Genomic DNA, 57,671 nt, shown 5'->3' on the forward strand with positions numbered 1-57,671 from the left:
TTCTCAGCTGCAGCGCTGGCGGTCCTTGTGTATTGCCCCATTGTTCACTCCTAATCTAGTGATCATGGGCCAAAACACTCCATTACTCAAATCGATCGATTTGTCCATAAGGCGTCGCCGACAAACAGGTTCGGTTCCGGTTTTTTGATCCGGCTGTTCTGCGCGTCTGGCTGCTCTCTACAAACCCAGCAGAAACACAGGCATTCTTCGGACCAATTACTGACTTCATTGCTGAGGATTGGTGTGAGGAGCCCAGCCTGTGTAATGCCCTGCAGCTTTGGCATTTTACAGCACCTACATCGGGGCAGCATTGCAAAGCAGGCCGCTTTAACATGCAAACCCGTCAACTCGCACACATGACGGTAATTACAGAAAGCTCCACACAAACCAACGAACGACCAAAGGGACACATCACCCTCATCCGCAAGGCTCAGGAAAAAGCGTTTGAGGATATGCAGTGGGAGTTGTTTGTAGCAAAAATTGCGCATGATCTCTTGAAGGCAAAAGCCTTGCCGCAAATAGGTATTACAACCTTTGCTGGTGCACAAGATTTTGCTAGAGATCAAGTTAAAGAAGCTATTGCGAATGGAGTAGAAACTGTTGGTGAATTGAATGAGTATTTAAAACAAACGTATTAATTATAAAAATGACATTATCTGAGGAATAGATGACGAACAAAGAAGATAGAGTTCCAAGATTTACTTTAGCTGGCACTATGTTTGTACTACTCTTAGTAGCAATTCCGTTTGGGAGTGTGTTCTTTATAGATCTTACATCAATAAATCCTATTTTATTATTTTTTGATGTAATGAAATTGAGTAATATCAAGTATTTATCTGGAGAATATTTGATATTTTATTATAATTTTATTATTTTTATATTGATGGTATGGTATTTTTTTCTTCTCAAAAGTGGAAATTATAGTTATTTTACTAAATCTATATCTTTTATATTGATGGTAGTATTTCTTGTGAGCGCGCTAATAACACAAATAGTGTTTTCAGGACTGCTTTATACAAGTGAGAACCGTAATGTAACTCCGATAGAGAATAACAGATGACGGAGCAATTACTAAAAGACAAGCGTTCTATTTGCGAAACCTGTAAATTTGTATTGCGGATTGGCTTATTTTTTGATGGGACCGGCAACAATGCTTACAATGTAAGTACTCGTCTAGCAGGAGGTGAACTGCCGGGCATTGATAATATGCCATTAACTTCAGATAGTTATAAATCAGACTATACTAATATATGGAAGCTTCACCGTCTATATCCTTCCTCGCATAGCCAGAAAAACGTGGAAGATGAAACATACATCTACGGTAACTACTATATCGAAGGAATTGGAACGGACACTGGAAACATTGATTCTCCTAACGGACAAATCTCTGGCAGTGGCGATTATGGTGTACTTGCAAAATCGGAAAAGGGAGCTCCGCAGGCTTGGGAATTTGTAAGTGCATATGCCTCCTATAATATTACTAGAATTGAAGTTGATGTTTTTGGCTTCTCCCGAGGAGCTGCAGCAGCGCGTCACTACGCTCATGTGCTGAATTTGTTGCAAGCGATCTACGGTCCATATTACAAGACGGCGCGACCTATGGGATATAACAGAACAAAAACAAAACAGAACATGGAGGGGGAAAAGCGCCGCGTAATGTACTTAAAAGTAAGAGGTGATAAATCTCTATATAGCGTATTTCATGAAATCCCAACTAAACTGCAGTTTATAGGCCTATTCGACACTGTTCCTTCTATCTCGTCACCTAGGCACTTTGATTTTTCGCCACAAAATAACGACCACGGTAGTGTTTTACTTCATTTGCCAGTTGGTATTGCGGAAAGAAAGGTCGTTCATCTTACTGCAATCAACGAGCGCAGGAAGAACTTCGCTCTAAAATCGATTTTGTCAAGCCCGGTAGGCTGTGAAGTACCAGAGGTGAAAACCCAAGGCAATCATATTGAAGAATGTCTTTATGGTTCCCATTCGGACATCGGTGGAGGTTATTTGTCGGGGGGGACCGAGGTTGATCTTGGTACAAACCCAAGTGCAGTTGAGCGCGCTATCGACGAAGGGCGGATCGGTTCCGTAGACGATCCGTTTTGTGAAACAACCGATGCCTACTATTCAGCCCAAGTTAAAGAGTGCACCTATGAAGGCGAGAATGGACGAATTACTCAGAAGTCAGTAAATGATGAGATTTTCGAAGCGACTATGCAGCGCGACTATGTCGATGGGGCGCTCTCACAAATAGCACTACATAAAATGCATGCTTATGCTGTATCCAGTAATGTACCATTAATACCAATCCAGCACGAAGATGAAGTCGGTACGTTGACAGAGCAACCAGCAAATCCCATCCAAGGGCTGACCGATATACCTGATGAGCTAAAATTAATTGACGAAAAGACTCATAATAACGCGCCACTATCTGTGGAAGAGCAAAAGTTACTAAATAGGAAATACATCCACAACTCTGACAAGGATTCTCTAGGGCATGCCCCTACAAAGAGTGGCAAGCGCGTTATCTTTGCTAACTAGAGGTGGATTTAGGGCCGCTTGTGCAAGCTGGTGTTTCTAAGTGACGAGGGTACTGTGCTCATCCCTCGGTTCACGTTGTCTCCATATCGTTTGGATGTTGAGCTATTCTTCAACACGCAAAAGCTGGGAGATGTCAGCCTCTGCATTGGTCAAGGAGAGCTGCTCCATCTCAAAGGGCAGGGTGTCACTCTGAAGTTCGCCTTGGAAGGGTCTCGTTATGATTATGCCTTCCAACATCCCAACGGGGATCAGTGCATCGTTGCTGCAGGTGAGAACCTGCGCCTGACACCATTCACAACAGTTGGCAATGCTGTTGTTGAAGGCAACTGGCGACGAGATCATGCAGACAATGTTGCCCTGACCTTTTCTGGAGAGCAGTTTGAGGGCGGTATAATCCTTCACCGTCGCCTGTGTCCCGAGTTTGCAAGACCATCCTTCGCAGAAGCTCAGACAGCATCGCGGCAAGCCTTTTTCAACTGGCATGGTAAGCAAGACCAAAGTGAAGCAGCGCAACCTGCCACCTACCTCCTTTGGGCGAATACGGTCCCCGCAGAGGGAGCCTTAACGCATCCGTCTACCTACATGTCTAAGAACCATATGATCAACATATGGAGCTGGGACAACGCTTTTTCTGCAATCGGGCTTGCTGCCATCGACCCAGATTTGGCATTCAGCCAGTTTGCTGCGATTTTCGATTGGCAGGATGACAGTGGACTACTACCGGATTTTGTGCACGATGCTGGCGCTTCTTTTGCCTTCACAAAACCACCGGTCCACGGCTGGGCAATCCTGCATATTCTGGAAGCCTATCGTGATTGTTTCAGCTCAGATCAGCTTGTGTATCTCAGAGACAAGATGGAGAAGCAGCTCAGCTATTGGCTCACACATACCCGTGCAAATGAACAGGAGCTTCCCGGCTACTTTCACGGCAACGACAGTGGCTGGGATAATGCCAGTTTCTTTGATCATGGTGGCCCGGTTGTTGGACCAGACCTGCCGACATTCCTATGCCTGACGGCCAACTGCATCGCACAGCTCTATCGCAGCGCCGAAGAACCACACATGGCTAACAAGTTTGATCAGATCAAGACTCAGCTCAGAAACTTAATGATAAAACAACTCTGGAACGGCAAATGCTTCGTGTTTCGAAAACCAGCTCAACCAGATCTTGTCCTGCCGGATACCAGCCTGGCGCAGTTTATGCCTCTGTTGCTTGGCAGTGACCTGCCAAGAGAGATTGCAGACAAACTCGTAGAAAGGTTCAATGCTCAGGGCTTCCTCACTGAGTGGGGACCTGCTACAGAAAACCCGCAGAGCGCGTATTATGAGGCCGATGGGTATTGGCGTGGTCCCATATGGGCACCAACTACATTACTGATTTTTGACGGTTTATGCCGACAAGGTGAAATCCGGCTGGCTCACGAGCTGGCAAAGCGGTTCATGAGAACTTGTGAAGCCTCAGGAATGGCAGAAAACTTTGATGCCTTAACTGGAACAGGACTACGCGACCAAGCTTTCGCTTGGACATCTGCTGTTTATCTTCGTTTTCAGAATGTGCTTTCCAAAGCGCAACTGACCTCAGCTTGAGTAACCCATGGCGCAAAGACCGACAATTAAAACAATTGCTAAGGTAACCGGGCTTTCAACGGCGACAGTGTCGAAAGCGCTCAATGCCTCACCGCAGGTACGCCCCCGTACGCGTGATAAGGTGTTGCAAGCGGCCAAAGAGCTGGGATACGAACTCAACATCAGTGGAGTTCAACTCCGGACTGGCAAGACCTATCAGATCGCCATGATCACGGTCATTGCGTCACCTGACGACGACGAATGGGCAGGCGTTGGTTACACTCAGCTGATTAGCGGAATCTCGCGTGCAATCGAGCATACGCCGTACAGAGTTGTGCAGCATCAGGTCGCCAGTTTTGAGGACAGCTTCGAAGTTATAAAACGCATCGTTCAAAACAAGAAAGCCGATGGCATCATCATCTCTGGGACGAGAGCAAATGATCCACGCATCAGCTTCATGCAGGAACAGGGTTTTCCGTTTGTTACCTACGGAACCAGTGATGCCAGCGCACCCCATGCCTTTGTTGATACCGACAACCGCCGTATTGTGACGATCTGTGTTGAGCGTCTGCTTTCCAAAGGCCATCACCGTATCGCAATGATTAATGCCAGCGAAGAGCTGAACTATACGCAAAACCGTATTGAAGCCTACAAAGCTACGTTGTCGAAAGCAGGCATTGCCTTCAACCCCGCATTACTCGCTAATGGACGCTTAACCCCGGCATTTGGACGAGAACAGCTTTTTGAAATGTCCATGTTTGAAGAGCCGCCGACGGCTTATGTCTGCGCCAATGAAGCAACCGCGATGGGGGTGCTGTCAGGGTTTCAGGTGCGTGGGATGGTGCATGGGCGGGATGCCGTTGTCATTGCGACAGATGACCTGAACGTATCGCAGTACTTCTCACCGCCAACTACGACATGTTATCTCCCGATATCAAAGCCAAGCGAAACGCTGGGCAAGTTCATGCTGGACTTAATTGGCGGTGAGGATCCCATAAACCTCCAAAAACTCTTCGTACCAGACCTCATCGAACGCGGTGCAGACACCTGTAATCTGGAGAGATTATGAGGACTCTCAGATCCCTACATCTGCAATCAGAGCAACATCCTTGTACCCTCGCTCTGTAAGTACCTGTGCGCCACGCCATGCGCGCAGGCCTGTGCGGCAACAAAGGACGATACGGTGCGCAGGGGTGAAGTCGTGCCGGTCGAGGTCATCGGAGGTAAGACGCAAGGCGGTTTTGCAAATAGGCTGCGGTGCTTCCGATGTATCTCGAAGCTCAACCACAATATCTTTGGAGCTTATGCCTCCCATTGAGATAAAGGGTGCTTGCCAGTCTGGTTCTTTGGCGTTGAGAAATGAAAACCCACCGAACTCAAAACTCTTTAAGTCTACCGTGATGAGACGACCTAACGGACTGGGAGAAAAGTCCAGCAGTACTGCCAAAGTCATCTGTGCTTGCATTGCTCCGATGCTCCCGACTGCAGACCCGAGAACTCCCGCACTCGCACAATTAGCAGAGTTGGTTGGAGGGGAAGGGAACACCGCTCGCAAAGACGGCGCACCGCCACAAAAGCCTCCGAGATAACCGGATGTTCCAAGCGCGGAGGCTGAGATAAGCGGCTTGCCTTGTCGGTAGCACTCATCTGAGAGCGTGTAAGAGGCTGCAAACGTATCAGCTGCATCCACGATGATATCTGCCTGAGCAACCAGTTCACCCGCATTCGTAGGGTCCAGAGCAACGTTGAGGGCGCGCAGTTCCACCTCTGGATTGTATCCATGTAACCGAGCTGCCGCCGCATAGGCTTTGCTCTCCCCCACATCTGCGAGTGAGTACAAGGGCTGCCGATGCAGGTTGCTCTCCTCAATCACATCGGGATCGGCAATCGTAATGATACCCACACCAGCACCAGCAAGGTATTGCAGAATAGGACAGCCTAAACCTCCGGCTCCTACGACAAGAACATGAGCGGCTCGCAACCGCTCTTGTCCTGCTGTTCCAACTTCAGGCAAGATCATCTGGCGGTCATAACGTGTCATTGCTTACAAGCCTCCACCCATTCCTGAGTGCGAGCGATTGGGTCGTGTGCTTGAAGAATGTCAGTCACCACCGCTGCGCTATCTGCACCAGCTTCAAACACGCCCGCAAGTCGTTCTGGCGTTAATCCGCCTATGGCAACAAGAGGTGTCTCTCCAACCATTTTTTTCCAGCGGCTGACCCGCTCTAAGCCTTGTGGCGCCCACTTCATCTTCTTCAGCTTGGTTGGATAGACCGGCCCCAAAGCAACGTACTCAGGCTTGAAGGAGAGGGCGCGATCTAACTCGGCTTCATCGTGGGTAGAAAGGCCATAGCGAACACCAGCTTTCCGGAGTGTTGCAAAGTCCGCGCTGTCCATGTCTTCCTGCCCAAGATGTACGAAGTCACAGCCAAGCTCTAACGCCAGTTCCCAATAGTCATTGATGACCAGCTGAGCACCATGTTGTCTGCAAAAGTCGCGAGCTTGGGTGATCTGCTGTCGTATGACCTCTTCAGACTGATCTTTGATCCGGAGCTGTACAAGCCTCACACCATAGGGGACGAGCTTTTTAATCCAATCGACATCCCCGGTAATCAAATAAAACCGTTCCATCAGATCAACTCCGCCATGCCGAGGGTTGGGGTCGAAGGCACAGCCATGTCGCGCGGGTCCATTGGGTCTGCGATGTATCCGTTGAGCCCAGCTTCAATGGCTTGCGCCATGGCCTGAGCCATCAAAGCCGGATCACCTGCTTTTGCAACTGCGGTATTGAGCAGAACAGCATCCATGCCAAGCTCCATCGCATGCGTGGCGTCAGAGGGCCGTCCTATACCTGCATCCACAATCAAAGGAACATCCGGGAAGTGCGCCCGCATGGCTCGCAAAGCATCGGGATTCCGCAGGCCCTGACCTGAGCCGATGGGTGCGCCCCATGGCATCAGCAGTTCACACCCGGCTTCCAACAGCTTTTCGCCGACCACAAGGTCATCAGTTGTGTATGGAAACACCTTGAAACCATCTGCACAGAGAACCCTCGCAGCTTCGACCAATCCAAACACATCAGGTTGCAGAGTATCTGAGTTGCCGATAACCTCTAGCTTGATCCAGTCAGTCCCAAACAACTCGCGAGCCATCTGCGCGGTCACAATAGCTTCTTGCACGCTATGGCATCCAGCAGTATTGGGCAGAATCGTACAGCCGCTAGCTTTCAGTAACTCCCAAAAGCCCGCACCGGACCCGTCCGCCGTCTCGCGCCGCAAAGAGACCGTGATGATCTCTGCTCTGCTGGTCTCAATTGCTTTTTGTAGCACCGTAGGAGAAGGGTATTGTGCTGTTCCGAGCAACAACCGAGAGCTGATTTCTGTACCGTAAAGCTGCATGTTACCCTCCCTGCATAGGGGCAAGAACTTCCAATCGATCGGCTTCTGAAAGGGATGTCTCAGAGTAGTCCTCACGAGGAACAAAACTGCCGTTCAAAGCCGTCGCGATAGCGGGGCTGGTGAACTCCAGTTCAGTAAGAGCATCGGCCAAGTTTTCGTTGGTGACCTCGCGTAGTTCCGCATTCACGATAATCTTCATGTGCAGGTCTCCTTTAAAAGATGGTGTGCTGCTTGTTGTGCCAATGCTGGCGCAAGCAGGAAGCCATGGCGGTAGAGGCCGTTGAGGTGAAGGGATCCGTCATGCTCGACCAGTCGAGGTAGGTTGTCTGGAAAAGCAGGCCGCAACCCCGCTCCAATTTCGACCACGCTAGCCTCGGCAAAAGCAGGGTGAATGGCAAAAGCTGCGCTCATCATTTCTGTAAGGGACCGCAGGGTAGGAGGGCGGTCAGAGTTGCTTTCCACCATAGTCCCGCCAATCATGAACAACCCATCCGCCCGCGGCACCAGATAAAGCGGCATGCGTGGGTGTAAGAGCCGGATGACACGAGACAGCTGAACTTCAGGACAATGCAAAATCGCCATCTCACCGCGCACAGCCCGCAAGTCAGGAAGGCTAGCAGCTGTGGCTGTGCAGTTGAGATCAACCTCAGGAGGTGCGCTGGTACCAAAACGGATCTCTACTCCAAGGCTCTGAACAGCAGTGGCCAAATCATCAAGAGCCTGTCTTGGGTCCAGATGCGCTTCCTCTGCAAAATACAGCCCACGCTCGAACCGCCCTTTCAATGCTGGCTCCAGTTCTGTAATTGCTTGACCGCTTACCTCAGCAAAGTGTGAGGTTCGCCGTGCAAAACGGGTCAGTTCTGCCTGATCACGAGATGGAGCCACAACAAGCGTCCCTCGGCGAGTGACTGTGGTGACTTGTGACCACCAATCTGCCGCCTGACCGCCGAGGGTGATGACCTTCTCTTCTGCGCTTTCCCGCTCGCAAAATGGGGCAAGCATGCCACCTGCAAACCGTGCAACACTGCTTTCACCCGGCTGCTCGGCTTTTTCAAAGAGAGTGACGGATGCACCGCGCTTTGCTAGCTCATAGGCGGAAGCCAGCCCCGCAAGGCCGGCTCCTGCAATCGTAATCACTGCTCTGTCCCTTCAAGTGGCAGGTACAACTTGCCGCCTTCGCGGAACTTGGCTGCCATGGCCTCCATACCTTCCTTTTGCGCTTCTGCGCGGATGTCATGGGAGATCCGCATGGAACAGAACTTAGGTCCGCACATAGAGCAGAAATGGGCCACTTTATGCGCGTCTTTCGGCAGGGTTTCATCGTGGAACTCTCGCGCAGTATCGGGATCGAGAGAGAGGTTGAACTGATCCTCCCAGCGGAATTCAAAGCGAGCACGAGACAAGGCATCATCCCGCCGCTGGGCACCTGGCAAGCCTTTGGCAAGATCAGCTGCATGAGCTGCAATCTTGTAGGTAATCACGCCGGTTTTTACATCATCCCGGTCCGGCAATCCCAGATGCTCTTTGGGCGTCACATAGCAAAGCATGGCACAGCCAAACCACCCGATCATCGCAGCGCCAATACCGGAGGTGATGTGGTCATAACCGGGTGCGATATCGGTAGTGAGGGGCCCAAGCGTATAGAACGGTGCCTCATGACAGCATTCCAGCTGTTTATCCATGTTCTCTTTGATCTTGTGCATGGCCACATGGCCCGGCCCTTCGATCATCACCTGACAATCCTTGGCCCACGCAATTTTGGTAAGTTCTCCAAGTGTCTCCAGCTCTGCAAACTGCGCTTCATCATTGGCATCTGCAATGGAACCCGGACGCAATCCATCACCAAGGGAGAAGGCAACATCATACTGGCGGCAAATATCGCAGATTTCGTCAAAGTGCTCATAGAGGAAGCTGTCTTTGTGGTGATGCAGACACCACTTGGCCATGATGGAACCGCCACGGGAGACGATGCCGGTCACGCGATTGACGGTCATTGGCACCATGTGCAGGCGCACACCTGCGTGAATGGTAAAGTAATCAACCCCTTGCTCTGCCTGTTCAATCAGCGTGTCGCGGAAAATCTCCCACGTTAGATCCTCGGCAATGCCATTCACCTTCTCAAGTGCCTGATAAAGCGGGACAGTCCCAATTGGTACAGGGCTGTTGCGAATGATCCACTCACGGGTGTTGTGAATGTTACGCCCCGTAGACAGGTCCATCACCGTGTCCGCTCCCCAGCGGATCGACCAGACCATTTTATCGACTTCCTCTTCCATGGAGGAGGTAACAGCAGACGTGCCCATGTTGGCGTTGATCTTGACCAGAAAATTACGGCCAATAATCATCGGCTCACTCTCAGGGTGATTGATGTTTGACGGAATGATCGCACGGCCAGTAGCCACCTCATCACGTACAAACTCCGGTGTCACATAGTCAGGGATGCTCGCACCCCAGTCATTGCCACACCGCTCTTCTACAACCGCTTCCCGCAACTGGTTTTCGCGGATGGCGATGAACTCCATCTCCGGCGTGATAATGCCAGCGCGGGCATAGGCCAGCTGGGTGACAGCTTTATCACCTTTCCCGCGCAATGGGCGAGGCTTTACCGGAAACTCAGGAACAAGCCGATCGCCTTTTACAAAGCCATTGTCTTCAGGCTTAATCTCGCGGCCATCATACTCTTCCGTGTCACCACGTGCCTCAATCCACTTGCGTCGTAAAGCGGGCAAACCTTCAGAAATATTCGTTGTTGCCGTTGGATCCGTGTAAGGGCCGGAACTGTCATAGACTGGGAGGGGAGGCTCGCCTGCTGTTGGGTGAACGCTGATCTCGCGCATGGGCACGAGCACGTCTTCGTGCAGACTGCCACGAACGTAGATTTTACGCGCTGCTGGCAAGGCGCCAGTGGTGATGGATGGGTTTGGCGTCGTCATTATGGTGCTCCTCAAGTTTATAACTCGAAAAAGACACCAGATGAGTTTTGGCTGGGAAACGGCAGAAAGAACTTCTGCTGCTAAGATCGCGGTTGTTACACTGGCCCTTCAAACAGGCCCCGCGACCCGTGCTTCCTACGCCAGTATCAACTGGGTCAGGTTCTAAGGGTCGCGTCGCCGAGCTTGCGCTCTGTCAGCCTCTCAGTCTCCTTGGTGAGACTCCCCTGCATACATGATTTTGCTAGAACGATTATGAACTACTGTCAAGGCAGGTTCGGTTCAGGCGGGGTTCAGAAATCTTTTGTAGTTTGGTCTTTCAGAGAAGAGAGTTGCTGATCCATATTGGCTTTTGAGGATTGCATACCTATCTCTCATCTAAGAATTTCACATCTGGATATCGCGAAAAATAATATCAACGAATGCTTGAAACCTGTTCTCTCCCATCCGTTTTAGCTGGCCCAATCTTGCGGCGACTGGAAACCTCACGTCTGACGTTTTGGCTCGCACTGCGCGCACCGGCAGATGTAAAATTGGACTTGTTCCCACAAGGTGGCGAACCACAAACCTACGAGCTGACGAAAGCGCAAACCGAGGTAAACCTGATCTCAGCAGGGGGGCATCTACACTACCTCCTGATCGATCTACCTCTCCAAAACCCACTCCCGCAAGACAGCTGGATCAGCTATCGCCTTGCACTACGTATGGAGGACGACAAGGAGACTGGCTGGCAAGATCATTCTGTATGGGCTCCGGATCTTTGCTATGAAAATCAGGAGCTTCCTGGCTTTCTGCTAAGCTCAAAAGTTTCCTCACTTCTACATGGATCCTGTCGCAAACCACATCACGAATCCGGCGATGGTCTGGTCGCAGCGGATAAGTTTCTGGCAAAGCACATCAGGGCTGAGGACGGCACCAAAGTTAATAAGGAAAAATGGCCAGCTGCCCTCGTGATGAGTGGGGATCAGATTTATTCAGATGACGTTGCAGGCCCCATGTTGCGGGCTATCCATGTACTCATCGAAAAACTCGGTATCACTGAAGAACAGCTGGCGGGCTTGGAAAGCAAAGTGCCTGATAAGGCATCAGACCTCTACCGGCATGGTGACACCTACTACCGCCGCGAAAAGTTTCTCCCAAGTCTGGAGAAGAACCGGAAGCTCTGGCTTGTTTTGTTCGGTGGCGTAGAAAAGCCAATCTTTACTGCCGATCATGCCCATAACCATCTGATCACACTGGCTGAATTCTTGGCAATGTATCTCCTCGTCTGGTCTCCAGCAGTATGGGAGCTGGTTGAGACAGACGTTCCTGAAGGACTGACGCAAGAAGAAACAGGGCTCTACCAGAGTGAGCAGAAAATCCTGAAGGAGTTTGTTACTGGTCTCAGTCAGGTTCGCCGCCTATTTGCACACCTTCCAGTCGCGATGATCTTTGATGACCATGATGTCACCGATGATTGGAACCTCAATCGTGATTGGGAAGAGACTGCCTACGGACATCCGTTCTCCCGCCGGGTCATAGGTAACGCCTTATGCGCCTATATGCTCAACCAAGGGTGGGGTAACCGACCAGAAGCGTTTTCTGGTGGAACACTTCAGGAGATGACACAGGCCATTACAGTGCCGGGCACTCGCAGCTATGACGAGTTCTTGGACCATCTCTTTACCTTTGAAAATTGGGATTATCACTGGGAACTAGACCCACCACTGCTGGTGCTGGATACGCGCACACGGCGTTGGAGATCTGAGCGTGCAGGTTATCTGCCCTCTGGCCTACTGGATTGGGAAGCCGTCACGGATTTACAGCGCGCTTTACGCGGAAAAGACGCTGTGCTGCTCGTGTCTGCAGCTCCGATCTTTGGCGTCAAGTTGATCGAGACGCTGCAAAAGCTGCTCACGTTCATGGGCAAACCGCTCATGGTGGATGCAGAATACTGGATGGCACATCCCGGAACTGCAGATGGCATTTTGAACGTGTTCCGCCACCGCAAAACGCCAGATCGCTTTACGATCCTTTCCGGTGATGTGCACTACTCCTTTGTTTACGATGTTGAGTTGCGCGGACATTCTCGTGGACCTGACATCTGGCAAATCTGCAGCAGTGGCATCAAAAACGAGTTCCCAGCCAAACTGCTCGACAAACTCGATCACCTGAACCGCTGGCTCTATGCACCGCGTTCACCGCTGAACTGGCTAACAAGACGGCGCGGCATGAAGGTTATTCCGCGTAAGCCAGTGGGCACACATCATGGTCGACGCCTGCTGAATGCAAGTGGCATTGGATTAGTTGAGTTTGATGAACACGGCGGTCCAGACCAAATCAGCCAACTGCTGCCAGATGGGCGTCAGGTTGTCTTCGTGCGCCGTGAAGAAGAAGCGCGCTGGGATTGATGGTGAAGAAAACTAGATCCAAAACAATACCTGTGGCCTGCAACTGTCACAGGTAACTGCAAGAAATCTATTGGATTTACTCAAATTACGGGTCTTATCTAATATATCATTGCCATATTGCGAGTTGTTGGTATGCTATTGGTATCAGGGAGAGTCTCGTGTCCAGCATATCCAAAAAAGTGGGGTTTCCAGAACATTCCAATCCGCAGGAGTGGCGTGAAACCGAGCAAAGATCTTCACGTTATGCGGGCTTGGAAACATGGGGGACTGACGAAGTTCTCAAGGCCTTGCTGGGGGGGCAAATGCAAGCTCTCAACGCTGTCTGGTCTGCGTTGGGAGAGCTGGAAGCCGCAGTGGATGCTGCTGCCCAAAGACTGCAGGGAACCGAAGGTAGACTTGTGTACGTCGGCGCAGGGACCTCAGGCAGACTGGGCGTTCTGGATGGCATTGAACTCATCCCTACATTTGGCTGGCCAGAGCATCGCCTGATCTATGGACTGGCAGGCGGCGAAGCTGGATTGTTACGCCCGCAGGAAGGCGCTGAGGACAGCGAAGAAGCAGGCCGTGCTTTCATTTTGGAGAATAATGTCGGCGCTTCTGATGTCGTTTTAGGTGTTGCAGCAAGCGGCACCACACCTTTTACCCGCTCTGCCATTCAAACCGCCAGAGGCGCGGGGGCTTTGACCATATCACTGGCGAACAATCCACAAAGCCCGTTACTGGCCGATGCTGAGCATGAAATCCTGTTAAGGACGGGTCCTGAAGTTTTGGCAGGATCAACCAGATTATCCGCAGGCACCAGCCAAAAAACGGCGCTCAACCTGTTCTCTACGGCGCTTATGGTGCGGTTGAAGAAGGTATATCGCGGCTACATGGTGGATATGCAGCTGACCAACATCAAGCTTGATCAGCGCGCCAAAGACATGGTGGTCTCACTCACCGCTTGCTCTCAGGAAAAAGCCGCTGCGGCCCTGCATGAAAGCGGAAGTCAGATTAAACTGGCTGTCTTGCTGGTGCTGGGAGCAACAAAACAACAGGCCACCAATGTATTGAATGAAACTCAGGGAGATTTGGGAGAATCTCTTCGGGCGCTTGGGTTACATCAACCTGATTGATTTATGCGCGCATTGCGATCCGCTTAGATCGTAATGCGCCAACAGGAATATTCGCCCGCTGGGGGGCAGGCGAGTTGCGATACCGACGGTTTTTCAAGGCGGTATTCGATTATTTGTTATGGGAGGAAATAATGAAACACTATTTGTCATCAGGCATTGCTGCATCCCTGCTTTTGGGCTCCGCATCCTTTGCTTTTGCTGCTTCAGAACTGACAATTGAGAGCTGGCGTAACGACGACTTGAGCATCTGGCAGGAAACCATTCTGCCTGCGTTTATGAAGACGCATCCAGAGGTCAAAATCAGATTCTCGCCAACAGCTCCAACGCAATACAACGCTGCACTGAATGCAAAGCTGGAAGGTGGAACCGCTGGTGATCTGATCACATGCCGTCCGTTCGATGGGTCGCTGGATCTTTACAGCAAAGGTTACCTGAAGAACCTGCAGGGCATGGCAACCCTCGACAACTTCCCGGATTCAGCAAAAGGGGCGTGGAGCACAGATGATGGCAGCGCAACCTTCTGTGTGCCAATGGCCGCTGTGATCCACGGCTTCATCTACAACAAGGATGCTTTTGCTGAAGTCGGTGTTGAACCACCGAAAACTCAGGCAGAGTTCATTGCTGTTCTCGATAAGATCAAGGAAGACGGCAATTACATCCCAATGGCGATGGGCACTTTGGATCAGTGGGAATCCGCTGCAATGGGCTATCAGAACATTGGCCCAATGTACTGGAAAGGTGAGGAAGGTCGTAAGGCAGTCGTTGCTGGCACCGGCAAGTTGACGGATGATGGCTGGGTAAAGCCGTTTGAAGTGCTGGCAAGCTGGGGGCCGTACCTTGGTGACGGCTATGAAGCTCAATCCTATCCGGACAGCCAGACCCTGTTCACACTGGGGCGCGCTGCAATCTATCCATCAGGCTCTTGGGAAATTGCAGGCTTCAACCGCGATTCAGACTTCGAGCTTGGCGCCTTCCGCCCACCTCTGCCAGCAGAGGGTGACAGCTGCTACATCTCAGACCACACTGACATCGGCATTGGCCTGAATGCGGCCTCGCCAAATTCTGAAGCTGCCATGAAGTTCCTTGAGTGGATGGGCACCAAAGAGTTCGCAGAACTCTATTCCAACGCTGTGCCGGGCTTCTTCTCTTTGTCCAAGCATGAGATCTCGCTCACTGATCCATTGGCGGACGAGTTCATCTCCTGGCGTAAAGACTGTCAGTCCACCAACCGCTCTGCGGCACAGATCGTTTCTCGCGGTACTCCAAACCTCTGGAACGAAATGTGGGTTGTGTCTGCAAACGTCATCAATGGCAAGCAGACACCTGCGGATGCAGCGAACCAGCTTCAGAAGGGGCTGAGCGCCTGGTACGAACCTCAGATGGATTAAGCCATCTCTCTGACTGAATACAAAACAGCAGATGTGCGGATTGACCCGCGCATCTGCATTGCAATGAGAGATGATGGAATTGGAACAGGACCTTATGGTCAGTGAGCGGAAGAAGAAGCCGTTCCGCTGGCATGTACTTGTCTTTTTGGCACCGGCAGTCATCATTTACACGATGATCATGATCCTGCCGCTGGCCGAAACCCTGCGCTTTTCGTTCTTCCAAAGAGATACGACCACGCAAGTGATCTCGTTTGTCGGCTTGGAAAACTACATCAAGCTGTTCTTCGATCCGTACTGGGTCAAGCCGTTCCTCAATTCGCTTTGGAACAACTGCTATTTCTTCTTGATCCATATGCTCGTGCAAAATCCGATCGGTGTCTTGATTGCGGCTTTGCTCTCCATGGTGCATCTGCCGGGCAAGAAGTTTTATCGCACAGCCATCTTCATGCCGACCCTTCTGTCCTTCGTAGTCGTCGGGTTCGTCTGGAAGCTCATGCTCTCCCCGCTATGGGGCGTTTCCAAAGGTCTGATGAAGTCTGTCGGGGTTGGCAGTTGGTATCTACCGTTCCTCGGTAAAGAGGAAACAGCGCTGACCACGCTTTCACTCATCTCTGTCTGGCAGTTCATCGGTATTCCAATGATGCTGATTTATGCTGCACTTCTCTCCATTCCTGATGAGGTGATTGAAGCAGCTGAATGTGATGGCGTGACCGGCATTTCCCAGTTCTTCAAGATCAAGCTGGTCCTGATCCTGCCAACCATCGGCATCATTTCCATCTTAACCTTCGTAGGCAACTTCAACGCATTTGACTTGATCTACACCACGCAGGGGCCGCTTGCGGGGCCAAACTTCTCGACAGACCTGCTGGGCACGATCTTGTATCGAACGTTTTACGGGCAACAGTTGCAACCCGGTGATCCTAACATGGGCGCCGCCATTGCAACGGTGATGTTCTTCATCATCCTGATGGGTGTTGCTGTCTATCTCTTCTTTATTCAGCGCAAGCTGACCCGCTACGAGATGTGAGGCGCAAATGGCTATTTCTCGTGCAAGACGAAACCGAATGGCAGAACTGGGAGCGCATGTAATCCTGCTCACGTTTGCAGTGATCGCGCTTTTCCCGGTTCTCCTCATTCTCATCAACTCGCTCAAAACCAAAAAAGCGATCTTCCGCCAGCCTCTGGAGTTCCCAACTTCCGAAACACTGGATCTGGTTGGCTATTCAACGGTGCTGCAGCAAGGCAATTTTCCGCTGTATTTTTGGAACTCGCTGTTCGTGACCGGCGCGAGCTTGTGTCTCATTCTCCTGTTTGGGGCAATGGCAGCCTTTGCGCTCAGTGAATACAAGTTCCGCGGCAATCGCCTCATGGGCCTCTATATGGCACTGGGCATTATGATCCCGATCCGTCTGGGAACTGTCGGAATTCTCCGCTTGATGGTCGCAACGGATCTCGTGAACACGCATTGGGCTCTCATACTGGTCTACACAGCGCAAGGCCTGCCACTGGCGATCTTCATTCTCTCCGAGTTCATGTCGACAGTGTCATCAGACCTCAAATCTGCTGGTCGTATTGATGGCCTTTCAGAATACTCCATCTTCTTACGCCTCGTACTGCCTCTCATCAGGCCCGCAATGGCAACAGTGGCTGTCTTCTCCATGATCCCGATTTGGAATGATCTCTGGTTCCCACTCGTTCTGGCCCCCGCAGAGCATACCAAAACACTCACACTGGGCGCTCAGGTGTTTGTTGGGCAATATTCCAACAACTGGAATGCAATTCTCGCGGCTATGGCGCTGGCAGTCATTCCGGTCCTCATTCTCTACACGCTCTTTTCACGCCAACTCATTCGCGGCCTAACATCTGGAGCAGTCAAATGAGTAACAAACTTATCCGCGTGCTCGTGGCTGGCCTAGGAAACATGGGAAAATCCCATGCTCTGGCGTATGAGACCAATCCGGGATTTGAGATCGTAGGGCTGGTCAATCGATCACCGGTGGAATTGCCTGAAGAGTTGGGTGGTTACACTATCCAATCTGATTTCGCGCAGGTTCTGGTCGAAACCAAACCCGACCTTGTCTCCATCTGCACTTATTCAGACAGCCATGCTGAATATGCGGTTATGGCGATGGAAGCAGGGGCAGATGTGTTCGTAGAAAAGCCACTGGCAACCACTCTGGAAGATGCTCAGAGTGTCGTAGAAACTGCTCGCAAGCTGGGACGTAAACTGGTGGTTGGTTATATCCTGCGCCATCACCCATCTTGGACAACCCTTATAAAGCAGTCGCGCAAACTGGGCGGGCCTTACGTCTTCCGCATGAACCTCAATCAGCAATCCAGCGGCGCAACATGGCAAACCCACAAACAGCTGATGCAAACAACATCGCCCATCGTGGACTGCGGAGTGCACTACATCGATGTCATGTGTCAGATCACCGATGCAAAGCCCGTTGAAGTGCGTGGCATGGGCGTGCGTTTGAGTGATGAACTTCCCGAGGACATGTACAATTACGGCCATCTGCAAGTCCTGTTCGAGGACGGCTCCGTCGGTTGGTACGAGGCTGGGTGGGGCCCGATGATGTCGGAAACTGCGTTCTTCGTAAAAGATGTCGTCTCCAAGAATGGCAGCGTCTCGATTGTCATGGAAGGTGAAGCTCGCTCAGACGACATCGACATGCACACAAAAACCTCCACGATCCGGGTTCATTACGGCGCAACGGATGCGAACGGCGAGTTTACACGCAAAGACGATGTACTCAGCATGGATGGTGAACCGGGGCATCAAGCCTTGTGTGATCGCGAGCAGGCCTTTGTGCTCTCAGCTATCCGTGAAGGGCTGGATTTAGAAGATCACATGAATGCAGCGGTAAATTCTCTGGCTGTCGTACTGGCGGCAGATCAGGCGGTGCGCACTGGCACAGCTCAGAAACTGGACTTGTAATATGGCTAATCTGAAAATTTCATCCCTCTACAAGTCTTTTGGTGCTGAAAACGTACTGGATGGTATCAATCTCGATATCCAATCCGGTGAGTTCCTCGTTTTGCTCGGACCATCCGGCTGCGGAAAGTCCACACTCCTGCGCATCATGGCAGGGCTGGAAGACGAAAGCGCGGGCGATATCGCCATTGAAGGCAAATCCATCGCACACCTGCCGCCGTCCAAGCGTGAGATTGCTATGGTTTTCCAGACCTATGCGCTCTATCCGCATCTGAGCGTGCGAGGAAACATGGAGCTGGTCCTGAAGCAAGCAGGATACTCAAAGGCAGAAATCAAGGATCGCGTTGCAGAAAGCGCTCGGGCTCTGGAACTGGACGCCTTGATGGACCGAAAGCCTTCTCAGCTCTCAGGTGGACAGCGCCAACGTGTTGCAATTGGCCGTGCAATTGTGAGAGATCCCAAGATTTTCCTGTTTGATGAACCTCTCTCAAATCTGGATGCAGCATTGCGTGGACAAGTGCGGTTGGAAATCGCACGCCTTCATCAACGCCTGTCAGCAACTATGGTTTACGTGACCCACGATCAGGTCGAGGCGATGACACTGGCAGATCGTATCGTGGTTCTGAATGATGGCGAGATCCAACAGGTCGGGACACCGCGAGATCTTTATGAGCGACCAGCAAACCTGTTTGTGGCAAGTTTCATTGGCTCCCCTAATATGAACTTCCTTCAGTTGGAAAAACTGAGTGAAAACAGTGCGCAGTTGAAAGATGGAACACTCCTTCCAATCTCCAACAAGGCCTCGGTCGTCCCGACAAATGTCACACTCGGTATCCGTCCGTCTCACGGCATTTTGCACGATGAAGCAGGGGAGAGCTGTCTGAAGGCAGAAGTCTTACTGGAAGAGTATCTGGGGGACACCACTTACGTGCATGTTGAGTTGGAAACTGGCGAGCAAATGGTTGTTCGCGAAGACCCGGAGATAACGCGCCGAACTGGTGACCAGGTCTACGTGGAGCTTACGTTGTCAGGCGTACATCTCTTCAATGCTGATACAGGAAAGCGGATGGACGTCAGCATCTCTGAACAGGAAACTGCTTAGGTCATAAACTGAGGGGACATATAGGCTTCCCTCAGTTCTCATCAATCTGCGGTTTGTAGTCAAACTCGATGAACTGCAGAAACTTACGCAATATATCGGTTTCATAGTTCTTTTTGTAAATTGCGCAAAGGTCTGCCGGAATGTCTTCCTTCAAGCGAATGAAACGTACGTTCTTGGATTTCTGACTACGAAAACAGTCGCTGACTAAAGCAATCGCCTGACCAGAAGCAACCAGCGCCAACAAGGTACTTGGCTCCTGAACCTCAAAGGCAGCTTTAGGGTAGAAGCCCTGATCTTTACATCTTGCAATCAAAAACGGCGTCGAGTTGGACATGCTCCGGTCCAAAACAGCCATTTCCTCATCTTTTAGCTCTTCCAGTCCCACCACCCTGCGATCCTTGAGAGGGTGCGTGCTAGGCACTGCCAGTGTAAGGTTTTCTCTCACCAATACTTTTGAGTTTAAGGCAGGCTCATTGAGTGTATCGCCATAGCGGCAGATACCCAGATCAATGATGCCACCATCCAGCGCGTCTTTTTGCTGATTGGGCGCTAACTCGGTGAAATTCAGAGAACAATCTGGATGTTTGCTCTTGAAATCAGAGAGCAGGTTCGCAAATCCATCCAGAAAGGCACTGCTCACCATCCCGATGCTGAGGGTCGAGTTTTCCGCACGTCCCTGCCGCTGGGTGTTGGTGATGGCGTAATCCAATGTGTTGAAAATCTGCTCGCATTCACGTTTCAGCACGCGCCCCGCAGCAGTCAGAGAAACATTTCGAGAGTCACGCTGAAAGAGAGAGAGACCAAGGGCAACCTCCAACTCTTTGATTTGTATGGACATCGGTGACTTAGAAATATGCAGCTCTTCTGCCGCACGCCCAAAGTGCCCACTTACTGACACTTGATGGAAGTAACGCAGCATTCGCAAAGTAATGCGGCCTGATGTGATTAGATCGTGCATGAACTTGTTTTGTTATTCTTATTTTGTTCTAGGTTTTAGCTCTTAAAGTTCTACTATTTTTATTCTATATGTTCTGTAAGAACTATAATCTACGAAATAATCCGTATGTGGCGTGGTTTTCTACGTAATATTTTCTAGTTTGTTTCGAAGTTCGAAACGATTGATATATTTAAAAAACTTAATAATTGCCTCTCAGGCAACTAGGTTGCCCTCACCAAAGGGAATTAAATAAAAGGTGAGGCAAACTATGCAATCGGGTCAGTTCACATTCGCACCTACGCAAGGTGAGTGTACTGCGCCTGTCGTATGCCGCGCTTTCACAGAGATTGACGGCTCGTATGCACGAACTCCCACCGTGTATATGTCCTCAGCGCTGACAGTTCCCGATGAAGCTCCAGAAGGTTCTACAATCGCAGGTGTTTTGCATTGTTTTTCAATGACAAAGCATTTGTTGGATGCGGGTGGCCATCTCAACTGTCCACGTGAAGGTGGGTACGGTTAGTCGCCTTCCGGCGCTTCAAATTTCTCCCCAACCATAATCAACAACTTACCTCAGAGCCTCTGGGAGGAGCTCATAATGTTCGCAACAGGTTTTCTTGGCATCGCTACACTGATTGTTATTGCTGTATTGGTTTCAACCAATCGCAAAGCGATCAATCTCCGCACCGTAGGTGGTGCGCTGGCTCTACAGATTGGTATCGGCGCTTTCGTGCTCTACGTTCCAGCTGGCCGTGCTATTCTTCATGCAATGTCAAAGGGCATTTCCGGTGTGATCGACAGTGGTCGTTCCGGCGTTAACTTCCTTTTCGGCAACCTCACCAACGGTTCACTTTCTGAAACTGTTGGCTTCGTGTTTGCCTTCAACGTGCTTTGCCTCGTTATTTTCTTCTCCGCTCTGATTGCAGTTCTGTACCACCTCGGTGTTATGCAGGTCGTCATTCGTGTCATTGGCGGTGGCATGGCGAAACTGCTTGGCACATCTCAGGCAGAATCCATGTCTGCAGTTTCCAACGTTTTTGTTGGTCAGACAGAAGCTCCACTGGTTGTGAAGCCTTACATGCCTAAGATGTCTGATAGTGAGTTCTTCGCTATCATGTGTGGTGGTATGGCGTCTGTTGCTGGTACCGTTCTTGGTGGTTACGCGCTGATGGGTGTTAAGATCGAATTCTTGCTGGCTGCGTCCTTCATGGCTGCACCAGGCGGTTTGCTCTTTGCAAAACTCATCATGCCTGAAACCAAGGAAGTGAACCACACAGTCGACACAAGCGCTGACTTTGGCGACGAAAAGCCAGAAAACGTGCTGGCTGCTGCTGGCCAGGGCGCAATGAATGGTCTTCAGCTTGCTGGTGCGATCGGTGCAAACCTTGTTGCAATGATCGGTCTCATCACTCTGGTGAACCTGATCCTCGGCGGCGTTGGTGATCTGGCTGGTTTCAGCCTGTCTCTGGAAATGATCCTCGGCTGGATCTTCGCTCCAATCGCTTACCTGCTGGGTGTTCCAATGGCTGACATCGGTGTTGCAGGTTCTCTGATCGGTAAGAAGCTGGTCGTAAATGAGTTCGTAGCGTACCTCGACCTGAAGAACTACCTCGTCGATGCCACAGCAATGGACATGGGTCTGCCGGTTATTCAGGAAAAGACCAAAGCAATCGTTTCCTTCGCTCTCTGCGGCTTCGCAAACATCTCTTCCATGGGTATTCTTATCGGTGGTCTGGGTGTTCTGGCTCCAAACCGCATGAACTTCATCGCGAAGTACGGTCCTCGCACTCTGTTGGCAGCAACTTGCTCCAACCTCATGAGCGCAGCGATCGCGGGTATCTTTATCTCCTTGGCAATGTAAGAGAGTTTTCTTCCTTAATCTCTGAATTGCCTGCGACGGGGGGAGCATTGCTCCCCCCGTTTCTATTTGCTTTAGAAAAACAGGCCGCGCTACGTTGGGGGTGAACGCGCACCTGCATCACAGGAATGAAGCGTTAGCTGCTAACGCCTTCTTCAATAACGTCTCGTGAGCCTTGCGGAGGCATTTCCGGGAAAGCTGGAAGCTTTGGATCAATCTCATCCCAGGACGGCGCTCTGCTGGAATACACGTTTACTTGAGGCTCGATGACCTCCGGCTGATCAACAGCAGATGCGCGCACAAAGATCAGATCTGTCATGGATGAGTTGAGTGAGTAAACAGCACTTCCGCAGGTTGGGCAAAAGCCCCGTGTGACCACGTTTCCACTGTCTGCTGGCTTGTCGAAAAATGTGAGCTCCCCAGTCACTTCAACCGCTTCTTTGGGCAGGGCTGCATGAGTACAGTGCCCTGTTCCTGATGACTTGCGACAATCATCACAGTGGCAATGTGCGGCCATCTGCGGCTTCATTGTTGATTTCAGCTGTACATTCCCGCAAAGGCAGGACCCTGTAAATGCGCTTTCCATGATACTATCCTTAATCAGAGTTGAGGGATGATTTGGTAACTTGTAAATTGCAAGTCACTATTCACAATAGGAGAGATTGGCGGTATGTCAACCGAAAACCGTTCCGGCTGCCCGATCGCAAATACGCTGGATATTGTGGGAGACCGTTGGAGTCTCCTGATCCTGCGGGACATGTTCAATGGGAAAAAGATTTTCTCTGAGTTCTTAAGCTCGCCGGAAAAGATCACAACCAGCGTTCTGACCGTCCGCCTCAATCAGTTGGAAGCGGCTGGTATGGTCGTCAAAGAACTCTATCAAACGAATCCCAAACGCTATCGGTATCTGCTGTCTGATCGGGGCAGGGACATCCTACCTGTGCTTCAGGAAATGTGCCGATGGGCGAACAAGCATATGCCAGAAACTTGGATTCCACCGGAGAGCTTTATGGAGATGAGCCCATAAAAAAGGCTGGACGCTATATCCAGCCTTTCCCAGTTTCCAAGGATACTCTGCGATCAGAATAAGACCGAGGGCAACCAGGTCGCAATCTGAGGGAAGAACCAGACGAGCCCCATTCCGACTATCTGCAACAGGATGTAAGGCAGCACGCCTTTGTAGATCATGCCTGTTGTGATCTCAGGCGGCGCTGCCCCGCGCAGGTAAAACAGTGAGAAGCCAAACGGTGGTGTCAGGAAGCTGGTCTGCAGGTTGATGGCGATCATCACGGAGAGCCAAATTGGATCAAAGCCCATCATAAGCAGAGTAGGGCCAACGATTGGCAGCAAGATCACCGAGATCTCAACAAAGTCCATGAAGAAGCCTAGTGCGAAAATCAACGCCATCACAAACAGCAGCGCGCCCATCTCTCCACCAGGCATCGCAGAAATCAGCTCTTCAATGCGTGTATCACCTCCAAGGCCGCGGAAAATCAGCGAGAACACACTCGCTCCAATGATGGTCGCAAAGATCATCGCTGAGATGGAGAGCGTATTGGTCATCACTGGCGCCAACAGCTGAGATCGCCACATGCGCATCACGCTTTGCAGCAGACCACTGATACCGATGGTCAACAGCACAATCGCAACAAACGCCAAGCCCCAATCCGCAGCAGTCAGCTCGCTTTTTTGCAAGCGAATGGTGGTGAAGCCTGCAAGCGTAATCACCGCCAGCAACGCAACAACACTGGCTCCGAGCAAGAGGTTGGATTTGCCGTTGCTCAGCCGGAAACCAGCAAGCAGCAAAGCGCCAACAGCACCAACCGCAGCAGCTTCCGTTGGTGTCGCAACACCGCCCAAAATTGAGCCCAGAACGGCAATAATCAGAGCCACCGGTGGAATGAGCACAGATGCAATCCGCCGCACTGAAGTTGTACCCAGCGCTTGTTTGTCCATAGCAGGCGCACAGCTAGGTTGAAGATAAGCGCGGACAAGCAGGTAGACGATGTAAACACCAACGAGCATCAATCCGGGCACCAGCGCTGCAGCAAACGTCTGCCCCACACTGATTGTCTCAACCGTGAACTTGCCCTCAGCAAACTGGGCTTGCTGATAGGCGTTGGACATCACCTCAGAAAGGATGATCAGGAGTGTTGAGGGCGGAATGATCTGCCCGAGAGTGCCAGCTGTACAAACCGTGCCAGCAGCAAGTTTCGGATCGTAACCATTGCGCAGCATGGTGGGCAATGCAATCAGCGCCATCGTCACCACAGTTGCACCCACAATACCAGTGGAAGCTGCGAGCAACCCACCAACAAGCACAACGGAAATACCCAAACCACCACGAAGAGAACCGAACAGCTTGCCCATCTCTTCCAGCAGATCCTCTGCAATGCGGCTGCGTTCAAGCACCAGGCCCATGAACACAAAGAGCGGGATCGCAGTCAGCACGTTGTTTGTCATCGTGCCAAAAATGCGCTGCGAAAGCGCACCCAGTAGGCCTGTATCAAACGTGCCAGCCAACGCGCCAAGAACAGCGAAGAGAACGGCAACACCAGCAATCGTGAAGGCAACTGGGTAACCCAGCAAAATCGCAAAGCACAGGCCCGCGAACATAAAGATATCGAGAAACTCAATCACAGCTTTGGCTCCTCAATATCAACACCACACAAGAAGAGGCCATCGCGCAAAATACCAGAAACACCCTGAATGATCAGAAGGCCGCAGAATGCTGGAATAAGGCTCTTAAGCAGAAAGCTCGCAGGAATGCCGCCAACAGAGATCGGCCCCTCTAGGATCTTCCAGCTGTTGTAAACAAACGGCCAGCTGATCCAGAGCAGCAGCCCAACAGTTGGCAGCAAAAAGAGCAAAGCACCGATCAGGTTGATAATGGCTTTGGCCTTGGGAGAGGCCTGCCCGTAAAAGATGTCGACGCGCACATGCTTGTCAGCCAGAAGCGTGTAGCCCGCGCCAAGCATGAAAACAGCGGCGTGCATGTAAAGCACGCCTTCGCCGAGAAAGATGTAGCTGATGCCAAACAGATAACGCAGCAAAACAATCGCGAACTGTAAAAGCAGCATAAACAACGCAAACCAGCGAATGGTATGACCAACCAGACGGTTGATAGCGTCGAGTTTCAAAACAACAGAGGTCATCGGTGGGATCCGATCAGGCCAGAGTTTTTTCTTGGCTTTCTAGAGCGCCCCTTCGAAAAATAGATACTGATTTTCGGAGAAAGGGACGCACTAAACTGACGAAAGCAGGAGAGCAGCCGGGGTGATGTACCCCGACTGAGTATTGCGCGGAAAATTCTGACAAACCGGGAGTTAGCCAGAAGACTGCAGCTTAACCGTAGTTGATGTCCAGAAGGCGCATATTCATCTGGCCGTTGTCTGCCAGAGGTTTGTATTCCTTCATGGATTCACGGTAGGTGAGGAAGCTTTCAGTGATGCGCTTTACCAACTCATCATCGTTCTGGCGCAGTTCACCAATCACTTCACCAGCAGCGTTGCCCATTGCCAGAATAACGTCTTCTGGCATGTTGCGAACCATGACACCTTTTTCCGCAACCAGCATCTTCAGAGCCTTAGCATGGTTGGTGGTGTATTCAGTCCAAACATCGTTGTAGAGCGACGAGCATGCAAACGCGACAACTTGCTTCAAGTCATCTGGGAGTGCACTGTAAGCCTCAGAGTTCACAGCACATTCTTCAGCCGAAGATGGCTCGCCCACACCTGGGAAGTAATAGTTCTTGGCAACCTGATAAAAACCCAGAGCAGAGTCAGTCCAAGGTCCGATAAACTCACCTGCATCCAGTGTTCCTGTCTGCAGTGCCTGGAACATGTCGCGGCCACCCATTGCTTGAACAGCCATGCCCATCTTGGTGCACATCTCAGAAGCAAGACCAGTGGTACGGAAGCGTAGACCTTTCAGGTCCTCAGCCGAGTTGATTTCGGTGCGGAACCAACCAGCTGCTTGTGGGCCAGAGTTGCCACACAGGAACGGCTTAAGATTAAAGCGGGCATACATCTCATCGTAGAGCGCCTGACCACCGCCATGCGCCATCCAGCCATATTGCTCATCAGCGGTCAAACCAAATGGCTGAGATCCGAACAGCAGGAAGCCTTTGGACTTAGAGCCCCAATATGCCGGAACAGAGTGGTAAAGTTCAGCAGTTCCCTCCGATACTGCATCAAACACACCACGACCCGGAACCAGCTCACCAGCTGCATAGAGTTTTACCTCAATGCGGCCACCGGAAAGCATGGTGATACGGTCTGCAAGCATCTGCGCTGCAACGCCAGGCCCCGGAAGGTTCTTTGGCCACGAGGTGACCATCTTCCACTTGATCTTGTCGGAAGCAACAGCCGGAGCTGCCAGAGCAGAAGCAGCGGCGACGCCAGTTGCTGCAACACTTGCACCCTTAAGAAAATCACGTCTTTTCATAATTTTTCCCCTCAAAAATTAAAATAACAAGGGGCTGCGAACTGCGGTCCCTCATCTTTTGTTTAAAGTCTGGAGTGCCAGAATACGCGGCTAGACCAGTTTGCCCGGAAATGGAGTAGCTGTCTCAATCAGGAAAGGTTTGTGCTCCCGAGTCAGTTACTTACCTAGAGATGGTAAGTTCAAACCATTCTCCTTGGCGCAATCAATTGCCAATTGGTAGCCTGCGTCCGCATGGCGCATGACACCTGTCGCAGGGTCATTCCACAGCACACGGCCAACACGCTCATCAGCTTCTTTCGTTCCGTCACAGCAAATCACCATGCCGGAATGCTGGGAAAAGCCCATACCAACACCACCGCCATGGTGCAGAGACACCCATGTTGCGCCAGAAGCAGTATTCAACAGCGCATTAAGCAGCGGCCAGTCAGAAACAGCATCAGAGCCATCCATCATGGATTCCGTTTCACGATTTGGCGACGCAACAGAGCCGGAATCCAGATGATCACGACCAATCACGACAGGAGCCTTCAGCTCGCCATTGCGAACCATCTCATTAAACGCAAGCCCGAGGCGGTGGCGCTGACCCAGACCGACCCAGCAGATACGTGCTGGCAACCCCTGGAAGGAGATACGCTCTCGCGCCATATCCAGCCAGTTGTGCAGGTGCGGATCATCAGGAATGAGTTCCTTCACCTTTTGGTCTGTCTTATAGATGTCCTCTGGATCACCGGAAAGCGCGGCCCAACGGAATGGACCAACACCTTTACAGAACAACGGACGAATGTAGGCAGGGACAAATCCTGGGAAGTCGAAGGCGTTCTCTAAGCCTTCTTCAAACGCCATCTGACGGATGTTGTTGCCGTAATCAACTGTTGGAACACCGCGTTCATGGAAGTCCAGCATCGCCTTCACATGTACTTTCATGGAGGCACGGGCCGCTTTCTCAACGGCCTTCGGATCGCTCTCGCGTTTTTCTTTCCACTGCGCCATGGTCCAGCCCTGCGGCAGGTAGCCATTGATCGGGTCATGGGCAGACGTCTGATCTGTCACGATATCCGGACGAACACCACGCTCAACCAGTTCAGCGAAGATGTCAGCCGCATTGCCGAGCAAGCCAACAGACTTGGCTTCACCAGCCGCAGTCCAGCGCTCAATCAGCTCCAACGCTTCATCAAGCGTCTTGGCTTTCTCATCGACGTATTTGGTGCGCAGGCGGAAATCGATGCTGTCTTCGTTACACTCAACGGCCAGACAAGACGCTCCGGCCATGACCGCAGCAAGCGGCTGAGCGCCACCCATACCGCCAAGGCCACCGGTTAGGATCCACTTGCCTTTCAGATCTCCACCATAGTGCTGACGGCCTGCCTCAACGAAGGTCTCGTATGTGCCCTGAACAATGCCCTGAGAGCCAATGTAAATCCATGAACCAGCGGTCATCTGGCCGTACATCGCCAGACCTTTTTTATCCAGTTCGTTGAAGTGATCCCAGTTCGCCCAATGCGGTACAAGGTTGGAATTGGCGATCAAAACGCGGGGTGCATTTTCGTGTGTGCGGAACACGCCAACCGGCTTGCCGGATTGAACCAGCAGGGTTTCATCAGCTTCCAGCTTTTTGAGGCTATCGACAATGGTGTCGAAATCTTTCCAGGTGCGCGCAGCACGGCCAATGCCACCATACACCACCAGTTCATGCGGGTTTTCAGCCACATCAGGGTGCAGGTTGTTCATAAGCATGCGCAACGGTGCTTCCGTCAGCCAGCTTTTGGCATTCAGCTCTGGCCCGGTTGGTGGAAAGATATCGCGCGTATTCTTGCGAGGGTCTTGAGTGAGCGTATCGGTCATTGTCGGCTCCGTTAGCGACTTGTACTGGCGTTTGAAAATGCCCCTGCAAGGGCCTGCGCTTCTAACTGAGTAAGAATGGATTTGAGAGTGGCGCGTGTCTTGTTCGCGCGCTCTGGAGCGTAAGCCCACGGGCTCTGCTCAAACATATAGGCCCGCTGCGCTGTTTCCATCTGAATGGCATGGGTACCGGTCTCGGGCTTCCCGTAATGGCGTGTGGTCCAACCACCTTTAAAGCGGGTGTTGACCACCGTTTCCACGCTGACATCTGCACGGCAGGCCTCAACGGTGATCTGCTCAATCATAGGAGCGCACGTCTGTCCAACATTACTGCCAATGTTGAAGACTGGCAGTTCGCCTTCAAACAGAAACGGGATGTTGGAGCGGATGGAATGGCAGTCGTAAAGAACAGCAACACCAAACTTCTGCCGCACACGCTCCAGCTCTTCGGCAATCGCCTCGTGATACGGTGTGTGAAAACTGGCGCGTCGTTCCTCAACTTCATCATTAGACGGCTTTTGCCCATCTCGATAGATAGGGCGTCCGTCAAAGTCAGTCAGCGGGCAAAGCGTAGTCGTGTTCTGTCCTGGATAAAGTGAGACACCTGCCGGATCACGGTTGGCATCAATCACATAACGATGCACGGGTGTCTGGATCACACTCGCGTTTTCCAGCAGACCATCATAAAGGCGGTTGATGTGCCAGTCCGTATCGGCCAGCGCTTGTCCCACGGTGTTGAACCTGTCCCAGATAGTCAGCGGTACATCTGTGCCACCATGCGGCTGGGTCAGAACAATCGGACTGTCGCCTTGTTTGATCAGGGGGGAGAAGGAATAGGTCAATCAGACCTCCTCTAACTTGAAAAACTGAGCTTTGCTGGCCGCATCAAAAATTCGACCAGAAGCAACAAGCTCTGCCGCTTTTTCCAGATCTGGCGCCATGTAGCGATCGTCTTCCAGCTCTTCCACCTCAGTGCGTACAGCTTTGATGACTTCCTGCAAGATCGGACTGGTTTTGAGCGGAGTACGGAACTCAATGCCTTGAGCCGCCATTAGCAACTCAATGCCGATGATCTGGGAAAGGTTGGCGTTCATATCAATCAAGCGCCGTGCAGCATGGGTCGCCATGGAAACATGGTCTTCCTGATTGGCACTGGTCGGCGTTGAATCCACGGAGCACGGAGCCGCACGCTGCTTGTTCTCGCTGTAAAGCGCTGCAGAGGTCACGTCCGCAATCATAAAGCCGGAATTGAGACCTGGATTTGGCGTCAGGAACGGCGGCAGACCGTAGTTCAGTGCAGGATCAACGAGCGTCGCGATCCGGCGCTGCGAAATTGCGCCAATCTCGGCAATGGCAAGTGCAGTCTGATCAGCAGCAAACGCTACTGGTTCAGCATGGAAATTGCCGCCAGAAACAATGGAGCCGTCTTTGAAGACAAGCGGGTTATCAGTCACTGCATTGGCCTCAATCTCAAGCGTATAAGCAACCTGAGCAAGAAGCCCCAATACAGCACCCATCACCTGCGGCTGACAGCGCAGGCAATACGGATCTTGCACGCGTTCATCATCTTCGCGATGGCTTTCGCGGATGGCTGAGCCAGACATCAGCTCGCGAATGGTCGCGGCGGCAGAGATCTGGCCTTTATGACCGCGCAACTCATGGATCTCAGGGCGGAACGGAGCGCCCGAACCCATCAGCGCATCTACAGACATAGCACCGGTAATCAACGCAGTCTTCGCAAGGCGATGGGCCTGGAACAAACCAGCGAGTGCCAACGCGGTAGACACTTGCGTGCCATTGATCAGCGCAAGGCCTTCCTTCGCTGCCAGCTGAATAGTCGGAATACCAGCCAACTGCATCGCTTCTTTGCCAGAAACGCGCACACCACCAAAGAAGGCCTCTCCTTCACCGAGCATCACAGCTGCAACGTGAGAAAGTGGAGCCAGGTCACCGGAAGCCCCCACACTTCCCTGACCAGGAACCACTGGCACAACATTGTGCGCCAGCATCTGCTCAAGACACTCAATCAACTCCCACCGTACACCAGATGCGCCACGACCCAGCGAGGCGAGTTTTAGCACAATCACCAAACGCACAATGTTTTGCGGCAGCACATCACCAACGCCGCAGCAATGCGAAAGAATGAGGTTTCTCTGTAGGGTAGCAGTATCATCGCTAGGGATTTTGACAGAAGCAAGCTTCCCAAATCCCGTATTCACCCCATACACCGGTGTATCGCCCTGTGCCGCTGCATGCACAACAGTAGCAGCTCGTTCAACATCTTCTTTGCAAGAGCGGTCCAGTTCTACATTAGCCTCAGTGCGATAGATCCGCTGAAGCTGAGAAAGTGCAATTTCTCCCGGTTTTAAAATCAGCTTAGGTTTGGAAGAGACGGTGGGGGAACTAGTCATAAATGCCTCAGTGCTTAATTTGCTTGTGTTTTTGTGATGTCTTTGCCGAGGAAATACAGGCGGTTCAGTGGGTTGAACCCGATCCGATAGGCCAGTTCGGCTGGCTCCTTTACATCCCAGATCGCAATGTTTGCCTGCTTGCCTGCTTCCAAAGTTCCACAAGTCTCCGCTTGCCCCAGTGCTTGGGCTGCATTGCGAGTAATCCCAGCCAGCGCTTCCTGCGGTGTCATGCGGAACAAAGTGCACGCCATGTTCATACACAGCAGAAGCGAGGTGAGGGGAGAGGACCCTGGATTGGCATCTGTCGCCAGAGCAATAGGAACACCGGCATCGCGCAATTCCTGAAGAGGAGGATGTTGAATTTCACGCAGGAAGTAGAATGCGCCCGGCAGCAGAACGGCAACAGTTCCTGCTTCCTTCATGCTCGCAATACCGGCGGCATCCAAATACTCCAGATGATCAGCGGAAAGCGCTTTGTGGCTGGCTGCCATAGCTGTGCCACCAAGATTGGAGAGCTGCTCAGAATGAATTTTAACTGGCAGGCCAAGCTCCTGTGCCCGGTCAAATACGAGGCTGACCTGCTCAGGTGAAAACGCAATCCCTTCACAGAATGCATCAACCGCATCGGCAAGGTTCTCGGCCTGAACAGCAGGGAGCACTTCATCGCAAACAAAGCTGATATAGGCATCACTGCGTCCTTCATACTCAGGCGGCAACGCATGTGCGCCGAGGAAGGTGGTCAGGACCTTGACTGGCCGAAGTTCACCAATCTTGCGGGCAACTCGCAGCATTTTCAGCTCGGTATTCAGATCCAGCCCATAACCGGACTTAATCTCCAGAAGTGTCACACCCTCCGCCAGCAATGCATCAACGCGTGGCAATGCATTGGCTAACAGGTCTTCTTCACTGGCAGCGCGCGTAGCAGCAACAGTGGAACGAATACCACCACCGGCGCGGGCAATCTCTTCATAGGTCGCACCATTCAACCGCATTTCAAACTCACGAGCGCGGGAACCGCCATAGACAATATGCGTGTGGCAATCAACGAGAGACGGTGTTGCGAGGCGTCCGCCAAGGTCGGTTTGCGAAACCTCTTTCCAGTCCTCTGGCAAATCCTGCTCAGGGCCAATCCAACAGATTGTGTCGTCTTCAATGGCAATCGCTGCGCCATGGATCAGGCCATAACCATCCGACTGCTCAGAAAGAGTTGCAGCTGTCAGGTTGGTGAGTACGGTTCTCCCGCTTGTCATGGACCCTCCCGAGATTCCACGTGAATTCACTTCAGTAAAAATCTACATGGAAATCGCTTAATGTCTATACATAAAAAATGTGCAATGTGCGTAATTCTTAAGCCGATGCGCCTGAGGATGTTGAATAAATAGCTAAATTCAGCCATTTTTATCATTATATGGTGATATCTTAGAAGAATGGTGTGGTTGTGTGAGTTGCATTTATGTATATGCTTATTAATGTAAAAATGATCTGAGCTGATCATCGTTTCACATCAAACCTATTGAGTGAGCAATGAAAACCATCTTTGCAGGGCAGACTTTACTTCCCACTGGTCTAACTGAAAATGTGCGCTTGCGCTTGGACGACAACGGTACAATCAAAGCCGTTGAGACTGGGGTAAGACCTGAAGGCGAAGAGGTTTCCGGCAAGAGCAGAATGATCTGTCCTGCTCCTGCCAACTTGCATTCACATGCCTTCCAACGCGCAATGGCTGGCATGACAGAAGTGCGCCAAAAGGGAAAAGATAGTTTCTGGACCTGGCGTGAGCTCATGTATCGCTTTTTGGGGCAATTGCGCCCTGAACAAGCTGAGGCAATCGCAGCGCTGGTCTATATGGAGATGTTAGAGGCTGGCTATGCCAGTGTGGGTGAGTTCCACTACCTCCATCACCAACCAGATGGAACACCCTACGACACCCTTGCAGAAATGAGCGACCGCATCTTTGCCGCTGCCAGCCAGACAGGCATCGGCCTCGCACATCTGCCGGTGCTGTATTCCTACGGCGGTGCAGGCGAACAGCCACTCAGTGGCGGTCAACTGCGGTTCGGCAATGATCTGGATCGTCATCTGCAACTCATTGAGCAGGCGTCGAAAACGCTGGCTGCCACTCTACCCGCTGACTGTCAGGTCGGTATCGCACCACATTCACTGCGGGCAACCAACCCATCTCAGTTGCGCGAGATTGCTTCCACGTTTGCAGGCAAGCCTGTTCACATCCACATCTCAGAGCAGATGAAGGAAGTGGAAGCCGTTCAGGATTGGCTGGGCGCACGGCCAATCGAATGGTTATTGAGCAATGTTGATGTGCAAGACAACTGGTGCTTCGTGCATGCAACCCACATGACCACAGAGGAAACCGTGGCCATGGCGAAGGCTGGTGCAGTCGCAGGTCTCTGTCCGATTACGGAGGCGAATCTCGGCGACGGCATCTTTAACGGCCCAACATTCATCGAAGCTGGTGGTGTCTATGGTGTCGGCTCGGACAGTAACCTGCGTATCTCGCTCTCTGAAGAACTGCGCATTCTTGAATACAGCCAACGCCTGCGTGATCAGTCCCGCAATGTCATGTTGTGTGGAGAAGGCTCTGTCGGCACCGCCATGTATCAGGCCTCTGCCAAAGGCGGTGCACAAGCGCTTGGTCGGCGCACTGGTGAGCTGAAGGTAGGTCATCTGGCTGATGTGGTTGCAATCGACACCACTCGCGTTGAGTTTGCAGGCCTGAGACCAGACCAATATCTCGACTATTGGATCTTTGCAGGTGATGACCGTGTTGTGACCGATGTCTGGTCGGCCGGGCGCCACATGGTGAAAGACGGACAGCACATCCACCGTGCAGCTATCACGGCTAAATACAGAGAACAGCTTGCAGTTTTGCTGGAAGCAGCCTAACAACGCCGCAATCTATTTCATATGAAAACGACGGGACAAGCGCTTGCGATCCTATAAGGAAATTAGAGGCATTTTGCAGGAACGGATCACCAGCCAGCAATGGCAGCCCGGTGATTTGCTGCCAAGTGAGCAAGCGCTTTCTGAGGAGTTTGGGTGTACCCGATCAACCGTCAACCGCGCGATGCGAGAGCTTGCGGACGCCGGTCTGGTCGAACGCCGCCGTAAAGCTGGCACCCGTGTCGTTCAACCGAAATCCCATCCTGCAACTATTTCCATTCCAGTGATCCGACAAGAAATCGAAAACAAGGATCAGTCTTACAAGTACCTGCTACTGGAGCGCCTGGAAGCCCTGCCGCCGGAAGATGTTCGTGCCCAGCTTGGATTGGAGCAAAACGAGAAAGCTCTTTTTCTGAAAAGCTTGCATTATGGTGACGGCATTCCGCAGCAACTTGACGTGCGCTGGATCAATATCACAGCATTGCCTGAAGCCTCGCAGGAGAGTTTTGCTGATATCGGCCCAAATGAATGGCTGCTACAACGCGTCCCACATCCAAACATTGAGCACGTCTTCCGCGCCGACAAAGCCACAGCTGAGGAGCAGCGGCTCCTGCAGCTGCAAGAGTGTGAGCCTGTTTTCACGATTGAGCGTCGCACATGGATTTCAGGGCAGGGCATAACTTATGTACGCCTTGTGCACCCAGGCAGCCGTTACCGTATGGCAACACGCAACTCGGCAGAGCCGACGTTCAACTAGCGAGATCTAGCCAGTGTTTTGCTTTTCCTTTTGCTCCAGTTGGGCGAAGTGATCTTCCAGCCGGATTTTGCCGTAGCACTTTCCAATCATGTCCATCCGCATGGCACTCAGGAAAAACTGGATCGGTCCATAAGTTTTTACTGAAGTGAACGTCTCCAGCACCCGCTGTAGTGCAATGCTGATCCAATTGGGGAAATGCGTGATCCTGGTTTTTTTGCTCAAGCTCTTAAAGGCGATTTCAGCCAACTCGTTGTGGGTATACTTCACCGGACCACCAACCTCGGCGTAGGCTTGCCCTTCTTCGATAATCTCAAAGCAAGCTGCGGCGAGGTCTGCCCCGTGGATCGGGTTGATACGGAAGTCTCCAGAACCAAACATGTAAACCCGGCCAGATTTCGCCATGCCCCGGAACTCCTCAATATCGGAGAAGTAGCCGCTTGGAGAAATAACTGTGCTTTTGATTGGCGCCGACTGAAGCACCTCAACAAAGTGCTGCTTGGCGCGTACCAGTTTCACATTCAACAGTTTGCTCGCGTTCAGCACATGGACATACGCAAAGTGAGGGACACTGTTTTCTATTGCGAGATCAAGCAGATTCTTGTTGGCCCGAAAATCCACGTCGTTGTAGCTTAAGCCGTCTTTCTGGCGGGTAATACCAAGCGCAGAGACAACAAGGTCAACATCATCCATCAGCCCGATCAAGCTGTTCGGTTGAGTGACTTCACCCTCAAAAAACTCACTGGCTTCAAGGCCCTTCGTGCGGGCAACCTGTTCATTGCGAACAAGAGCACGGACGCACCAGCCCTCCCGCTGATAATAGGAGGTGAGATAAGAGCCCAGATAGCCGGTTGCGCCTGCAATTACGACGGTCTTCATTACAATTCCCTCAAACGATCAGGTGCCGCAAAAGGTCTGCTGCCAACAAAATTAAAGCGCTGAATGCCTTTTGGGTGTTTCGCCCGCAGAAGGAACTCACGTGGAATAGCAGCTCTTCAAAAGGCGATATATTTTTAAGTTGCTGTGGGATGAGTTAGTGCAAAAAAAGACTGACATAGCTCTCAACCCCACTCTCAAAAAATGGGAGCTTCCACGGACAAAATCAACCGCTAATTGTTCATAGTCAAGGTTTCAGGACAAAGTGGATATGCAAAAAAGGGAAGAGCCCTTCAGCTCTTCCCTTCTGGTTTTGAGTGGCCTTTGGCTGCAATCAGCCTTTGCCTTGCCATGGAATGAGCAAGCGTTCCAAATACCGCATACCAAGCTCAATGGTGTACCCGATGAGCCCGATGACCATGATCCCTATCACCACCGTATCCGTTTGTAAAAAGTTCTTTGCAATCATAATCATGGAACCAACGCCCTTGTCCGCTGCAACCAGTTCTGCGGCAACAACAGTGCCCCAGCAAACGCCCATGGCGGTTCTGAGACCGGTGAAAATCTCCGGCAGTGCGTTTGGCAAAATCACATGAAATAGGATCTGTGTACGAGATGCTCCAAGTGAATAAGCAGCATGCACCTTGGTGATCTTGACGCTGTTTACGCCAGATCGCGCTGCAATAGTCATGATAAACAAAGACGCCAGAAACAGCAGGAAGATCTTCGCAGTCTCATCAATACCAAACCACAGAATGATCAGTGGAATCAGAGCAAGCGGTGGGATCGGACGCATGAACTCCACGATCGGATCGAATAAACCACGCGCAATTGAGGAAAGGCCCATGGCCAGTCCAAGAGGAATGCCAACAAGTGCCCCTAACAGCACGCCTCCAAGGACGCGGAACACCGAAATACCAATGTGATCCCAGAAGGCGACATTACGGAAACCTTCAGAAAGCAACTTGCCCATCCGGGTGAGAGTTGCGTTGACTGACGGCCAATAGAAGCTTTCCAGCATACCGAGTGCGCTGGCAATACCCCAGGCAGACAGCAGAATGACAACAGTCAGGATCGAATAAAACCGACCCGAATTGACTGCGCTGGCATCACCAAAGCGAACGGTCTTCTGCTGTGTGAAAACATTGTCTTTAAGCCCGAGCCAGACGGAGACTCCTGAAGGCGGTGTATGGTGTTTGCTCATGTTGGCCTCCTATGCTGGTTCAAGTTCTTGGTCGTTACCCATAATCTCTTCTTCCATGCCCCAAATAAGGGACAGGACTTCCTCACGTGTCTCTACAAACTCATGGGAAGCTTTAATCTGACGTGGGCTCTCTACCAATCCGCGGTCGGCAAACGGCAGCTCGTACTCACGTAGAATACGGCCCGGACGCGGGGCCATCACGATAAGCCTCTCCCCAAGGAATAAGGCTTCTTCAACAGAGTGTGTGATGAGAATGATGGTCTTACGCGTCTCTTTCCAAAGCTTCAGCACAAGGCTCTGCATCTTCTCGCGGGTCAAAGCATCCAGCGCTCCAAGAGGCTCATCCATCAGGATCACTTCCGGATCATTAGCAAGACAGCGGGCCAATGCGACGCGTTGCTGCATGCCGCCGGAGAGCTGATAGACAGGCTTTTTGCCAAAATCCTGCAGTCCGACAATCTGCAAAAGCTCATCCACTTTGCGTTTGGTCTCCGCTGCAGGCCGCCCTGCCATTTTGGGCCCGAATGCGATGTTCTTCTCAACTGTCATCCATTCAAACAAGGCGCCCTGCTGAAACACCATTCCGCGGTCAGAACCAGGGCCAGTCACCTCCTCATTCTCACGAATGATCTTACCGGAGGTGGGGCGAAGAAAGCCTGCGATGATGTTGAGAAGAGTTGTTTTACCGCATCCCGATGGACCAAGAACGGAGATGATTTCACCGTCCTTCACATTCAAATTGACGTTGTTGAGAGCATGGACTTGATCACCGTTGGGAAGGGTGAACACCATAGAGATATTGTCGGCAACTATTCCACTCAAAGCGCTTCTCCCGGTTCTTTGGAAAATGCCTGGTTCGCCCGGTCTTTTTATTGGAAGAATGGCGGGACATTGCCCGCCATTTTCAAAAGTCTTTTATTTAAGGTAGCTTGCGTCGACGAACTGGGAGTAATCATCCAGCGCTTCATCAAGTCCACCTGCAGAAACCATGACATCTGCCACGCCTTTTGCTGCAGCCTGAATGCCGCCGCCGAGCCAGTTCTCACTCAACTGCTCTTCATTGGTTGGGAAACCAAAGTTCGCGATCATCTTCTTCGCGGGCTCAATGTCCATACCCGCAGCACGCGCAATCTTGTCGTACATGGCGTTAGGGTCTGTGTTGTAAGCTGTGTTGGCTTGATTGGTGACCTCCATGAACTTCTTCACCAGATCAGGATGTTCAGCAGCAAAGTCGCTGGTCACGTTCACCACATCAAAGGTATTGATGCCAACGGCCTCCTGCTCTGCACCAGTCATCAGCGGAGTGCCAACCGTTTTCATCCGGTCGAGTGCGCCACCAAAGGCACAGCCCATTGCCACATCACCACGCAAAACAGCAACTGCTGCATCAGCCGGGTTCATTTGCACAAGGTTCACCTTTGCGAGGTCAACGCCCAGATGGTCCAGCGTGCGGATCAGCTTGTAATGGGTGACGTTGCCAATCGGAGTGGCAACCTTCTTGCCTTCCAATTCCTTGGCATTTGCCTTGGTAATACCGGTGTCATTGCGCACAATGCAAAGGTCGTTCTCAGCATATGTCACGGCGACGCCGACAAGTTTGATTGGAGCACCGGAGGAAACACCAACAACGAAAGGCACGAACCCATTGCTGTACGCAATTTGCACATCACCGGAAACCATGGCCTGAACCATTTCGTTTCCGTTGCCAAACGCCCGCCACTCAACTTCCAGACCCAGCGCTTCGTCGTAGGTCTTGTCAATCTGGGCTGCTTGGTTCGCGGTGGGCCATTCCAGAAAATAGGCTACGGTGATTTTCTCAAGCGCGTGAGCAGAGCTCATACCAAGACTCGCGACCATGCCTGCTGCAAGAGCCAGTTTTCCTGCAAGCTTCTTCAATGCCATCTCTATTCCCCCTCTGCGGTGCTAAGTTCTTATTCCCTCGTTATTTTTACGCGTTCCCTATTCTTGGGACTTCCTTAAACCTAAGCTTTCAGCAATTGAGGACACTATGAAACCGCAGGTCCCGGTAGTGCCAGTTGGTGAAACCCGATGGAACCAGACAGTATTTCTCGACCCGTATTCATTTATAAGTGCCCAATCTGCCAATATTATTCTCTATATCTCTGCGGAAGATTAGGTTGGAGCTTCTCAATAACAGTGATTCCTCTGTATAAATAAACGAAGAATCCTATGTTCATGCTGATGTATATGAGCAATCGCTACTTTTTGTGCTGCGACGCAGCAATTTATCTGCGGTCTCCGATAGTAATTCTATGCCCTTTGGAATTTTATCGGCGTGGATTGAAGAAAAGCCAAGGCGGAAATAGTTTTTACCTTGGTTCGCATCTGCAAAGAACACGTTCCCCGGCTCAATCAGCACACCCTGCTTCAGCGCCTCTTGGGCAAGAACCGTTGCATCCAGTTCAGGTGGCCCGCTCACCCAGAAGGACGATCCACCAAACGCAGAAACCTGCGCCCAGCCGGGAAAGTGCGTTTCCATAGCTTCGCTCAGCGCATTCCAGCGACTTGAATAGGCATGGTGCAACTTGCTGATCAACGCATCTTGTGAGCCCTGTGCCAGAAACAACGCAACACTGCGCTGGTTGTTGCCTGGTGGATGGCGGAGCATCAGCCGCCGCATGGCGCGGATTTCCTTGATCACCGGCTTCGGTGCCACAATAAACCCAATCCTCAACCCCGGCATGATGGACTTGGAAAGACTTCCCACATAAAGCACCCGCCCAGATGCATCGACAGACCGCAAAGCAGCGGTCGGTTGCCCGCGATAGTTGGTCTCGTACTCGTAATCATCTTCAATAATCAGAGCGTCGGACTGGGCCGCCCATTCCAGCACCTCGCGACGTCGTTTCATCGTCATCGTGGTGTTGGTGGGGAACTGATGGCTCGGCGTCACATACACCAGCTTTGCATCCCCAAGCATGTCGGCCCGTATGCCTTCCTCATCCACAGGAATGGCCCTAATGTCGGAGCTCCTGAGTCGCATGATGTTTCGCACATCAGGATATCCGGGGTCTTCCACTGCAACAGGTGTATCCGGTTTCACAAACAAATGCGCGATCAGAAACAGAGCATTCTGCGCGCCCATCGTCACCAGAATCTCGTCAGATTCGGCAATTACACCGCGCCGGATCAAGATGCGCCGCTGGATCTGCTCAATCAGCATCGGATCATCAGCCGTAAAGCGGTCATCCGTCCAGGCATCCAGCCATTTGATGCTCATTGTCTGACGCACACAATCCCGCCATGCACTGATGGGAAACAGCGTTGGGTCCACCTGACCGTAGATGAACGGGTAGGGATAGCTGTGCCAGTTCTCGGTCTTCAAAATATTGAACTGAGTGGATGGTGTAAGCCGTAACTTGGAAGCCCAATCCACACGATCACCGGGAACTTGTTCCTTGGGTTGGACCCGATCAGGCAGCTGTCCCAGATTCTCAATTACCTCTGGCGACACATAAAAGCCGGATCGTTCACGGGTAATCAGATACCCATCTGCGGCCAGTGCCTGATAGGCCAGCATGACCGTGTTACGCGAAACACTCAACCGCTTCGCCAACGCACGCGTTGAAGGAACCGGTGTGTTTTCAGCAAGTTGGCCGGAAAGGATAGCAGAGACGAGCATCTCCCTGATCTGGCTTTGCAGCGTCGTACTGTCATCCCGGTCAACGGAAAACAAGCTGTATCTCATGGCTGGCCCCTCCCTCCAAATCACGAGTGAAGTATCAGCATGAGTTCATCTGGCTCTATGGTCAAGAACAACTGGACCTATCTGACCTATTATTTCGGCGACAAGATATTTCTCACAGTACCTCTGGGGAACTGTTGGCGAATAACTCAGTGTTCTAGGAGAAAGATCGAGATGAGTGTCCTTGCAGAGCCGATTGAACAAGCGAAAACCAATTCTCTTGAGCAACACTGGATGCCGTTTTCCGCAAACAAAGAATTTAAGAGCGCACCGCGTCTCATCACCCGTTCAGAGGGAATGTACCTTTGGAATCAGAACGGTGACAGATTGGTCGATGGCTCTTCCGGGCTGTTTAATGTACCTGCAGGCCATGCGCGCAAGTCGATTGCGGATGCCGTTCATGCGCAGATGATGCAGAACGGATACACAGCGCCCTTCCAGCTGGGCCAGCCGACATCCTTTGAGTTTGCGGCAAAACTCACCAAAATTATGCCAGAGCCTTTCAATCACGTGTTTTTTGTGAATTCAGGATCGGAGGCCATCGATACCGCGCTGAAAATGGTCATGGCCTATCATCGTGCAAACGGTGATGCACAGCGCACTCGCTTTGTCTCTCGCGAGCGGGCGTATCATGGCGTGAATATGGGCGGTGTTTCTTTGGCTGGTATGGTCAAAAACCGCGAAACTTTCCCGGTTGTCATGCCAAACATCGTCATGATGCGCCATACATGGAACGAGGAAAACGCTTTCACAAGAGGCCAGCCGGAAACCGGTGTGGAACTGGCAAATGATCTGCAGCGCTTCTGTGAGACCTACGGCGGCTCCACAATCGCAGCTGTGTTCATTGAGCCAGTTGCAGGCTCCACTGGCACGCTCGTCCCGCCAAAAGGTTATCTGGAGCGTGTGCGCCAGATCTGTGATGAGCACGGCATTCTGCTGGTGTTTGATGAAGTAATCACTGGCTTCGGTCGTCTTGGCAAACCGTTTGCAGTGGATGCGTTCAACGTGATGCCAGACATCATCACATTGGCAAAAGCACTCACTAACGGAGCAATCCCGATGGGTGCCGTTGCAGCGTCGGATCAGGTTTATGAAACGATCACCGAAGCAGCGCCAGAAAATGCGATCGAGTTCTTCCATGGCTACACATATTCGGCACACCCAGCAGCCTGTGCAGCAGGTTTGGCGACGCTTAAAATTTACGAGGAAGAAGGCCTGTTTGATCGGGCAGCCGAACTGAGCGATTACTTCCTTGATGCGATCTGGTCCCTGCAGGATATCCCGATTGTGAAGGATATCCGAGGCTACGGGCTTATGGGCGGCGTAGAGGTTCACCCGCTCGCCGGTAAGCCGGGCATCCGCGGCAACGAGATGCAAAAGCGATTGTTCTGGAACGGCTGTCACGCCAAATGGACGGGGGACACAGCCATCCTGGCGCCAGCGTTTATTGCAGAGCGAAGTCATGTCGATGAGATCGTGGATGCAATGAGGAAAACGCTCATAGCTGAATAGATCGAAGAAAGTATTGTTTTGAGAAGAGCACATTTGTGCTCTTCTTTTGTTTTTCAAATTGGTTGAGGGGAGGCGATCAATGACGAAGTCTATTCCGCAAAATGCGCGTGTCGTGATCATTGGTGGCGGTATTGCCGGGTGTTCTGTTGCGTATCATCTGGCAAAGCTTGGCTGGCAGGACATCGTGCTGCTGGAGCGTAAGCAACTCACGTGCGGCACCACCTGGCATGCCGCAGGGCTGATCGCCCAATTACGCGCATCCAAAAACATGACGCGCCTCGCCAAATACTCGCAGGAGCTTTATGGCGAGCTGGAAGCCGAAACTGAAATCGCGACTGGTTTCCGCCGCAACGGATCAATCACAGTTGCCTTAACCGAAGAACGCCGCAGCGAGATCCTGCGATCAGCTGCAATGGCGCGGGCGTTTGGGGTGGAAGTGGAAGAGATCTCCACCTCAGAACTGTTGGACCGCTACCCCTATGTAAATGCGCAGGATGTAACAGCGGCCGTCTACCTGCCAAAGGATGGGCAGGGTGACCCGGGCAACATTGCGCTTGCTCTTGCCAAAGGTGCCCGCCAACGCGGAGCACAGGTGTTTGAAGGTGTCAAAGTCACAGGCATCGCTAAGAAAAATGGAGCGGTCTCAGGTGTCTCTTGGCAGCGAGATGGAAGTGATGAGCAAGGTCACATCGCAGCTGACTATGTGGTCAACTGTGCAGGCATGTGGGCGCATCAACTGGGCAAAATGGCTGGTGTCAACGTGCCGTTACACGCCTGTGAGCACTTCTACATGGTCACAGATAACATCGCTGGCCTCCCACAACTCCCCACGCTGCGCGTACCGGATGAATGTGCCTACTACAAGGAAGATGCTGGCAAAATCCTACTGGGCGCGTTTGAGCCAACCGCCAAACCATGGGGAATGCAGGGCATCTCGGATGATTTCTGTTTTGACCAGTTGCCAGAAGATATCGAGCACTTCGAACCCATCCTGGAACAAGCGGTCAACCGTTTCCCCGAGCTGGCCGTAACAGGCATTCATACCTTCTTCAATGGCCCTGAAAGCTTCACACCGGATGATGCCTATCATCTGGGTGAAGCGCCGGAACTCAAGAACTTCTTTGTTTGTGCTGGCTTCAACTCCATCGGTATTCAATCCGCTGGTGGTGCAGGTATGGCGCTCGCCCATTGGATGGAGCATGGCCATCCACCCTTTGATATTTCCGATGTTGATATCAGGCGCATGCAGCCGTTCATGGGCAACAAAACGTTCCTCTATCAGCGTTCGAAAGAAACGCTCGGCCTGCTCTATGCCGATCACTTCCCCTTCCGCCAGAAAGCCACGGCACGCGGTGTCCGTCGTTCTCCGCTTCATGAGCATCTCAAGCAAGCAGGCGCAGCTTTTGGTGAAGTTGCTGGTTGGGAACGCGCAAACTGGTTCGCAGAGCAGGGGCAGGCCCCAAACTACGACTACTCCTGGAAACGCCAGAACTGGTTTGAGAACTCCAAACGAGAACACCTTGCCATCCGCAACAATGTCGGCCTCTATGACATGTCCTCCTTCGGCAAAATCCGCGTTGAAGGCCCGGATGCGGAAAGCCTGCTCAATCATATGTGCGGCGGAGACATGTCTGTGCCTGTCGGCAAAATTGTCTACACGCAGTTCCTCAATGAACGTGGTGGTATTGAAGCCGATCTCACCGTCACGCGCCTCTCAGAGACTGCTTATCTACTCGTAACTCCAGCAGCCACTGTTATCCGGGAACTCAGCTGGCTTAATAAGCACAAGGCTGGCGCCAATGTGGTCATCACTGACATTACAGCAGGTGAAGCCACATTGGTGGTGATGGGGCCAAACTCAAGAGAGCTGCTCTCCAAAGTATCCAATCACGATTGGTCCAACGAGAACCATCCATTCGGAACCATGCAGGAGATCGAACTCGGCATGGGATTGGCCCGAGCCCATCGTGTGTCCTATGTGGCTGAACTGGGCTGGGAGCTCTATGTCTCAACCGACATGGCCGCCCATGCCTATGAGACACTCGTGGAAGCAGGCGTCGATATCGACCTGAAACTCTGCGGTCTCCACGCAATGGATTCCCTGCGTATTGAGAAAGGCTTCCGACATTTCGGTCACGATATCACCGAGGAAGATCATGTTGTGGAAGCAGGTCTCGGCTTTGCTGTCAGCACCAAGAAACCATCCTTCATCGGCAGAGACGCGGTCTTACGTAAGAAGGAAGAAGGCCTCTCATCCCGCATGCTGCAGTTCAAGTTGAAAGATTCAGAACCACTTCTGCATCACAACGAACCTGTCCTGCGCGATGGTGAGATCGTCGGCTACCTCACCTCCGGCAACTACGGCCACACTCTGGGCAGCGCTGTCGGCCTTGGCTACGTGCCATGCAAAGGCGAAACAATCAAAGACATGCTCGCCTCCAGCTACCAGATCGACGTCGAAGGCACCCTGTGCAATGCCGAAGCATCCTTCAAGCCAATGTACGACCCCAAGAGCCTGCGTATGCGCGGTGTGAAGGAACTGGAAAGCGCATAACTCAAGACAACACCTCGCACGGCGTGCGGGGTGTTCTTCTAATCTGATAGGTGCGATACAGCTGCATTACTCAGAGTGCGAACCAACCTCAAACACCTTAAAAGAAAAAGCCCGAGCAGTGGTCAGCTGCGCGGGCTTTAAGGTTCAGGCCCCTCTCTGAGGAGGTGAGATGGGCACTTCTGGGGGACTTACGCGAGTTCTTGTTCGCGCATATCTTCCGCGTTGATGCCAGCGACAGCAACAGGTGCTTTCATGGCGTCTCTGCGGAAAGGTTCTCCAAGTTCCTGATTGAGGATCACCTCAATGAACGTGGTCTCGTTACGCTCCATTTGGCCTTCAATAGCGTCGTTCAGGGTCTTGGTCAGCTCATCAGTGCCGAACACCTGAATGCCCTTCAGGCCGCAAGCCTCTGCAATCTTGGCGTACTGAACTTCCAGATTGAGCTCAGTGCCAACAAAGTTGTCGTCGTACCACAGCGTCGTGTTGCGCTTCTCCGCACCCCATTGATAATTGCGGAAGATCACCATGGTGATTGGCGGCCAGTCATCACGGCCACACGCGGTCATCTCGTTCATGGAAATACCAAAGGCACCGTCGCCGGCAAAGCCGACCACCGGCACATCAGGACGCCCAATCTTTGCGCCCAAAATGGCAGGCAGGCCATACCCGCAAGGCCCGAACAGACCCGGAGCAAGATACTTCCGCCCTTCATCAAAGCTCGGATAGGCATTGCCGATGGCACAGTTGTTGCCAATGTCAGAGGAGATGATCGCCTCTTTCGGCAGTGCTGCCTGAATAGCGCGCCATGCCATGCGTGGAGACATCTTCTGAGGCTCGCGAGTACGGGCGCGCTCGTTCCAGCTTGTACCCGGATCATCATCCTCGTGATCCATGGAGGAAAGCTCCTGCAACCAGGCAGACTTCGCATGATGCACCAGTGCTTCGCGGTCTTCACGCCCTTCATTGCCTGCATGATCCGCCAGCTCTTCCAGGATCTGCTCCGCCACAGCGCGAGCATCTCCCTGAATGCCAACACTCACCTTTTTGGTCAGGCCAATGCGGTCAGAGTTGATGTCCACCTGAATGACCTTGGCGTCCTTCGGCCAATAATCCATGTCGTAGCAAGGCAATGTGGAGAACGGATTGAGGCGCGTCCCAAGAGCAAGCACCACATCCGCTTTCGAGATCATCTCCATGCCTGCTTTTGAGCCGTTATAGCCAAGCGGGCCAACGGAAAGCGGGTGATTGCCGGGGAACGCATCATTGTGCTGATAGCCACAACAGACTGGCGCGCTAAGCTTTTCTGCCAGAGCAGCGGACGCCTGTATAGCGCCACTCAGAACCACACCTGCTCCGTTCAAAATGACAGGGAACTTAGCGTCAGAAAGTAACTCAGCAGCCTTCTTGATAGACTGCACACCACCACGAGGTTTTTCCATGCGTACGATCTGCGGCAGTTCGATGTCGATCACCTGCGTCCAGAAATCGCGCGGTATGTTGATCTGCGCCGGAGCACACCCACGCCAGGCTTTCTCAATCACACGGTTCAGCACTTCCGCGATGCGGGAAGGATCACGAACTTCTTCCTGATAGCAAACCATATCCTCGAAGAGAGCCATTTGCTCAATCTCCTGAAAGCCACCTTGTCCGATGGTCTTGTTGGCGGCCTGCGGGGTAACAAGCAGCAGAGGTGTATGGTTCCAGTAAGCTGTTTTGATCGGCGTTACGAAGTTGGTAATACCCGGCCCGTTCTGAGCAATCGCCATGCTCATCTTACCAGTCGCGCGGGAGTACCCGTCCGCACTCATGCCCGCGTTACATTCATGGGCGCAATCCCAGAACTTGACACCTGCAGCGGGAAAGAGATCCGAAACCGGCATCATGGCAGAACCAATAATGCCAAAGGCGTTATCAATCCCGTGCATCTGAAGCACTTTTACAAAGGCCTCTTCGGTCGTCATCTTCATGGCACAAATCCTCCCCATCATGTCACAGCTCGGCTGTGATCTGCACATTCTGATATGCAGTCAAACCTAGCCTGAGCCAGCGGAGGGGTTTAGGGCCAGATTCCGCTATAGCATTGGTCAGTTGTGTAGAAGGTATTGAAGATGCTGCGGAATGCTATTGTCCATCCCGAGCCAAGCAAGCCTAACTTACGTCAGCATCAAGAGAAATGAGGCTGGCATTTATCAATCCCCGCAGGGAGTTACCAACATAAACGGCATCTGCTGACTGCAAATCATGGACTGTCAGATCCGCTTCCTCTGCATATCCATGCTCCAGCAAACCAGCGCGGAAAACACCCGGCAATAACCCATGCGTAAGAGCAGGGGTGAGCAACTTGCCGTCCTTGCGGATAAACAGATTGGTGAAGCTGCCTTCGGTCAGATACCCAGCTTCATTGAGGAAAATGACCTCAGAGCATCCATACCGAGCAGCATAATCTGTGCGGGTCTGATCATAGAAACGACGCTGGCTGGTTTTGTGGAACAGGAACCGATCCTGTGAATGGACGCGCTCGTCTGCAAGGCAGATCCGCCAGTCATCACCGCTTGCTGCTGGCATTTCCTGCGCAGTCAACATGAACTGCCCATCTTCATAGAGATCAAGCCGCACCCGCATATCGCGATCAAACACTGCTGCATGGTCTGAAAGCACAATCAATGCCTGATCCAGATTCCAGTTGAAGCCGAAGTAAGAGGCACTGTCGGCCATCCGTTGCAGATGACGTTCCAGCAACGTGTAGCCTTCGTCAGGCGTCCAGCCCATGGTTTCAAACAGGGTGAAGCGCTCTTCAGAGGCCTTCAGGAAGTTCAGTTTCAGCAGGCACTCATCATATTCTGGTGACGCACCGGAATCGAATACAACACCTGAGCCAGTCCCCATTTCTGCTGCGCCATCCTCGTCAATCACCAGAGTACGGATCGCCACATTGAACGTGAAGTCGCCATTGGGTTCGATCATGCCAATGGAGCCGGTGTAGATCCCGCGCGGGCTCTTCTCCAGCTCATCAATGATCTCCATGGCCCAAAGCTTTGGCGCTCCGGTGATGGACCCGCACGGAAACAGTTCCTCGATAATTTCAGGTAGTTCAGCTCCATCCACCAGCTCACCAGTGGTGGTAGAGGTCATCTGAAACAGGCTGCGGTACTGCTCAACCTCACAGTGGGAGGGAACACAAACGCTGCCTGCTTTGGTGATACGGGAGAGGTCATTGCGCATCAGATCAAGGATCATAGTGTTCTCAGCACGCGACTTCACATCACTTTGCAGCCAGTCCTGAACACGCGCATCTTCTTCGCTCGTGCGCCCACGTTGAGCCGTGCCCTTCATCGGACGTGTCGTCAGTTGCTTGCCTTTGCGCTCCAAAAACAGTTCTGGAGAAATTGACAGAACTTTCTGATCGCCCAGATGCAGCAGTGCCGCATACCCAACCGGTTGCTGGAACAGCAGATTGTCAAACAAAGCTGCCGCGCTTCCAGTCTGCTCAAGGTCTGCCCGCATGGTCAGGTTGATCTGGTAGATGTCACCTTGCGCCAGATGCTGCTGTGTTTTCGCAAAGGCACTCTCATAGTCGCCTTTGCTCATGTCAAACTGGTTGATGTGAATAGAAGGGGCGGCTTCATTGCCAGCAGCCTCAACCAGCCATTGCGCTTCTTCATCTCGGGTCAAAAGCTGAGGCGCATCGTAAACCCCAAACCAGGCAAGAGGCACATTGCCCGTGCCCTTGAAGCGCTGCTTTAGCTTCTCTTCAAACGCAAAGCCAAATTCATAGGAGAAGAAGCCAGCCAGATGGTAGCCCGCTTTGCGCTCTTGTTCCAGTTGTTGAAGAAACTGAGGGACCTCAGAAAGAGTTTGGCAGGTCAGCACGCGCTTTGGGGCTTGGAAGAGACGCGCAGGCTCATGACTAAGCCTGTCGACAAAAAGTACTGTTCCAAACGCAAACTGCGCCATACCTGTCCATTCTTATTTGGGTTACCCTTATTAAGAATGCTCAATACCAGCCCGTCAGACCAAGGCAATCATAAAATTGTCTCCAAGTCCGTTTGTTGAGTAATTTTGCGTAAATTGTGATCAATCACGGCATGAAACTCTGAAAAACGCCCCTCAAGGCCGTAATTTCAGAAAAGCAGAAACCTTGCTCAAACACAAAACGGGCCGCCAAGGTGACCCGCCTCATCAGAATTTATAGTGCAGATTAAGCAACGTCGTGGAAGAAACGCTCCAGCGTGTCGTGAACTTCATTGAGATCACCATCAACCTTACTGGCTTTCTCGGTCACTTCGAACACGGAGCCTGTCGCCTCGTTCATGGCTTCACTCAGGCTGGCAATGCTTTGGGAAACAGCCATGGTGCCGTCAGCTGCAGCTGCGATATTAGCTGAAATCTCATTGGTCGCATCACCCTGCTGGGTAATTGCCTCAGCAATCGCACCTGTATGGGCGTTCACGTCGTCCATGGTCAAAGAGATAGAACCGATTGCTTCCACTGCTTCGCGGGTTCTGCCCTGAATTGCAGAGACCTGAGAAGCAATCTCTTCAGTCGCTTTGGAGGTCTGGTTGGCCAGCTCTTTTACTTCCGCTGCTACAACCGCAAAGCCTTTACCTGCTTCACCTGCGCGTGCGGCTTCAATGGTGGCGTTAAGGGCCAGCAAATTGGTCTGCTCCGCAATCGCCTGAATGAGCGTTACAACTTCACCAATGCGGCTTGCAGCTTCTGCGAGGCTGCCAATAGTGTCATTGGTCTCCTGCGCACCGCGAGTTGCAGCTTCAACCATTTCGTTGGCTTGTGCAATCTGTCGTGCGATCTCGGAGATGGAAGAGGAAAGCTCTTCAGAGGCAGCCGAAACTGTCTGAACGTTGCCGGATGCTGAATCAGAGGAGGAAACAACCTCGGTCGTATGACCAGAGCATTTATGAGTGGCGTTCTCCAAACCTTTGGAAGCAGAAACAATGCTGTGCGTGTTTTGCGAAAGACTCTTAAGTTGGCCGTCCACCACGTCGCGGAGACCGGAAATGTGCTTTTCAAAGAATACGATGCGTTCTGATTGTTCTGCAATCTTCTGCTCATTTTCTGCAACTTCAGCTGCAACTGCTGCTTCTTGAGAAGAAACAGTGCTGTCTGTTGAGTTGGAAGCTTCAGCATCGCCCTGACCGCTCAGGAAAGCCATCGTAACACCGGCGAGAAGAACCAGAATGATGAGATTGCCAGACATCGTGCTCTGATCACTCACGAGGAAGTCAGGCAAAACGAACAGACTGCCAAGAAGATAAACTGCGGAAATTGCAAGGAAACTGCCAAGCGCACCGCCATTGCGAGAGGAACCTAAAACAACCAATGGGGCAAAGAACAGAATGTTGAAGTCCATCTGCCAGCCTTCTGCATATCCACCAAGAGCTGCAGCAGAGCTTGCAACTGCGGCCAAAATGGCAAGGCAAATGCCTGAAGCCAGCGCGGCTGCTCCGGATTCCTTGTCTTTCAACCACAATGCGGTTGGAATGGCGGCAAGAAGGAAAGCTGATCCTGAAAGAATGCTCATTGTACCGGTGTCACCAGCCCAGCTCATCCCAAAGCTCAGGAGGGCAAGAACCCAACCCAAGGTAATTGGCCAACTGGTTGAACCCATGTCAGATTGGCCTACCTCTTCTTCAAATCCGACTGCAGCACTCATTTCAGGTCTTCCCTTAATAGTATTGGTGCATGACACACCCAAATACATCCACCCAATTATTAAACGCATTCTGGAATTATAACTCTCTGATAACAAAGAGGAATGCGCACAACCTCAAGCAGCTAGCCAGCACAATTGCAGCAGTAAACCGCTTGGTTGAATGAAAGAAGTAACACGCACGAAAGAGCGAAATCGCACAGTAATCGCCTCAAAAAGAGATCGCCCTCAAGATTGAATTGCGTAAATTACTCCATTCAAATCTTAGTTGTAATTTGTATAAGATTTATGCTTAAGAGAAGCTTAATGGGACGCGAGGGAAGTGTAAAAAGCAAAGAACACCGAAGCGTTCACTCCGGTGTTCTTGCTTGGAAAATAAACTCAAATCAATAAAAAAACTAAACCAGAAAAATTAAGCCTTAGGCCGGTTCGTTCTCTTCAACCTGTTCATCTTCCATCGGATCATCATAGCAGAAGCGTGTGCAAGCAGAGCTTTCCACGTCATTCAGGATGAACTTAAGGAGAGAGGAGAGGTTGTCCAATTGGCTCTCATCGATGTCACCGAGCAGCGCATGAGCTGCTTTACGGCGTGCTTCAGCCACTTCAACGGCTTTACGCTTACCGCGAACGGTCAGTTCGACCATAACTTCCCGGCCTCTGCGGCGCAGACGTCGGACCAACCAGTCTTTCTCAAGACGGTCAATCAGGCGCACGGTTGCGGAATGGCTTAAACGAACTTCTTTCGCAACTGTACCGATGGAGATGGCCGGAGAGCGTCGCATAATAAGAAGAGCCGCGACGGCACTTGTTGAAAGATCTCCGTAAGCATCAACACTCGCATCTTCAAGTGCTGTACTTACTGCGGAAAGTTGGTCTGCAATATGATTGGTTCTCATCATAAATTAAATCTCTAAAATACTATCCTGACGATTCTGACTTAGCGTCATTAGAATTAATCCTAAAACTGCAATTTAACAAATGCAAGTTTAATAAAATTGAAAATAATAAGTATTTCGAAACCATGCAACCTGCAAAATCAATAAAAACCGCCAGTTTGGTCCCTGAATATTAGCAGGTTGCAATTATCCATAAATTATTTTTGATCACCTATTGCTTAGGGGATTGGGGCGAAACCGGCAATGGACAGGTCGCACCTGTGCCCGAAAGGCCACAGTATCCATCTGGATTCTTTGCCAAATATTGTTGGTGATATTCTTCAGCGTAATAGAATACGTCGAGAGGACCGATTTCCGTGGTAATCCCTGCGTTTTTGCCGATTTCCTTAAGGGCATTCTGATAAGACTTGGCTGTTTCTTTAGCCGTCTCAATATCTGCCTCGCTCGTCAAATAAAGCGCAGATCTATACTGTGTACCCACATCGTTGCCTTGCCGCATTCCTTGCGTTGGGTCGTGACGCTCCCAAAATACCTTCAAAAGTTGTTCCAGAGAAATTTCTTCTGGATTGTAGACCACTTTTACAATTTCGGTGTGACCGGTCTGACCAGTACACGTTTCGTGGTAGGTCGGATTCTTTGTAGCGCCACCGGCAAAGCCAACAGCTGTTACATACACACCCGGCAGTTCCCAGAAGGCGCGCTCCGCACCCCAGTAACATCCCATGCCCACATAGAGCTCTTTCATCCCTTCAGGATAAGGCCCATTCAGATCATGACCATTCACGAAGTGCTTTCCGGGAGCCATGATTGGTGTATCCCGGCCTGGCAGCGTTGTGCCTGTATCCGGCATTTTAAACTTGTTTGAGAGCATTCTGAGAAACGACATATTCACTTACCTGTAAGAACTCTGCATCACAGCAGGGTTGTGCTGATGCGACGCCGCTTGTCGCCATACCATAGCATAATTAAGCCGAGAGGTCCGAATATAACCCACGGCGGCATCAGCAACAGGCTTTGAATAATCGGATCCCAGAGAAGAGGGCTCACGTACCGCTGGATGGCCGCCTGGGATGCATTGAGCGTTTCTGGTGACAGATCAAACCAGATCAGTCCCAGTGGTGAAGAGGTCCAGCTGGAGGTCGCAATGCTCTTAGTGGCATCCACGACAAATGAGACCAGCGCTATGGCGACAAACCACACACCTATAAAACGCAGTAAAAATCCAACCACGTGTCTGCTTCCTTTTTCTGTCAGCTATCTTTTAAACTCGCAATGAGCCTGCGTGTATCCACAGTACCTCATGCAATCTAAGGTGCAACCTATCAGAACAAGCATGCCAGACGCTCTTAAATTCCAGTCAAAACTGCGTAATGGATTGTGATTGAATACGTGCAGACAGGCAGAAAAATGCCTTTGTTTTCATTCTGGTTCCACAGAGTGGGGATACATGGCAAAAAAATCGAAAAGACCTCTTGCGCCCCCCAATAGTTTTGCATATACCCCCTCTCACGCCGCCGGGAACACTCGGTGAGCGGAATGCGGAGAGGTGGCCGAGTGGTCGAAGGCGCACGCCTGGAAAGTGTGTAGGCGGGGAACCGTCTCCAGGGTTCGAATCCCTGTCTCTCCGCCATTATTTCCCCTGAAAATTCAAACTCGCCAGCGCGTCAAAGCGATATGTTGTTTATGCTTGTCTTCCGGGCATGCGCAAGCATTGTCTCACGGAACGCAGACCGTCTTCCCAACCATGAGAAACGGCTTTCCGCTGCTTAGGATCAGCTCTACCGGAATAGCTTTCCCGATCTTGCCGGAAGCGAGTTTGTATTCCTTGCTGGAAAAGCCGAATTTATCTTCCACCGCACTCAGCTTCTCATCCTTCAGCAGATTCTCTGTGAAAGCACTATTGATAGCGCGTTTCTTTTTTGTGATGGCCTTGGTGAAGTCGTCGATCACTTTCTCGTCGACTTTCTTTTTCTCCAGTGCAGTTTTTATCTTCTTTTCGCTGGTGAAAATCTCTTTTGTCCCGGTAAACTTCATCAAGGTAGGCATGGTCTGCTTCTCCGATCATGTTACACACGTCATCATCCTAGCCACCGCGCCTTACCACCACATTGCACAAACACCACCAATTTTCGCGAAGCTCACACCGCGCCAGCGCCCCGCCTGCGATGCTGTTCGATCACTTGCACGATCCGGTCGGTCATCATCCGCACCTCGGGCAAGTGCCTCCGGTCATCATGCATGGTCACCCATTGGAACTTGGTCAGCTCCTCTATCACCGGCCCGCACTGCCGTAACTGAGGCGACGTATCCCCCAGAAAGCTCGGCAGAATAGAGGCGCCAGCCCCTGCGCATAGCATATCCAGCAAGGTGTGTTGAGAGCTCACTTGCATCACCATCTCACTGCCATGGTGCTCCAGCAGCCAGCGCGAGGAGTTGGTGGTCGCGAACTCCGGCGCGATGCCAACCCACCGCTGCTCCGCCGCCGCATCAGCCCCAACCGCCACATAAGGCGCGAACTCCACGGGCGGTAGACGTTTGCTCGCCAGCCCGATCTCCGCAGGGGCTGAGCTGCGCAGCCCAATGTCGATCTCGCGTTTTTTGATGTTCAGCCGGTCCTCGCTGGTAATGAACACCACCTCAAACTCATCCTCCGGCTTGCACAACGCGGCAATATGCAGGCTGAGAAACTTCATGGTCCAGCTCCCGGCAGAAACCCGAACCTGCGGCTTGCGAGACTTCGCGCTCAGCCATTGCTCAAACCCGGCATAGGCACACTGAAACGGCTCCAGCTGCTCCAGCACATCCCGCCCGTCCTCAGTCAGCGCATACCCGGCCTGCACCCGGTCAAACAGCTTCAGCCCCACATCCTCTTCCAGCTGCTGCATCCGGCGGCTGAGTGTGGCCGGACTGCACGCTAGCCTCTGTGCGGCTTCACTCAACGTGCCGCAAGCCGCAAGCACGAGGAATGCATTGAGATTATCCAGCAATCGAACCTTCATTTTTGAAAACTGCTTTTGAAATTTGGCCGCTATCCGGCAGAAAGAACACAGGGAAAGATAGGCTTAGTTCTCCTCAATGAAAAGAAGCCAGAATGTTGATTTTCCCACTTCGCGAACCTGACCGACACCCACCAAACCCAACGCCGCGGCAGTTGGAAGACTATTACACCAACTACGCCAGCGCCTGCGCACGGCCCTATTACATCGCGTTGGCCTCTATCATCGCGGTCGTCTTCACACTGTTCTGCATTTTTACGCCATAACACCAGCACAAAGCTCTGGCCTGCGGAGCGCGTTACTCACCGCAGACCAGCAGGGTGCATGCGCTTGCGAATGCCGGTCGCGGGCAAACAGCAAGCGAGAAGGCGGCAGACAAAGGGTGGTGAGGCTCCGCCCACGGCGAAACGCCACTTTGCACCGGCACAGTGAAAAGGCACACCTCAAACATCGAGTAAAATGATGAGAAGAGGCGCCAACGCAGCCGAACAGGGCAGGGGGCTCAGCGCCCCATGCCCAACCCGTTACTCAAGAAGCGTCAATGTTGTACTGATCGGTTGTGGGTCGACGACCTGCTGTAGAACCCCACAGGTCTTTCTCAACGCTTCTATGCGGTCTTGCAAGGCATAATGCAAAGTGAACAAAGCATCCCGCTCACTGCTCTGGTTCATCCGCTCACTCAGCACAAGTTGCTGAAAATAAGCAAGATTTTCGATATCAGAAACAGTGATGAGAACTTTATCTAAATCTAACTCATTGTCGATAGTGTTTGTGGCGCCAGCGTGTTCCCGAAAAGTGTGAAGCGGTTTTCGGATAAGAATACGCTCAAACAAAGTCTGGGGCAGTTTGTAGGCAAACTGCCTTAGACGCGCATGCAGAATCGTCCATTCCAATCCCCTTACTGACTAGGGTGTTGAAGATCCGCAACGCCAAAAAAGCTTCCTAGGGCTCGCTGGCGAGCGGGAGGCTAGAAACCTGAGTCAGACAGGCGAGCTTATTCCCTCCCGAAGGAGGTGTTGTATTCACCGCCCTCCCGCTCATAGCAAAGGGTCTGCGCACTATAAGATAGGCACAAAAAAACCGCTAGACTACGGGAGCGGGTACCGCTGACGTGAGGTTTCTAGGCCTCACATATGAGTGTGAAACACAACCCCACAACCTGTCAACGCCCAAACCCAAAACCTCCCCCACTCATGCATTATTGCAACGGTCAGAGAGGGACTTCCCTCAACGGTTTGAAGGCGCCGCCCCTACGGTGTCATCCCGGGCGAAGCGCAGCGAAGACCCGGGACCCATTCCACCTCACCACCAACGCCACACTCACCAATCAACAAAGCCCTCATCACAAAAACCCGAAAGCTCCCCAACCACAGCGCTCACGCCAAAACGCAAAGCAGCCCTCACGGTGTCCTCCCGGGCGAAGACCCGGGACCCATACCCACCAGCCTCTACCCAAAATGCAAAGAGAGTGACAAATCCTCCCAATGAGGGTTCATCTCCTCAATGGCCTGAATTTTCCAGTCCCGCTTCCAACGCTTCACCTGCTTCTCTCTGCGAATAGCCTCATGAGGTTCCTCATAAACCTCATAGTAGACAAGCTTGGAAACATCATACTTGGCCGTAAAACTGGGATTCATCTTCGTCTTATGCTGATGCACACGCTCAGGCAGATTATTGGTCACGCCGGCATAAAGCGTCCCATGCTTCCGGCTCGCAAGAATGTACATGTAATAAGACATGCACCAAGTATGCAGCCAGCAGTCCCCCGCCGCCACTGCACAAACTCACCAATGATTACAGGGAGTATAGATCCCGGCTCCTTGGCCGGGATGACACCAGAGGTGACCACTCTGCTCATCATCTCAACTGCAAAACCAGCCCCACCTCAAACCACAATGCCCTCACACCCCACGCCTTCACTCAAAGCCCCACATCCCCTCCCGGAGTCATCCCGGGCGGAGACCCGGGACTCATACCCCCGGTATCAATGAGGCACACCATGAGGCAGCAACAGAGCACAATCTTCCTCTGCTTTCGCCTCAACAAACACCTTCAGTCATCAAATGAAGCTAGCATAAGCAAAAGAGGAGATGCGTCAGGAGATCTTGTCTCCCTCTCTTAATAACTCAGTGCCGCAAGTGGTTATAGATCCCGGCTCAATGGCCGGGATGACACCAGAGGCAACCGCTTTCTCTGATGGCTCTAGAAAGAGAAATGCTAATAGAAAAGGAACTCACAACAGCGTATCATTAAGTTAAAGTGCAGAACTCATGTCAGACATCTTTATGAGATTGTATGTCCCGCAAGTCCCTCGATCTGTGTAGTAAATTCCTTTCATCTTGTGGTGCTCATTAATATCAACTTCGAGCTTAGCAGTACCTTCGTGGGTTGTAATACCGTTTTCGGGATGAATATTCTTTGCTAAGTAACTGTATGTAATCTCGATCCGGTCAATCGCTGAGTTGCGTTGAGGTACACATAACGTTGTTCGAGAATCCGAGTTGTTATCGGTCTTCATAACAAAACCGATATCATCAAATGTTTGCATAATTGTCAGCTTTGCATTTGATGTGCCAATGCGGCCGTCCCAATGCCAAGTTAGGCTAACATCCCAAACGCCGTTTAGATCGGGAAAGATCCAGTGGTTCAATATCGGGAACCACTTCCAGATATACCTCCAGCCCTTCATGATAGATAGAAGTAAGACGACTTCAAATACGAGTGCAAATAGGCCAAAAATCATATTCTTGATGGCTAGTGAAGCGTTTTCATTTCCCAATAATACAAGTAAACTTTGGTCTAGTATCAAAGAGGTCAATGTGAAGATGAGTGCATATATAGCGCACGAAATGAGTATGATTTTTTGAGCGCCAAGAATTTGGATCATTGATGAACAACCTCCCCGTTGGCGAAAATCTTCAGTCCATAAGACCCACTTAAGACGAGTGAAAAAAGCACGCCGGCAACTTTGGAGCTTAGCAACGCCGTGACATAACGCGTGCCAAAGTTTTGCGTGAAATCGAAATCAACATTTTTAGAAAATGGTGGGACGAACTGCACGTTACACATTATTGGTCGAAGTGAAGCATCAACAATAATAAACCCATCATGCCTTCGGTCTGACTTTCTACCGACGGTTCGTATTATTTCTGAAAGCGGAGTTTTACTTTCGATAGACGTGTTTCGAGATAGCGGAAAAATCGGCATGTTTGATAGCGAGCTACATGCAATAATGCCAAGGCCTGCAAAATCTTCTTTTGGTATGGCTGACGCAGATTTAGTCACACTTTCAGCAAGAGAAGAAAGGTGCGAGTACGTAGGGCTCATTATAGAAAACTCAATTGCAACATGGAGTGTGTTCTATTTTAGGATGTGATGTTGATGCAAGTGATTTCCCTTCCCATCCGCCCTCATTTCCGCTACCCTCCACCACACCACCAATCCTCAAAGGATTCCCAATGCCGTTGCGCGTGCACATCGCTGTAAAAATCACCGCCCGTGTCCATGATGGTCCGGCGTGTGGGCGATTTATGCGCTTGGCTTAAAAGCTCCCAATGCATGAGTAAAACCGCACCGCAGAGCCATTGTGCTCGCCCGTTTGTGCGTGTGCATTCAGGCAAGAGCGTTTAGGCAGCGGGGCAGGGCGTGCCATTCCACGAGTAGCCCCAGCGGGTGTTTTCATCGTAATTCCTGAAGTTTCCGCTGAAAAACGGGAGTATTGAGGAAATCTAAGAGGCTGATTATCAAT

General features: G+C 51.7%; 50 protein-coding genes, 1 tRNA gene and 1 riboswitch. Of the genes, 19 read left to right on the plus strand and 32 right to left on the minus strand.

Features of this window, described 5'->3' with window-relative positions; all coding sequences use genetic code 11:
- The first annotated feature begins 332 nt into the window (after positions 1-332).
- The 4 genes from PsAD26_RS30130 (at position 333) to PsAD26_RS04230 (ending at position 5,176) form a co-directional block, all read left to right on the plus strand.
- Complete coding sequence (locus PsAD26_RS30130; protein ID WP_063309403.1) at positions 333-638, plus strand: hypothetical protein; 306 nt, start codon at positions 333-335, stop codon at positions 636-638.
- Positions 639-1,056: 418 nt separating this feature from the next.
- Positions 1,057-2,541, plus strand: coding sequence for a DUF2235 domain-containing protein (locus PsAD26_RS04220; RefSeq protein WP_063309405.1), 1,485 nt, complete (start codon positions 1,057-1,059; stop codon positions 2,539-2,541).
- 54 nt (positions 2,542-2,595) lie between these two features.
- Positions 2,596-4,128 carry a trehalase family glycosidase gene (locus PsAD26_RS04225; RefSeq protein ID WP_208985507.1) on the plus strand — a complete coding sequence of 511 codons (1,533 nt, stop codon included), beginning with the start codon at positions 2,596-2,598 and terminating at the stop codon, positions 4,126-4,128.
- 7 nt (positions 4,129-4,135) lie between these two features.
- Positions 4,136-5,176, plus strand: coding sequence for a LacI family transcriptional regulator (locus PsAD26_RS04230; RefSeq protein ID WP_063309406.1), 1,041 nt, complete (start codon positions 4,136-4,138; stop codon positions 5,174-5,176).
- A gap of 6 nt (positions 5,177-5,182) precedes the next feature.
- On the opposite strand, the gene PsAD26_RS04235 is transcribed toward PsAD26_RS04230, so the two are convergent.
- The 6 genes from PsAD26_RS04235 to thiC are packed head-to-tail and all read right to left on the minus strand — an operon-like array spanning position 5,183 to position 10,438.
- Positions 5,183-6,148: a HesA/MoeB/ThiF family protein gene (locus PsAD26_RS04235; RefSeq protein WP_063309407.1), complete on the minus strand. Its 966-nt coding sequence runs from the start codon at positions 6,146-6,148 to the stop codon at positions 5,183-5,185.
- Positions 6,145-6,738, minus strand: a complete 594-nt coding sequence (locus PsAD26_RS04240; RefSeq protein WP_063309408.1) for a thiamine phosphate synthase — start codon at positions 6,736-6,738, stop codon at positions 6,145-6,147. The genes PsAD26_RS04235 and PsAD26_RS04240 overlap by 4 nt, the downstream gene beginning before the upstream one ends.
- Complete coding sequence (locus PsAD26_RS04245; protein ID WP_063309409.1) at positions 6,738-7,505, minus strand: thiazole synthase; 768 nt, start codon at positions 7,503-7,505, stop codon at positions 6,738-6,740. The genes PsAD26_RS04240 and PsAD26_RS04245 overlap by 1 nt, the downstream gene beginning before the upstream one ends.
- A gap of 1 nt (position 7,506) precedes the next feature.
- A complete protein-coding gene (gene thiS, locus PsAD26_RS04250) occupies positions 7,507-7,704 on the minus strand; it encodes a sulfur carrier protein ThiS (protein ID WP_063309410.1) in 198 nt (65 codons plus the stop codon).
- Complete coding sequence (locus PsAD26_RS04255; RefSeq protein ID WP_063309411.1) at positions 7,701-8,642, minus strand: FAD-dependent oxidoreductase; 942 nt, start codon at positions 8,640-8,642, stop codon at positions 7,701-7,703. The genes thiS and PsAD26_RS04255 overlap by 4 nt, the downstream gene beginning before the upstream one ends.
- Positions 8,639-10,438 carry a phosphomethylpyrimidine synthase ThiC gene (thiC, locus tag PsAD26_RS04260; protein WP_063309412.1) on the minus strand — a complete coding sequence of 600 codons (1,800 nt, stop codon included), beginning with the start codon at positions 10,436-10,438 and terminating at the stop codon, positions 8,639-8,641. The genes PsAD26_RS04255 and thiC overlap by 4 nt, the downstream gene beginning before the upstream one ends.
- Positions 10,439-10,553: 115 nt before the next feature.
- Positions 10,554-10,674: riboswitch (TPP riboswitch) on the minus strand.
- Positions 10,675-10,857: 183 nt separating this feature from the next.
- Between thiC and PsAD26_RS04265 the strand changes: the two genes are divergently transcribed.
- The 7 genes from PsAD26_RS04265 to ugpC all read left to right on the plus strand — a co-directional run bounded on the left by PsAD26_RS04265 (position 10,858) and on the right by ugpC (position 19,368).
- Positions 10,858-12,825, plus strand: coding sequence for a hypothetical protein (locus PsAD26_RS04265; RefSeq protein ID WP_063309413.1), 1,968 nt, complete (start codon positions 10,858-10,860; stop codon positions 12,823-12,825).
- A 158-nt stretch (positions 12,826-12,983) separates the two neighbouring features.
- Positions 12,984-13,940: an N-acetylmuramic acid 6-phosphate etherase gene (locus tag PsAD26_RS04270; RefSeq protein ID WP_084403567.1), complete on the plus strand. Its 957-nt coding sequence runs from the start codon at positions 12,984-12,986 to the stop codon at positions 13,938-13,940.
- 131 nt (positions 13,941-14,071) lie between these two features.
- Complete coding sequence (locus PsAD26_RS04275) at positions 14,072-15,328, plus strand: ABC transporter substrate-binding protein (RefSeq protein ID WP_063309414.1); 1,257 nt, start codon at positions 14,072-14,074, stop codon at positions 15,326-15,328.
- A 70-nt stretch (positions 15,329-15,398) separates the two neighbouring features.
- Positions 15,399-16,355, plus strand: a complete 957-nt coding sequence (locus PsAD26_RS04280; RefSeq protein ID WP_244278147.1) for a sugar ABC transporter permease — start codon at positions 15,399-15,401, stop codon at positions 16,353-16,355.
- A gap of 13 nt (positions 16,356-16,368) precedes the next feature.
- The gene (locus PsAD26_RS04285; RefSeq protein WP_063309449.1) at positions 16,369-17,208 is read left to right on the plus strand and encodes a carbohydrate ABC transporter permease; all 840 of its coding nucleotides are present in this window, start codon (positions 16,369-16,371) and stop codon (positions 17,206-17,208) included.
- Positions 17,205-18,269 (plus strand): Gfo/Idh/MocA family oxidoreductase, encoded by a 1,065-nt coding sequence (locus PsAD26_RS04290; RefSeq protein WP_063309415.1) that lies wholly within the window; start codon positions 17,205-17,207, stop codon positions 18,267-18,269. The genes PsAD26_RS04285 and PsAD26_RS04290 overlap by 4 nt, the downstream gene beginning before the upstream one ends.
- A gap of 1 nt (position 18,270) precedes the next feature.
- Positions 18,271-19,368, plus strand: a complete 1,098-nt coding sequence (gene ugpC, locus PsAD26_RS04295; protein WP_063309416.1) for a sn-glycerol-3-phosphate ABC transporter ATP-binding protein UgpC — start codon at positions 18,271-18,273, stop codon at positions 19,366-19,368.
- A gap of 31 nt (positions 19,369-19,399) precedes the next feature.
- Here ugpC and PsAD26_RS04300 read toward each other — a convergent pair whose 3' ends face one another.
- Positions 19,400-20,326, minus strand: coding sequence for a LysR substrate-binding domain-containing protein (locus PsAD26_RS04300; RefSeq protein WP_063309417.1), 927 nt, complete (start codon positions 20,324-20,326; stop codon positions 19,400-19,402).
- A 577-nt stretch (positions 20,327-20,903) separates the two neighbouring features.
- Between PsAD26_RS04300 and PsAD26_RS04310 the strand changes: the two genes are divergently transcribed.
- Positions 20,904-22,166 (plus strand): NupC/NupG family nucleoside CNT transporter, encoded by a 1,263-nt coding sequence (locus PsAD26_RS04310; RefSeq protein WP_063309419.1) that lies wholly within the window; start codon positions 20,904-20,906, stop codon positions 22,164-22,166.
- 133 nt (positions 22,167-22,299) lie between these two features.
- On the opposite strand, the gene PsAD26_RS04315 is transcribed toward PsAD26_RS04310, so the two are convergent.
- Positions 22,300-22,749 carry a GFA family protein gene (locus PsAD26_RS04315; RefSeq protein ID WP_063309420.1) on the minus strand — a complete coding sequence of 150 codons (450 nt, stop codon included), beginning with the start codon at positions 22,747-22,749 and terminating at the stop codon, positions 22,300-22,302.
- An 84-nt stretch (positions 22,750-22,833) separates the two neighbouring features.
- Between PsAD26_RS04315 and PsAD26_RS04320 the strand changes: the two genes are divergently transcribed.
- A complete protein-coding gene (locus PsAD26_RS04320; protein ID WP_063309421.1) occupies positions 22,834-23,190 on the plus strand; it encodes a helix-turn-helix domain-containing protein in 357 nt (118 codons plus the stop codon).
- 53 nt (positions 23,191-23,243) lie between these two features.
- Here the strand turns inward: PsAD26_RS04320 and PsAD26_RS04325 are convergent, their stop codons facing one another.
- The 7 genes from PsAD26_RS04325 to hutI all read right to left on the minus strand — a co-directional run bounded on the left by PsAD26_RS04325 (position 23,244) and on the right by hutI (position 32,109).
- Entirely contained in the window at positions 23,244-24,803 is a 1,560-nt protein-coding gene (locus PsAD26_RS04325) for a TRAP transporter large permease subunit (protein WP_084403568.1), read from the minus strand.
- A complete protein-coding gene (locus PsAD26_RS04330; protein WP_063309422.1) occupies positions 24,800-25,318 on the minus strand; it encodes a TRAP transporter small permease subunit in 519 nt (172 codons plus the stop codon). Before PsAD26_RS04330 ends, PsAD26_RS04325 begins: the two co-directional genes overlap by 4 nt.
- 190 nt (positions 25,319-25,508) lie before the next feature.
- Positions 25,509-26,609 (minus strand): TRAP transporter substrate-binding protein, encoded by a 1,101-nt coding sequence (locus PsAD26_RS04335; protein ID WP_063309423.1) that lies wholly within the window; start codon positions 26,607-26,609, stop codon positions 25,509-25,511.
- Positions 26,610-26,765: 156 nt separating this feature from the next.
- On the minus strand, positions 26,766-28,451 hold the full coding sequence (gene hutU, locus PsAD26_RS04340; protein WP_063309424.1) for a urocanate hydratase: 1,686 nt from the start codon (positions 28,449-28,451) through the stop codon (positions 26,766-26,768).
- 11 nt (positions 28,452-28,462) lie between these two features.
- Positions 28,463-29,290: an N-formylglutamate deformylase gene (hutG, locus tag PsAD26_RS04345; protein ID WP_084403569.1), complete on the minus strand. Its 828-nt coding sequence runs from the start codon at positions 29,288-29,290 to the stop codon at positions 28,463-28,465.
- Complete coding sequence (hutH, locus tag PsAD26_RS04350; protein ID WP_063309425.1) at positions 29,291-30,859, minus strand: histidine ammonia-lyase; 1,569 nt, start codon at positions 30,857-30,859, stop codon at positions 29,291-29,293.
- Between the two features lie 14 nt (positions 30,860-30,873).
- Positions 30,874-32,109 (minus strand): imidazolonepropionase, encoded by a 1,236-nt coding sequence (hutI, locus tag PsAD26_RS04355; RefSeq protein ID WP_063309426.1) that lies wholly within the window; start codon positions 32,107-32,109, stop codon positions 30,874-30,876.
- Between the two features lie 274 nt (positions 32,110-32,383).
- Between hutI and PsAD26_RS04360 the strand changes: the two genes are divergently transcribed.
- Both PsAD26_RS04360 and PsAD26_RS04365 read left to right on the plus strand, forming a co-directional pair.
- Positions 32,384-33,760, plus strand: coding sequence for a formimidoylglutamate deiminase (locus PsAD26_RS04360; RefSeq protein WP_063309427.1), 1,377 nt, complete (start codon positions 32,384-32,386; stop codon positions 33,758-33,760).
- A gap of 43 nt (positions 33,761-33,803) precedes the next feature.
- Positions 33,804-34,514, plus strand: coding sequence for a UTRA domain-containing protein (locus tag PsAD26_RS04365; protein WP_063309428.1), 711 nt, complete (start codon positions 33,804-33,806; stop codon positions 34,512-34,514).
- 6 nt (positions 34,515-34,520) lie between these two features.
- On the opposite strand, the gene PsAD26_RS04370 is transcribed toward PsAD26_RS04365, so the two are convergent.
- The 5 genes from PsAD26_RS04370 to PsAD26_RS04390 all read right to left on the minus strand — a co-directional run bounded on the left by PsAD26_RS04370 (position 34,521) and on the right by PsAD26_RS04390 (position 40,300).
- Positions 34,521-35,390, minus strand: coding sequence for an SDR family oxidoreductase (locus PsAD26_RS04370; RefSeq protein WP_063309429.1), 870 nt, complete (start codon positions 35,388-35,390; stop codon positions 34,521-34,523).
- A gap of 331 nt (positions 35,391-35,721) precedes the next feature.
- On the minus strand, positions 35,722-36,591 hold the full coding sequence (locus tag PsAD26_RS04375; RefSeq protein ID WP_057464094.1) for an ABC transporter permease subunit: 870 nt from the start codon (positions 36,589-36,591) through the stop codon (positions 35,722-35,724).
- 9 nt (positions 36,592-36,600) lie between these two features.
- The gene (locus PsAD26_RS04380) at positions 36,601-37,383 is read right to left on the minus strand and encodes an ABC transporter ATP-binding protein (protein WP_063309430.1); all 783 of its coding nucleotides are present in this window, start codon (positions 37,381-37,383) and stop codon (positions 36,601-36,603) included.
- 123 nt (positions 37,384-37,506) lie between these two features.
- Positions 37,507-38,493, minus strand: coding sequence for an ABC transporter substrate-binding protein (locus PsAD26_RS04385; protein ID WP_063309431.1), 987 nt, complete (start codon positions 38,491-38,493; stop codon positions 37,507-37,509).
- A 292-nt stretch (positions 38,494-38,785) separates the two neighbouring features.
- Entirely contained in the window at positions 38,786-40,300 is a 1,515-nt protein-coding gene (locus PsAD26_RS04390) for a PLP-dependent aminotransferase family protein (RefSeq protein ID WP_063309432.1), read from the minus strand.
- Between the two features lie 171 nt (positions 40,301-40,471).
- On the opposite strand from PsAD26_RS04390, the gene PsAD26_RS04395 reads away from it, so the two are divergent.
- Positions 40,472-41,809 carry an aminotransferase class III-fold pyridoxal phosphate-dependent enzyme gene (locus PsAD26_RS04395; RefSeq protein WP_063295089.1) on the plus strand — a complete coding sequence of 446 codons (1,338 nt, stop codon included), beginning with the start codon at positions 40,472-40,474 and terminating at the stop codon, positions 41,807-41,809.
- A 79-nt stretch (positions 41,810-41,888) separates the two neighbouring features.
- Positions 41,889-44,363 (plus strand): FAD-dependent oxidoreductase, encoded by a 2,475-nt coding sequence (locus PsAD26_RS04400; RefSeq protein ID WP_063309433.1) that lies wholly within the window; start codon positions 41,889-41,891, stop codon positions 44,361-44,363.
- A gap of 188 nt (positions 44,364-44,551) precedes the next feature.
- Here the strand turns inward: PsAD26_RS04400 and xsc are convergent, their stop codons facing one another.
- The 6 genes from xsc to PsAD26_RS04430 all read right to left on the minus strand — a co-directional run bounded on the left by xsc (position 44,552) and on the right by PsAD26_RS04430 (position 52,157).
- Positions 44,552-46,330, minus strand: coding sequence for a sulfoacetaldehyde acetyltransferase (gene xsc / locus PsAD26_RS04405; protein ID WP_063286688.1), 1,779 nt, complete (start codon positions 46,328-46,330; stop codon positions 44,552-44,554).
- 181 nt (positions 46,331-46,511) lie between these two features.
- Entirely contained in the window at positions 46,512-48,317 is a 1,806-nt protein-coding gene (gene pabB / locus PsAD26_RS04410; protein WP_063309434.1) for an aminodeoxychorismate synthase component I, read from the minus strand.
- Between the two features lie 244 nt (positions 48,318-48,561).
- A complete protein-coding gene (locus PsAD26_RS04415) occupies positions 48,562-50,034 on the minus strand; it encodes a methyl-accepting chemotaxis protein (protein ID WP_063309435.1) in 1,473 nt (490 codons plus the stop codon).
- Between the two features lie 416 nt (positions 50,035-50,450).
- Entirely contained in the window at positions 50,451-50,930 is a 480-nt protein-coding gene (locus PsAD26_RS04420; RefSeq protein ID WP_063286691.1) for a MarR family transcriptional regulator, read from the minus strand.
- A 208-nt stretch (positions 50,931-51,138) separates the two neighbouring features.
- Positions 51,139-51,813: a peptide-methionine (S)-S-oxide reductase MsrA gene (msrA, locus tag PsAD26_RS04425; RefSeq protein WP_063309436.1), complete on the minus strand. Its 675-nt coding sequence runs from the start codon at positions 51,811-51,813 to the stop codon at positions 51,139-51,141.
- A gap of 26 nt (positions 51,814-51,839) precedes the next feature.
- Positions 51,840-52,157: a hypothetical protein gene (locus tag PsAD26_RS04430; protein ID WP_208860253.1), complete on the minus strand. Its 318-nt coding sequence runs from the start codon at positions 52,155-52,157 to the stop codon at positions 51,840-51,842.
- A 310-nt stretch (positions 52,158-52,467) separates the two neighbouring features.
- Here PsAD26_RS04430 and PsAD26_RS04435 point away from each other — a divergent pair.
- A tRNA-Ser gene (locus PsAD26_RS04435) sits at positions 52,468-52,557 on the plus strand.
- Between the two features lie 86 nt (positions 52,558-52,643).
- Here the strand turns inward: PsAD26_RS04435 and PsAD26_RS04440 are convergent.
- Positions 52,644-52,973: a hypothetical protein gene (locus PsAD26_RS04440; RefSeq protein ID WP_063309437.1), complete on the minus strand. Its 330-nt coding sequence runs from the start codon at positions 52,971-52,973 to the stop codon at positions 52,644-52,646.
- Positions 52,974-53,065: 92 nt separating this feature from the next.
- Positions 53,066-53,926: a LysR family transcriptional regulator gene (locus tag PsAD26_RS04445; protein ID WP_063309438.1), complete on the minus strand. Its 861-nt coding sequence runs from the start codon at positions 53,924-53,926 to the stop codon at positions 53,066-53,068.
- A 92-nt stretch (positions 53,927-54,018) separates the two neighbouring features.
- Between PsAD26_RS04445 and PsAD26_RS29615 the strand changes: the two genes are divergently transcribed.
- On the plus strand, positions 54,019-54,189 hold the full coding sequence (locus tag PsAD26_RS29615; protein ID WP_193758245.1) for a hypothetical protein: 171 nt from the start codon (positions 54,019-54,021) through the stop codon (positions 54,187-54,189).
- 258 nt (positions 54,190-54,447) lie between these two features.
- On the opposite strand, the gene PsAD26_RS04450 is transcribed toward PsAD26_RS29615, so the two are convergent.
- From PsAD26_RS04450 to PsAD26_RS04465, 4 genes are all read right to left on the minus strand, one after another.
- Entirely contained in the window at positions 54,448-54,738 is a 291-nt protein-coding gene (locus PsAD26_RS04450; protein ID WP_063309452.1) for a hypothetical protein, read from the minus strand.
- A gap of 633 nt (positions 54,739-55,371) precedes the next feature.
- A complete protein-coding gene (locus PsAD26_RS04455) occupies positions 55,372-55,662 on the minus strand; it encodes a GIY-YIG nuclease family protein (RefSeq protein WP_063309439.1) in 291 nt (96 codons plus the stop codon).
- 515 nt (positions 55,663-56,177) lie between these two features.
- Positions 56,178-56,810 carry a hypothetical protein gene (locus PsAD26_RS04460; RefSeq protein WP_063309440.1) on the minus strand — a complete coding sequence of 211 codons (633 nt, stop codon included), beginning with the start codon at positions 56,808-56,810 and terminating at the stop codon, positions 56,178-56,180.
- On the minus strand, positions 56,807-57,250 hold the full coding sequence (locus tag PsAD26_RS04465) for a hypothetical protein (RefSeq protein WP_153041450.1): 444 nt from the start codon (positions 57,248-57,250) through the stop codon (positions 56,807-56,809). The genes PsAD26_RS04460 and PsAD26_RS04465 overlap by 4 nt, the downstream gene beginning before the upstream one ends.
- Positions 57,251-57,671: the final 421 nt, after the last annotated feature.

It is taken from the genome of Pseudovibrio sp. Ad26 (assembly GCF_001623285.1).
GTDB classification, from domain to species: domain Bacteria; phylum Pseudomonadota; class Alphaproteobacteria; order Rhizobiales; family Stappiaceae; genus Pseudovibrio; species Pseudovibrio ascidiaceicola.

Bases quoted from the DNA above. Each gene is read 5' to 3' on its own strand.
- PsAD26_RS30130 (WP_063309403.1), top strand. From the start codon at position 333: ATGCAAACCCGTCAACTCGCACACATGACGGTAATTACAGAAAGCTCC.
- PsAD26_RS04220 (WP_063309405.1), top strand. From the start codon at position 1,057: ATGACGGAGCAATTACTAAAAGACAAGCGTTCTATTTGCGAAACCTGT.
- PsAD26_RS04230 (WP_063309406.1), top strand. From the start codon at position 4,136: ATGGCGCAAAGACCGACAATTAAAACAATTGCTAAGGTAACCGGGCTT.
- PsAD26_RS04235 (WP_063309407.1), bottom strand. From the start codon at position 6,148: ATGACACGTTATGACCGCCAGATGATCTTGCCTGAAGTTGGAACAGCA.
- PsAD26_RS04240 (WP_063309408.1), bottom strand. From the start codon at position 6,738: ATGGAACGGTTTTATTTGATTACCGGGGATGTCGATTGGATTAAAAAG.
- PsAD26_RS04245 (WP_063309409.1), bottom strand. From the start codon at position 7,505: ATGCAGCTTTACGGTACAGAAATCAGCTCTCGGTTGTTGCTCGGAACA.
- thiS (WP_063309410.1), bottom strand. From the start codon at position 7,704: ATGAAGATTATCGTGAATGCGGAACTACGCGAGGTCACCAACGAAAAC.
- thiC (WP_063309412.1), bottom strand. From the start codon at position 10,438: ATGACGACGCCAAACCCATCCATCACCACTGGCGCCTTGCCAGCAGCG.
- PsAD26_RS04265 (WP_063309413.1), top strand. From the start codon at position 10,858: ATGCTTGAAACCTGTTCTCTCCCATCCGTTTTAGCTGGCCCAATCTTG.
- PsAD26_RS04275 (WP_063309414.1), top strand. From the start codon at position 14,072: ATGAAACACTATTTGTCATCAGGCATTGCTGCATCCCTGCTTTTGGGC.
- PsAD26_RS04280 (WP_244278147.1), top strand. From the start codon at position 15,399: ATGATGGAATTGGAACAGGACCTTATGGTCAGTGAGCGGAAGAAGAAG.
- PsAD26_RS04290 (WP_063309415.1), top strand. From the start codon at position 17,205: ATGAGTAACAAACTTATCCGCGTGCTCGTGGCTGGCCTAGGAAACATG.
- ugpC (WP_063309416.1), top strand. From the start codon at position 18,271: ATGGCTAATCTGAAAATTTCATCCCTCTACAAGTCTTTTGGTGCTGAA.
- PsAD26_RS04300 (WP_063309417.1), bottom strand. From the start codon at position 20,326: ATGCACGATCTAATCACATCAGGCCGCATTACTTTGCGAATGCTGCGT.
- PsAD26_RS04310 (WP_063309419.1), top strand. From the start codon at position 20,904: ATGTTCGCAACAGGTTTTCTTGGCATCGCTACACTGATTGTTATTGCT.
- PsAD26_RS04315 (WP_063309420.1), bottom strand. From the start codon at position 22,749: ATGGAAAGCGCATTTACAGGGTCCTGCCTTTGCGGGAATGTACAGCTG.
- PsAD26_RS04320 (WP_063309421.1), top strand. From the start codon at position 22,834: ATGTCAACCGAAAACCGTTCCGGCTGCCCGATCGCAAATACGCTGGAT.
- PsAD26_RS04330 (WP_063309422.1), bottom strand. From the start codon at position 25,318: ATGACCTCTGTTGTTTTGAAACTCGACGCTATCAACCGTCTGGTTGGT.
- PsAD26_RS04335 (WP_063309423.1), bottom strand. From the start codon at position 26,609: ATGAAAAGACGTGATTTTCTTAAGGGTGCAAGTGTTGCAGCAACTGGC.
- hutU (WP_063309424.1), bottom strand. From the start codon at position 28,451: ATGACCGATACGCTCACTCAAGACCCTCGCAAGAATACGCGCGATATC.
- hutH (WP_063309425.1), bottom strand. From the start codon at position 30,859: ATGACTAGTTCCCCCACCGTCTCTTCCAAACCTAAGCTGATTTTAAAA.
- hutI (WP_063309426.1), bottom strand. From the start codon at position 32,109: ATGACAAGCGGGAGAACCGTACTCACCAACCTGACAGCTGCAACTCTT.
- PsAD26_RS04360 (WP_063309427.1), top strand. From the start codon at position 32,384: ATGAAAACCATCTTTGCAGGGCAGACTTTACTTCCCACTGGTCTAACT.
- PsAD26_RS04370 (WP_063309429.1), bottom strand. From the start codon at position 35,390: ATGAAGACCGTCGTAATTGCAGGCGCAACCGGCTATCTGGGCTCTTAT.
- PsAD26_RS04375 (WP_057464094.1), bottom strand. From the start codon at position 36,591: ATGAGCAAACACCATACACCGCCTTCAGGAGTCTCCGTCTGGCTCGGG.
- PsAD26_RS04380 (WP_063309430.1), bottom strand. From the start codon at position 37,383: ATGGTGTTCACCCTTCCCAACGGTGATCAAGTCCATGCTCTCAACAAC.
- PsAD26_RS04385 (WP_063309431.1), bottom strand. From the start codon at position 38,493: ATGGCATTGAAGAAGCTTGCAGGAAAACTGGCTCTTGCAGCAGGCATG.
- PsAD26_RS04390 (WP_063309432.1), bottom strand. From the start codon at position 40,300: ATGAGATACAGCTTGTTTTCCGTTGACCGGGATGACAGTACGACGCTG.
- PsAD26_RS04395 (WP_063295089.1), top strand. From the start codon at position 40,472: ATGAGTGTCCTTGCAGAGCCGATTGAACAAGCGAAAACCAATTCTCTT.
- PsAD26_RS04400 (WP_063309433.1), top strand. From the start codon at position 41,889: ATGACGAAGTCTATTCCGCAAAATGCGCGTGTCGTGATCATTGGTGGC.
- xsc (WP_063286688.1), bottom strand. From the start codon at position 46,330: ATGAAGATGACGACCGAAGAGGCCTTTGTAAAAGTGCTTCAGATGCAC.
- pabB (WP_063309434.1), bottom strand. From the start codon at position 48,317: ATGGCGCAGTTTGCGTTTGGAACAGTACTTTTTGTCGACAGGCTTAGT.
- PsAD26_RS04415 (WP_063309435.1), bottom strand. From the start codon at position 50,034: ATGAGTGCTGCAGTCGGATTTGAAGAAGAGGTAGGCCAATCTGACATG.
- PsAD26_RS04420 (WP_063286691.1), bottom strand. From the start codon at position 50,930: ATGATGAGAACCAATCATATTGCAGACCAACTTTCCGCAGTAAGTACA.
- msrA (WP_063309436.1), bottom strand. From the start codon at position 51,813: ATGTCGTTTCTCAGAATGCTCTCAAACAAGTTTAAAATGCCGGATACA.
- PsAD26_RS04440 (WP_063309437.1), bottom strand. From the start codon at position 52,973: ATGCCTACCTTGATGAAGTTTACCGGGACAAAAGAGATTTTCACCAGC.
- PsAD26_RS04445 (WP_063309438.1), bottom strand. From the start codon at position 53,926: ATGAAGGTTCGATTGCTGGATAATCTCAATGCATTCCTCGTGCTTGCG.
- PsAD26_RS29615 (WP_193758245.1), top strand. From the start codon at position 54,019: ATGTTGATTTTCCCACTTCGCGAACCTGACCGACACCCACCAAACCCA.
- PsAD26_RS04455 (WP_063309439.1), bottom strand. From the start codon at position 55,662: ATGTCTTATTACATGTACATTCTTGCGAGCCGGAAGCATGGGACGCTT.
- PsAD26_RS04460 (WP_063309440.1), bottom strand. From the start codon at position 56,810: ATGATCCAAATTCTTGGCGCTCAAAAAATCATACTCATTTCGTGCGCT.
- PsAD26_RS04465 (WP_153041450.1), bottom strand. From the start codon at position 57,250: ATGAGCCCTACGTACTCGCACCTTTCTTCTCTTGCTGAAAGTGTGACT.